38 protein-coding genes are annotated in these 42,182 nt (G+C 64.4%); 24 read left to right on the top strand and 14 right to left on the bottom strand.

Annotated features, from left to right (window positions below; translation table 11 throughout):
• The 3 genes from ACOI1H_RS11515 to ACOI1H_RS11505 form a co-directional block, all read left to right on the top strand.
• A partial coding sequence (locus ACOI1H_RS11515) for a VPLPA-CTERM sorting domain-containing protein (RefSeq protein WP_422437583.1) occupies window positions 1–703 on the top strand: 703 nt, incomplete at its 5' end.
• A gap of 405 nt (window positions 704–1,108) precedes the next feature.
• A complete protein-coding gene (locus tag ACOI1H_RS11510; RefSeq protein WP_422437581.1) occupies window positions 1,109–1,759 on the top strand; it encodes an SRPBCC family protein in 651 nt (216 codons plus the stop codon).
• Between the two features lies 1 nt (window position 1,760).
• Window positions 1,761–2,945, top strand: coding sequence for a zinc-dependent alcohol dehydrogenase (locus ACOI1H_RS11505; protein WP_422437580.1), 1,185 nt, complete (start codon window positions 1,761–1,763; stop codon window positions 2,943–2,945).
• Between the two features lie 114 nt (window positions 2,946–3,059).
• Here the strand turns inward: ACOI1H_RS11505 and ACOI1H_RS11500 are convergent, their stop codons facing one another.
• Together ACOI1H_RS11500 and ACOI1H_RS11495 are read right to left on the bottom strand one after the other, a co-directional pair.
• Window positions 3,060–3,377 carry a MocE family 2Fe-2S type ferredoxin gene (locus ACOI1H_RS11500; protein ID WP_422437578.1) on the bottom strand — a complete coding sequence of 106 codons (318 nt, stop codon included), beginning with the start codon at window positions 3,375–3,377 and terminating at the stop codon, window positions 3,060–3,062.
• A gap of 11 nt (window positions 3,378–3,388) precedes the next feature.
• Window positions 3,389–4,450: a fatty acid desaturase family protein gene (locus ACOI1H_RS11495; RefSeq protein WP_422437576.1), complete on the bottom strand. Its 1,062-nt coding sequence runs from the start codon at window positions 4,448–4,450 to the stop codon at window positions 3,389–3,391.
• 162 nt (window positions 4,451–4,612) lie between these two features.
• Between ACOI1H_RS11495 and ACOI1H_RS11490 the strand changes: the two genes are divergently transcribed.
• The 13 genes from ACOI1H_RS11490 (at window position 4,613) to iolB (ending at window position 18,160) form a co-directional block, all read left to right on the top strand.
• Window positions 4,613–5,647, top strand: a complete 1,035-nt coding sequence (locus tag ACOI1H_RS11490; protein WP_422437575.1) for a LacI family DNA-binding transcriptional regulator — start codon at window positions 4,613–4,615, stop codon at window positions 5,645–5,647.
• A gap of 124 nt (window positions 5,648–5,771) precedes the next feature.
• A complete protein-coding gene (locus tag ACOI1H_RS11485) occupies window positions 5,772–6,587 on the top strand; it encodes a TIM barrel protein (RefSeq protein ID WP_422437574.1) in 816 nt (271 codons plus the stop codon).
• A 77-nt stretch (window positions 6,588–6,664) separates the two neighbouring features.
• On the top strand, window positions 6,665–7,609 hold the full coding sequence (locus ACOI1H_RS11480; protein WP_422437572.1) for a sugar ABC transporter substrate-binding protein: 945 nt from the start codon (window positions 6,665–6,667) through the stop codon (window positions 7,607–7,609).
• A 97-nt stretch (window positions 7,610–7,706) separates the two neighbouring features.
• On the top strand, window positions 7,707–8,789 hold the full coding sequence (locus tag ACOI1H_RS11475) for an ABC transporter permease (protein WP_422437571.1): 1,083 nt from the start codon (window positions 7,707–7,709) through the stop codon (window positions 8,787–8,789).
• Between the two features lie 11 nt (window positions 8,790–8,800).
• Window positions 8,801–9,574, top strand: a complete 774-nt coding sequence (locus tag ACOI1H_RS11470; RefSeq protein WP_422437569.1) for an ATP-binding cassette domain-containing protein — start codon at window positions 8,801–8,803, stop codon at window positions 9,572–9,574.
• Window positions 9,571–10,335, top strand: a complete 765-nt coding sequence (locus tag ACOI1H_RS11465) for an SDR family oxidoreductase (RefSeq protein WP_422437568.1) — start codon at window positions 9,571–9,573, stop codon at window positions 10,333–10,335. Before ACOI1H_RS11470 ends, ACOI1H_RS11465 begins: the two co-directional genes overlap by 4 nt.
• A 15-nt stretch (window positions 10,336–10,350) precedes the next feature.
• Window positions 10,351–11,355, top strand: a complete 1,005-nt coding sequence (gene iolG / locus ACOI1H_RS11460; RefSeq protein WP_422437567.1) for an inositol 2-dehydrogenase — start codon at window positions 10,351–10,353, stop codon at window positions 11,353–11,355.
• Entirely contained in the window at window positions 11,352–13,250 is a 1,899-nt protein-coding gene (locus ACOI1H_RS11455; protein ID WP_422437566.1) for a bifunctional 5-dehydro-2-deoxygluconokinase/5-dehydro-2-deoxyphosphogluconate aldolase, read from the top strand. Before iolG ends, ACOI1H_RS11455 begins: the two co-directional genes overlap by 4 nt.
• Window positions 13,247–15,073 (top strand): 3D-(3,5/4)-trihydroxycyclohexane-1,2-dione acylhydrolase (decyclizing), encoded by a 1,827-nt coding sequence (gene iolD, locus ACOI1H_RS11450; protein ID WP_422437564.1) that lies wholly within the window; start codon window positions 13,247–13,249, stop codon window positions 15,071–15,073. Before ACOI1H_RS11455 ends, iolD begins: the two co-directional genes overlap by 4 nt.
• Window positions 15,070–15,975: a myo-inosose-2 dehydratase gene (iolE, locus tag ACOI1H_RS11445; protein WP_422437563.1), complete on the top strand. Its 906-nt coding sequence runs from the start codon at window positions 15,070–15,072 to the stop codon at window positions 15,973–15,975. The genes iolD and iolE overlap by 4 nt, the downstream gene beginning before the upstream one ends.
• A 9-nt stretch (window positions 15,976–15,984) precedes the next feature.
• Window positions 15,985–17,142: a phytanoyl-CoA dioxygenase family protein gene (locus tag ACOI1H_RS11440; RefSeq protein WP_422437561.1), complete on the top strand. Its 1,158-nt coding sequence runs from the start codon at window positions 15,985–15,987 to the stop codon at window positions 17,140–17,142.
• Window positions 17,139–17,336, top strand: a complete 198-nt coding sequence (locus ACOI1H_RS11435; protein ID WP_422437560.1) for a hypothetical protein — start codon at window positions 17,139–17,141, stop codon at window positions 17,334–17,336. The genes ACOI1H_RS11440 and ACOI1H_RS11435 overlap by 4 nt, the downstream gene beginning before the upstream one ends.
• Complete coding sequence (gene iolB / locus ACOI1H_RS11430) at window positions 17,333–18,160, top strand: 5-deoxy-glucuronate isomerase (RefSeq protein ID WP_422437558.1); 828 nt, start codon at window positions 17,333–17,335, stop codon at window positions 18,158–18,160. Before ACOI1H_RS11435 ends, iolB begins: the two co-directional genes overlap by 4 nt.
• A gap of 22 nt (window positions 18,161–18,182) precedes the next feature.
• On the opposite strand, the gene ACOI1H_RS11425 is transcribed toward iolB, so the two are convergent.
• From ACOI1H_RS11425 to ACOI1H_RS11415, 3 genes are read right to left on the bottom strand one after another with little or no spacing between them, the layout of a single operon-like run.
• Window positions 18,183–18,995, bottom strand: coding sequence for a class II fructose-bisphosphate aldolase (locus ACOI1H_RS11425; protein ID WP_422437557.1), 813 nt, complete (start codon window positions 18,993–18,995; stop codon window positions 18,183–18,185).
• The gene (locus ACOI1H_RS11420) at window positions 18,992–19,834 is read right to left on the bottom strand and encodes a 5-deoxy-glucuronate isomerase (protein WP_422437555.1); all 843 of its coding nucleotides are present in this window, start codon (window positions 19,832–19,834) and stop codon (window positions 18,992–18,994) included. The genes ACOI1H_RS11425 and ACOI1H_RS11420 overlap by 4 nt, the downstream gene beginning before the upstream one ends.
• Entirely contained in the window at window positions 19,835–20,800 is a 966-nt protein-coding gene (locus ACOI1H_RS11415; RefSeq protein WP_422437554.1) for a PfkB family carbohydrate kinase, read from the bottom strand. It lies immediately after the preceding gene.
• Window positions 20,801–20,996: 196 nt separating this feature from the next.
• Here ACOI1H_RS11415 and ACOI1H_RS11410 point away from each other — a divergent pair, with 196 nt between their 5' ends.
• The gene (locus ACOI1H_RS11410; protein ID WP_422437585.1) at window positions 20,997–22,100 is read left to right on the top strand and encodes a Gfo/Idh/MocA family protein; all 1,104 of its coding nucleotides are present in this window, start codon (window positions 20,997–20,999) and stop codon (window positions 22,098–22,100) included.
• A gap of 10 nt (window positions 22,101–22,110) precedes the next feature.
• The gene (locus ACOI1H_RS11405; protein ID WP_422437552.1) at window positions 22,111–23,277 is read left to right on the top strand and encodes a Gfo/Idh/MocA family protein; all 1,167 of its coding nucleotides are present in this window, start codon (window positions 22,111–22,113) and stop codon (window positions 23,275–23,277) included.
• Between the two features lie 186 nt (window positions 23,278–23,463).
• Here the strand turns inward: ACOI1H_RS11405 and ACOI1H_RS11400 are convergent, their stop codons facing one another.
• From ACOI1H_RS11400 to ACOI1H_RS11370, 7 genes are all read right to left on the bottom strand, one after another.
• Window positions 23,464–24,843 (bottom strand): FGGY-family carbohydrate kinase, encoded by a 1,380-nt coding sequence (locus ACOI1H_RS11400; protein WP_422437550.1) that lies wholly within the window; start codon window positions 24,841–24,843, stop codon window positions 23,464–23,466.
• Window positions 24,840–25,157 carry an L-rhamnose mutarotase gene (rhaM, locus tag ACOI1H_RS11395; protein ID WP_422437548.1) on the bottom strand — a complete coding sequence of 106 codons (318 nt, stop codon included), beginning with the start codon at window positions 25,155–25,157 and terminating at the stop codon, window positions 24,840–24,842. Before rhaM ends, ACOI1H_RS11400 begins: the two co-directional genes overlap by 4 nt.
• Window positions 25,154–26,143, bottom strand: coding sequence for an ABC transporter permease (locus tag ACOI1H_RS11390; RefSeq protein ID WP_422437546.1), 990 nt, complete (start codon window positions 26,141–26,143; stop codon window positions 25,154–25,156). The genes rhaM and ACOI1H_RS11390 overlap by 4 nt, the downstream gene beginning before the upstream one ends.
• Window positions 26,140–27,123, bottom strand: coding sequence for an ABC transporter permease (locus ACOI1H_RS11385; protein WP_422437544.1), 984 nt, complete (start codon window positions 27,121–27,123; stop codon window positions 26,140–26,142). The genes ACOI1H_RS11390 and ACOI1H_RS11385 overlap by 4 nt, the downstream gene beginning before the upstream one ends.
• Window positions 27,123–28,625: a sugar ABC transporter ATP-binding protein gene (locus ACOI1H_RS11380; protein ID WP_422437543.1), complete on the bottom strand. Its 1,503-nt coding sequence runs from the start codon at window positions 28,623–28,625 to the stop codon at window positions 27,123–27,125. Before ACOI1H_RS11380 ends, ACOI1H_RS11385 begins: the two co-directional genes overlap by 1 nt.
• Before the next feature lie 72 nt (window positions 28,626–28,697).
• Window positions 28,698–29,693, bottom strand: coding sequence for a rhamnose ABC transporter substrate-binding protein (gene rhaS / locus ACOI1H_RS11375; protein ID WP_422437542.1), 996 nt, complete (start codon window positions 29,691–29,693; stop codon window positions 28,698–28,700).
• A 41-nt stretch (window positions 29,694–29,734) separates the two neighbouring features.
• On the bottom strand, window positions 29,735–30,538 hold the full coding sequence (locus ACOI1H_RS11370; protein ID WP_422437540.1) for a DeoR/GlpR family DNA-binding transcription regulator: 804 nt from the start codon (window positions 30,536–30,538) through the stop codon (window positions 29,735–29,737).
• Window positions 30,539–30,727: 189 nt separating this feature from the next.
• Here ACOI1H_RS11370 and ACOI1H_RS11365 point away from each other — a divergent pair, with 189 nt between their 5' ends.
• Together ACOI1H_RS11365 and rhaI are read left to right on the top strand one after the other, a co-directional pair.
• Window positions 30,728–32,830 carry a bifunctional rhamnulose-1-phosphate aldolase/short-chain dehydrogenase gene (locus ACOI1H_RS11365; RefSeq protein ID WP_422437539.1) on the top strand — a complete coding sequence of 701 codons (2,103 nt, stop codon included), beginning with the start codon at window positions 30,728–30,730 and terminating at the stop codon, window positions 32,828–32,830.
• A 22-nt stretch (window positions 32,831–32,852) separates the two neighbouring features.
• Window positions 32,853–34,127 (top strand): L-rhamnose catabolism isomerase, encoded by a 1,275-nt coding sequence (gene rhaI / locus ACOI1H_RS11360; RefSeq protein WP_422437538.1) that lies wholly within the window; start codon window positions 32,853–32,855, stop codon window positions 34,125–34,127.
• Between the two features lie 29 nt (window positions 34,128–34,156).
• On the opposite strand, the gene ligD is transcribed toward rhaI, so the two are convergent.
• Together ligD and ACOI1H_RS11350 are read right to left on the bottom strand one after the other, a co-directional pair.
• On the bottom strand, window positions 34,157–36,640 hold the full coding sequence (gene ligD / locus ACOI1H_RS11355) for a DNA ligase D (protein WP_422437537.1): 2,484 nt from the start codon (window positions 36,638–36,640) through the stop codon (window positions 34,157–34,159).
• 1 nt (window position 36,641) lies between these two features.
• The gene (locus ACOI1H_RS11350; protein ID WP_422437535.1) at window positions 36,642–37,478 is read right to left on the bottom strand and encodes a Ku protein; all 837 of its coding nucleotides are present in this window, start codon (window positions 37,476–37,478) and stop codon (window positions 36,642–36,644) included.
• 231 nt (window positions 37,479–37,709) lie between these two features.
• On the opposite strand from ACOI1H_RS11350, the gene ACOI1H_RS11345 reads away from it, so the two are divergent.
• The 4 genes from ACOI1H_RS11345 (at window position 37,710) to ACOI1H_RS11330 (ending at window position 42,055) form a co-directional block, all read left to right on the top strand.
• Window positions 37,710–38,447 (top strand): Crp/Fnr family transcriptional regulator, encoded by a 738-nt coding sequence (locus ACOI1H_RS11345; RefSeq protein ID WP_422437534.1) that lies wholly within the window; start codon window positions 37,710–37,712, stop codon window positions 38,445–38,447.
• A gap of 184 nt (window positions 38,448–38,631) precedes the next feature.
• Window positions 38,632–40,086, top strand: a complete 1,455-nt coding sequence (locus tag ACOI1H_RS11340) for a glycosyltransferase family 2 protein (RefSeq protein ID WP_422437533.1) — start codon at window positions 38,632–38,634, stop codon at window positions 40,084–40,086.
• Window positions 40,087–40,088: 2 nt separating this feature from the next.
• A complete protein-coding gene (locus ACOI1H_RS11335) occupies window positions 40,089–41,048 on the top strand; it encodes a glycosyltransferase family 2 protein (RefSeq protein ID WP_422437531.1) in 960 nt (319 codons plus the stop codon).
• The gene (locus ACOI1H_RS11330) at window positions 41,045–42,055 is read left to right on the top strand and encodes a glycosyltransferase (protein ID WP_422437529.1); all 1,011 of its coding nucleotides are present in this window, start codon (window positions 41,045–41,047) and stop codon (window positions 42,053–42,055) included. Before ACOI1H_RS11335 ends, ACOI1H_RS11330 begins: the two co-directional genes overlap by 4 nt.
• Window positions 42,056–42,182: the final 127 nt, after the last annotated feature.

Genomic DNA, 42,182 nt, shown 5'->3' with positions numbered 1-42,182 from the left:
GAATATTGTCAAAATAGGTTTGGGTGCTTTGACCATGATCGGCGGACTGGCGGTTGCGAACGCTGCCGCAGCTGCGACCATCAATTTCAACACCTCCTACAATGCACCACAGGCTGGGCCGTTGTCCTTCACGAATGGCAGCGAGACGGTCAACGTCAGCGGCAGTCGCGTTGACGGCAGCGGCAATGCGTTCGCCGGAACTGCCCTGATCGCCAGCTATACCTCCAGCAATGGTGGGCTGGGGATTTGCACCAGTGGATTGGACACGCACGGTGTCGGCGATTGTGACAGCTGGGGTTGGTGGGAGCATACGTACGATGACCACCTGATCGACGGCAAAAAGGCCGGCGGAGGGGCGTTCGAGATGGCGTTCTTCGATTTTGGCACGATGATGGTCGCCCTGACCGGCATCACGTTCAGCTACGCCGACGGCAACGATGACTTCGACCTCAAGCTGTCCGACGGCACATTCGTCAGCAATCTTGGCCTGACCAACAACGGCAGCAACCGCACTTACTCCTTTGCGACCCCCTACAAGGGCTCGATCTTTGGCATCGGCGCGAACCACAGCAGCGACGGGTTCAAGATCCGCTCGATCAGCTATGACGTCGTGCCGCCCGCCGTTCCCGTACCCGCCGCAGGTTTTCTGCTGATCGGTGCGCTTGCCGGATTTGGAGCTTTGCGTCGCCGCAAGGCAAGCTGATTTTCCTAAAGAATTTTTCATGACGTCACGGCCGGATTTCACAATCCGGCCGTTTTTTCTTGCCTGAAGCAAATTCAGAGCATCGTCCCGACAGACCAAAGATCCGCCGTGCTTCCAGAACCTGCACGAACGCGGTCGTCGCGATCCCCAGGTGGCGTGATCTCTGAAGCGGCGGACACGCTGGATTGGGCCACACCCATTCCGTCATCGGCCTGCGATGTCGCAAGTATATCCCATGCCCGCGTCCTAGACCTTTTGTCCGGCGACCCCGACGTGATGACAATTCATTCGGAACCGAAAGCATGACGTGTCGTTCTGCACAGACAGGTTTGGCGGTGACGGACATCCGAACGGCACTTGAGCCTTGGGGCTGCGACCGTCACGCAGAATAGCTGGAGGGAAGGCATGATGGATTCACGTGACACCGGCCGAAAAGGCAGGATGGGCTTTCTGGCGGCCACGGCTGTCGGGTTGGCGGGACTGACGCTGCTGTATCAGGTCGAGAGCCGGAACAAGGTCGCCGTCCGGCCACCGGACAGCGCACCGGGTCGCACCAGTCGGCAACGAAGATTTGGCCGTCACGCGGTCGTCGGTCGCACCGTGACGATCGCCCGGTCCCGTCAAGAGGTCTACGCCTACTTTCGCGACTTCAGGAATCTGCCGACCTTCATGGAAAATGTCCGCCACATCAGCGTGGACGGCGACCTGACCCGCTGGACCATCAAGGGTCCGATGGGCCGGGACGTGCATCTGGAGACGCGGATCGTCGAGGATCGCGAAGGTTCCGAAATCTCTTGGCAGTCCACCGCCGATTCAGGGATCGAAACCAGCGGCAAGGTCCTGTTCCGCGATGCACCCGGCGGACGCGGCACAGAGGTCGAGGCGATCATCGCCTATGTGCCGCCGATGGGCGAATTGGGCCGCTGGATCGCCAAGGCGTTTCAGGCCGAACCACACGTGCAAGGCCGCCGCGAGCTCAAGCGGCTGAAGATGCTGCTGGAGACGGGCGAGATCGCCACCTCTGCCAACCGCAAGACCGACACCGAAGGAGAATGACATGCGCGCCCTGACCTGGCATGGAAAGCACGACGTCCGCGTGGATACAGTGCCTGACCCCGAGATCGTCAATCCTCGCGATGCGATCATCGAAATCACCTCGACCGCGATTTGTGGGTCCGACCTGCACCTTTACGACGGGGTGATCCCCGGCATGATGGCGGGCGATATCCTTGGCCACGAATTCATGGGTCGCGTGGTGGACGTGGGTCCGAAAAGCACCCTCAAGAAAGGCCAGCGCGTCGTGGTGCCGTTCACCATATCCTGCGGAGCCTGCTTCTTCTGCCAGAAGCAGCTGTATTCGGCCTGCGACAACACCAATCCCGTGGAAAAGCAGGATGTGACCGAGAACCTTTACGGTCATGCCGTCAGCGCCCTGTTCGGATATTCGCACCTGACCGGCGGCTATCCGGGAGGGCAGGCGGAATACGTTCGGGTGCCGTTTTCCGACATCGGGCCGATCGACATTCCCGAAGGTCTTGATGACGATCAGGTGCTGTTTCTGTCCGACATCCTGCCCACTGGCTGGATGGCGGCCGAGAACGCGCAGATCGAGGATGGCGACACCGTTGCAGTCTGGGGCTGCGGCCCGGTCGGCCTCTTCGCCATTCAGGCTGCCCGCCTGATGGGGGCCGCCCGCGTGATCGCGATCGATGAATTCCCCGCCCGGCTCGACCTGGCGCGCAAGCTGGGGGCGGACGTCATCGACTTCAAACAAACCCACGTGCTGGAGGCCTTGATGGAGATGTCAGGTGGCTTTGGCCCGGATGCCGTGATCGACGCCGTCGGCATGGAATCGCACAGCTTCGCCCCGGACACCGTGCTTGACAACATCAAGCAGAATATCGGTGCCGGTGCCGACAGCGGCCATGCCCTGCGCGAGGCGATCATGGCCGTGCGTAAGGGGGGGCGAATTTCGATCCCCGGGGTCTATGGCGGTTTTCTGGACAAGTTTCCGCTGGGTGCCCTGATGGAAAAGGGCGTGCAGGTCAGGTCCGGACAAACCCATGTGCAACGTTACCTGCCGGATTTGCTGCGCCGGATCGGCGAAGGCGAGATCGACACCACGTTCCTGATTTCTCACCGTCTGTCGCTGGAAGACGCGCCACGAGGCTATGAGAACTTCCGCTACAACCAGAACGACTGGACCAAGGTCGTCCTGAAGCCGGGCATGAATGGGACCTGAAAGCAAATCCCCGCGCAATCGCATAGGTCCCCTTGCAGACCCGTAAGTCCTGATCCTCGCGATGCGAAGGCGCGTTTGCCTTCAGCGCGCGCGGGTCGGCGACGGTGGGGCGCTTCAGTCGTCCAGTCCGATCATCACCCGGTCACCGTTGATGCGCGTCGGGTAGCTGTGCAGATTCACACAGACCGGCGCGCGCAGTGCGGCACCCGTGCGGTAATCGAAGCGGCCGTTGTGCTTGGGACATTCGATCGTGTGATCCATCACCAATCCGTCGGCCAGATGGACCTGCTCATGGGTGCAAAGCCCGTCCGTGCAAAAGTATGCGTCGTCCGGGCTGCGGTAGATGGCAAAGGTCCGACCCTCGTGGTCGAACCGGATGACATCCTCTGGGTCGATATCATGGATGGTGCAGGCATTAATCCAGGTGGTCATGGCGATATCCTTCAGGTGGGGATCAGGCCGTCGACAGCCGCGGCGTGCAGGTCGTCGCGGTAGGGGCGGGCGGTGGTCGGGAGGGTGCGGGTCAGGAAGTGATCCTCGTTCCTCAACTGGCGGCGCAGGACCGGCCAGACCTCGACATAGGCGGCAAGGATGGAGGGGCTGGGCGCGGGCAGGTCATGGCGGATCGCGGCGTGCAGGTCCGGCAGGCGGTGATACGGCACCATCGGGAACATGTGGTGTTCGACGTGATAATTCATGTTCCAGTAGATGAAGCGGCTGACAGGGTTCATCAGTACGGTGCGCGAATTCAAGCGGTGATCGTTCACGTTGTCCGCCAGCCCGGCGTGTTGCAGCACTCCAGTCATCACGTGGTGCCAGGCACCGTAAAGCCGGGGCAATCCGATCAGCATCACCGGTATGATGGACCCCGTCGCGATGGCGATCCCGATGGTTGCCGCATAGATGGCAACCCAGATGCGGGCGATACGGATCACCTTCGGCTGTTCGCTTTCCGGGACCCATGTCGCCTCTTCCGCGTCCAGACGACCGCTGGCGTTGCGCAGCATCCTACTCCACCCTTGCAAGGCATCCAGAATGCCGAAGACGTTCAACAGCAGCCGTAACAGCGCGGGCGGGCGCATGACGGCGATCTCGGGGTCGCGGCCGACGATGACCGTGTCCGTGTGGTGGCGCGCGTGGCTCCACCGCCAGACGACCGGATTGCGCACCATGCAGAAGCTGGCGATCTGATAGAGGGCGTCGTTCATCCATGACGTGCGGAACGCGGTCCCGTGGCCGCATTCGTGCCAGCGGCTGTCCATTGCGGACCCGTACAGGACGCCGTAACCGAGCCAGAACGGAACGGCCCACACATTGCCCCACAACATTACGCCGCCTGCTGCCAGAGCGATCATCAGACCGAACAGGATCGCGGTGTCGCGGATCGCCGGCGCGTCGCGGCGCTGCATCAGCGCCTTCATGTCCTTGCGTGGCAAGTCGGTATGGTACCAATCGGCGGCGGACAGACCGGTCGCGACGGCCTGTTCGGCGTCGGGTCCGGTCATGGAATAGTCTCGAGGCATGGCGTCGTTCCCTGTGCGTGATGCACCACCAGCCTTACGAAACCGCGTGGCGATCGGCCCAGAGAAAACCGCAGGAACCTTTCATAATCGGTCAGGCGTCGATAGAAGTCATGATGGAATCACATCAAATCGAATGAGGTTATCATGGCCCGCCGACCGACCATCGACGATCTTGCAAGGACATCCGGCGTCAGTGTCGCGACAGTCGACCGGGTCCTGAATGGCAGGGCCCGGGTAAGAGAGGAAACCGCCCGCAAGGTCTACGAGGCGGCGCAGGAGATCGGCTATCACGCAGCGGGACTGATCAATCAACGCATGCAAGCGGACCGGCCTGTCGTGCGCGTCGGGTTCGTCCTGCACAAGCAGGCGCAGGCCTTTTACAAGGCGTTCCACGCCGCGATCCTGTCCGCGGCGGCGGGGCAGGACAAGGTCCGCATCGTTCCGCGCATCGTCTTTTCCCCATCGCAGTCACCTGGCGATTTCGCAGCCTGCATGGAAGATCTGGCACGCGATTGCGATTGCATCGCCGCCACGGCCGTCAGCCACAACACGATCACCGAAAAGGTCGTCAGCCTGCGCGCGCGGGGCATTCCCTGCTTTGCGCTGCTCAATGACTTTGCCCAAGGCGAAAGGCAAAGCTACATGGGGCTGAACAATATCAAGGTCGGACGCATCGCCGCGTCCATGGTGCATCTGGCCGCGAAAGAGCCGGGCAAGCTGGCGGTGTTTGTCGGCGGCTATCGCTGGCATGGGCATGAACTGCGTGAGACGGGCTTTCGCAGCTACATCCGCGAATTCGCGCAGGATTTTCAGATCATGGATACGCTGGTCAATCTGGAAACGCGGCAAGTCACCTACGAGGCGACACTGGACCTGCTGGACCGCAACCGCCATCTGCGCGGCATCTATTGTGCAGGCGGCGGGATGGAAGGGGCAATTGCCGCCGTCAGAGAGCTGCGCGCGCCCGGCGACGTAGCGCTCGTTGTTAACGAGCTGACACCTGAAAGCCGCGCGGCATTGGTGGATCGCTATGTCACGATGGTCATCGCCACGCCGCTGGCGCGTTTATGCGCAGACGTGATGGGCCACATGATCGACGCCAAGCTGCACGATGCGCTTCCCATCGTCGGGCAGCATTTTCTGCAGCCGGACCTGTTCCTGCCGGAAAGCGTCTCATGATGTCATACCATCATGCTTGACGGTCATCCTATCAGGCATGACAGAAAGGGTCGTGAATGGATTGACCGAATCTGTCTTCGCGCGGCAACGTGCCACACGACAAAGAGCGGCTCGGGGAAAAGTCATGGCGCAGGCGTTCGGCATCAATCACATGACGGTCCCCGGTTTGCGATATGACGCGTTGCTGGATCTGGCCGTCAGCGTCGGCGCGGTCGGGGTCGAGTTCCGCAACGATCTGTCAGCGCCGCTGTTCCACGGACACGCACCCGCCATCGTGGCCGACGCCGCCCGCAGCCGGGGATTGCGCATCCTTGCGCTGGCCGAAGTGAAATCCTTCAATGACTATGGTCCTGCGAAAGAGGAGGAGGCGAAGGCCTTGATCGCGGTCGCCAAGGCCTGCGGCGCAGAGGCGGTGGCCCTGATCCCGCGCAACGACGGTTGGGGCGTCGACGTGCCCCGCGACAACCTGAAGCGCGCGCTGGACGGCCTGCTGCCGCTGCTGCGCGATGCCGGTCTGGTCGGTCTGGTCGAACCCTTGGGATTCACGGTCAGTTCGCTGCGTCACAAGTCAGACGCGGTCGCCGTGATCGCCACAATGGACGCCGGCGACACGATCAAGCTGGTGCATGACACATTCCATCACGCATTGGCTGGCGGCGGCGCGTTCCATGCGGCGCAGACCGGCCTCGTGCATATCTCCGGCGTGACCGATCCCGGCCCCGCTTTCGACGAGATGACGGATGCACATCGCGTGCTGGTCGACGGCGATGACCGGTTGGGCAATCTGGCACAGATCGCTGCGCTGCGGGCCGACGGCTATTCCGGCCCGCTGTCGTTCGAGCCCTTTTCGCCGTTGGTTCATGATCTGGCCGATCCGGCACCGGCATTGCGCGCATCCATGACATTCATCACGGCGGGCCTGTCCCAAATGGCAGCCTGACGCGACGATAAAGCCCCGGGAGGGGGTTTCCGGCAAAACGATTTCAGGTGCGCCGGACACCGGTTTGGGAGGACGACATGAAAAAGACCTTGATCGCGGCGGGCATCGCCTCGCTTCTGTCCACGACGGCGATGGCAGAGAACATCGGCGTGTCGATGGCGCGCTTCGACGACAACTTCTTGACCGTGCTGCGCAACGGCATGATCGCAACGGCCGAAGGCATGGACGGCGTGACCCTGCAGGTCGAGGACGCGCAGGACGACGTGGCCAAGCAGTTGGACCAGATCAACAACTTCGTGGCCTCTGGCGTGGATGCGATCATCGTGAACGCGGTCGACACATCTGCGACCGAAGCCATGTCGCAGGCGGCCGAGGCTGCCGGCGTGCCATTGGTCTATGTCAACCGCGAGCCGATCAACGTCGACACGCTGCCCGACAACCAGGCCTTCGTCGCATCCAACGAGGTCGACTCCGGCACGCTGGAGACGATGGAAGTCTGCCGCCTGCTGGCCGAGGCCGGCAAGACCGAGGCGAACATCTATGTCATGATGGGCCAGCTGTCGAACCAGGCCGCCGTGCAGCGCACCGCCGACATCCACGACGTGATGGCATCGGGCAACTGCGGCGTGACCTTGAACATCCTTGACGAACAGACCGCCAACTGGTCGCGCGACGAGGCGCAGAACCTTATGACCAACTGGTTGTCCACCGGTGAGACGTTCGACGCCGTGATCGCCAACAACGACGAGATGGCACTGGGTGCCATTCAGGCGATGAAGGCGGGCGGCGTCGCGATGGATGCCGTGATCGTGGCCGGTGTGGATGCGACCCAGGACGCGCTGGCCGCGATGCAGGCAGGCGATCAGGACGTGACCGTGTTCCAGGATGCCGCAGGGCAGGGTGCCGGAGCGCTGGACGCGGCGCTGAAACTGGCCAGGGGCGAAACGGTGGAGCAGAAGGTCTACGTGCCGTTCCAGCTGGTGACACCTGCGAACGTCGCCGATTTCATCAGCAAGAACTGATCCGATCTCGGATTGACCGGGGCGGCAGGGTGCTGCCCCGGTCACGACCCCGATGGCGCGATTTGGTCGCCACGGGAATTTGCGGGGGACACCACACATGGCAAGATCGCCACAACCGTCGCATGGCGTCGGCGGGCTGACCTTCGACGCGCGGAAGCGGTCCTGGCCGAACGAGGCCAATGTCTTCATCGCACTGGTCATCATAATCTTGGTGTTCGAGACGCTGGGCCAGATGCTGATGGGCCAGAGCTTCCTGTTCGACAGCGGCGATCGCTTCGGGTCGATCTTCAATGAACAGCGGTTGCAGATCATCATCCTGCAGGTCGCCATCATCGGCATCATCGCGATCGGCGTGACGCAGGTCATCATTCTGGGCGGCATCGACCTGTCGTCGGGGTCCATCGTCGGGGCCACAGCGATGATCGCGATGAGTTTTGCACAGGTCGAGATCGTGAACGGCAATCCCAACCCGAGGGCCATGTTCGGCCCCGCATTGCTGGACCTGCCGGTCATCGTGCCGATCCTTGTGGGCCTTGCCTGTGGTGTCATTGCCGGCATGATCAACGGGCTGCTGATCGCCTACACCCGGATACCGCCCTTCATCGCGACGCTTGGCATGTTGGTCAGTGCCCGCGGCGTGGCCAAATGGTGGTCCAAGGGTCAGCCGATTTCGTTTCCCACCGACAGCTATGCGGAGATCGGCAAGGGCATGACACCGGTCTTCATCTTTCTGGCGATCGCCGTCCTGTTCCACCTGATCATGAAGTACACCGTCTACGGCAAGCATACCTACGCCATCGGATCGAACGAGGATGCAGCCCGCATGTCCGGCATCAAGGTGCAGCGGCACAAGGTGCTGGTCTATACCATCGCCGCGATGCTGGCCGCCGTGGCCGCCCTTGTCCTCAGCTCCAAGAACCTGACGGCGCAGGCGGGCATGGGCGTGATCTACGAACTCTATGCCATCGCGATGGCCGTGATCGGCGGCGTGTCGTTGCGCGGCGGGCGCGGGTCGATCATCGGCACCGTCATCGGGGCCTTGATCTTCGGCGTGATCCAGTCCGGTTTCACCTTTCTGCGGCTGGATGCCTATTACCAGGAAATGGTCCTGGGCGCGATCATCGTGGGGGCCGTGGTGCTGGACCAATGGCGCCAGCAACGCGCCGGGGCGAAATCATGACGGGGGCGCAGATGTCGGACATCATCCTCAAGACCGAAGGCCTGACCAAGCATTACGGCGGCGTCCATGCCTTGTCGGATGCGGATTTCGAAATCCACGCCGGCGAACATGTAGCGATCATGGGCGACAACGGTGCGGGCAAGTCGACCTTCGTGCGCCAGATCACCGCAGTCGAACAGCGCACGCGCGGCACGGTCACCTTTGACGGAAAGAAGGTGCAGTTCGACGGCCCGATGGCCGCGCGCCAGGCGGGCATCGAGACGGTGTTCCAGAACCTCGCGCTTGCCGACGATCTGGACGTGCCGGACAACCTCTTTCTGGGGCGAGAGCTGGTGAAGTTCCGGCTCGGGCCATTCTCCATCCTTGACTACAAGGCAATGCGCCGCGCGACAGAAGAAGGCTTGAACAAGACCGGCGTGAAGATCCCGAATCTGAACAACGCGATCCGGAACATGTCGGGCGGCCAGCGCCAGTGCGTCGCCATCGCCCGCACCGCGACGTTTCATTCCAAGCTGACGATTATGGACGAACCGACCGCGGCGCTGGGCGTACAGGAAACCCTGCAGGTCGAAAACATCATCCGCACGCTGAAAGAGGCGGGTGAACCGCTGATCCTGATCTCGCACAACATGCGGCAGGTGATGGACCTGTGCGACCGGATCGTGGTGTTCCGCCGCGGCCGGATCGTCGCCAACCTGCGCAAGGAGGACACCGACGGTCAGGATGTCGTGGCCTACATCACGGGTGCCAAGACGCAGCCGGAATACGCGGAGGGTGCGCTGTGATCCACGCCGAGACCGCCGCGCTGATCATCGGCGGCACGCAGGGGCTGGGTCTGGCCATCGCGCGTGCGCTGATGGATCAAGGCTGCACCCGCATCGTCATCACCGGCCGCGACGCGGCCAAGGGCGAGGCTGCGGCACAGAGGATCGGGGCGGTGTTCATGGCACTCGATCTGGCTGACGCCTCCGACGTCATCGCCACGGTGAACCGCGCCAGAGACAGGCTTGGCGATCTGACCGCGCTGGTCAACGCGGCCGCGCTGACGGACCGGGGCGGCATCCGCGACACGACACCCGAAGACTTTGACCGGATGATGGCCGCGAACGTCCGCGCACCTTTCTTTGCGATCCAGACCTTTGCCAATCTGGCCATCGCGGCGGGCCATCCGGCGCAGGTGGTCAACATCCTGTCGATGGCCGCGCACTGCGGTCAGACATTCCTCGCCCCTTATTCCGCATCCAAGGCCGCCTTGCTGAACATCACGAAAAATGCGGCCAACGCCCTGCGGCATGACCGCATCCGTGTGAATGGCCTGAACTGCGGCTGGATGGATACCCCGGGCGAGGACATGATCCAGCGCAAATATCATGGTGGCGGCGACGATTGGCTGCAAAAGGCCGAGGCGTCGCAGCCCATGGGCACGCTTGTCAAACCCGATCACGTCGCGACACTCGCCGCCTATCTGCTGGGGTCCGGGTCCGGTGTCATCACCGGGTCCATCATCGATTTCGACCAGAACGTCTCCGGGTCATATCCCGAATAAACAAGAGTAGATCACATGACAGTTTCCTTTGCCGTCCTCGGCGCTGGCCGTATCGGTCAAGTCCACGCCAATGCCATTGCATCGGTCCCCGGCGCGCGCCTCACCGCCATCGCGGACCCCGTGGCCGAGGCGTCCCGCCGCGTAGCCGACCTCCATGGCTGCGACATTCGCGACATCGACACGATCCTCGCGTCCGACGATATCGATGCCGTCGTGATCTGCACGCCCACCGACACCCACGCCGACCTGATCGAGCGTGCGGCGAAGGCCGGAAAGGCGATCTTTTGCGAAAAGCCGGTCGATCTGGACGTGCGCCGGGTGAAGGCCTGCCTGCAAACGGTCAAGGACACCGGAACGACCCTGATGGTCGGCTTTCAGCGCCGGTTCGATCCGGATTTCCGCGCCCTGCGCGACATGATCGATGCTGGCAAGATCGGAGAGGTCGAGATGGTGACGCTGACCTCCCGCGATCCCGGCGCACCGCCGATCGCCTACATCGAACGGTCCGGCGGCATCTTCCGCGACATGACGATCCACGACTTCGACGTCGCCCGCTGGATGCTGGGCGAGGAGGTGGAGACCGTCATGGCCGCTGCGTCCAATCTGGTGGACCCGGCGATCGGCAAGGCCGGCGACTTCGACACCGTCAATGTCATCCTGACAACTGCGTCAGGCAAGCAGTGCACGATCAACAACACGCGCCGCGCGACGTATGGCTACGACCAGCGGATCGAAGTGCATGGATCGCTTGGATCACTGGCCGCCGACAACCACCACAAGTCCCGCGTGACCTTTGCCAACGGTGACGGCTACACCAAGCCGCCGCTACTGGATTTCTTCATGACCCGCTATACCGCCGCCTATGCCGCCGAAATCGCGTCCTTCGTGCAGGCCGTTGAAGGCAAGACGGCCACCGCGACCACCGGACACGACGGCCTCATGGCGCTCGCCTTGGCCGACGCGGCGCTGCGGTCCGTGAAGGAGGGCCGCGCGGTCAAGGTGTCAGAGGTCCTCGCGTGACCGACCTCGACCTCATCACCATCGGGCGCAGTTCCGTCGATCTGTATGGCGCACAGGTCGGCGGGCGACTGGAGGACATGCGGTCGTTCGACAAGTACATCGGCGGCAGCCCCACCAACATCGCCTGCGGCACGGCCCGGCTGGGGCTGAGGTCGGGCCTGATCACGGGTGTCGGTGACGAACACATGGGCCGCTTCATCCGCGAGGAATTGCTGCGCGAAGGCGTCGACGTGACCGGTGTGAAGACCGACCCGGACCGGCTGACCGCGCTGGTGCTGCTGGGAATCCGGGATCAGGACAGCTTTCCCCTGATCTTCTACCGCGAAAACTGCGCCGACATGGGGCTGACCGTCGATGACATCGACCCCGCCTATATCGGCCGCGCGCGCTGCGTCGTGGCGACCGGCACCCACCTGAGCCACACCGACACCGCCGCCGCGGTGCGGAAGGCGCTGGACATTGCTCGCAAGAATGGTGCCAGGACCGCACTCGACATCGACTATCGTCCGAACCTGTGGGGCGTGGCCGGCCATGGCGACGGCGAGAGTCGTTTCGTCGAAAGCGCCGCCGTGACGACGAAACTGCAAGCCACCCTGCATCTGTTCGACCTGATCGTCGGGACCGAGGAAGAATTTCACATTGCCGGCGGCACGACCGACACCATCGCCGCCCTGCGTGCCGTGCGCGCGGTGTCGGGTGCCACGCTGGTCTGCAAGCGCGGCCCGATGGGGGCTGCCGCCTTCACCGGCGACATTCCCGGCAGCCTTGATGACGGGCAGGCGGGGCCCGGTTTCGGGGTCGAGGTCTTCAACGTGCTGGGGGCTGGCGACGGTTTCATGTCGGGCCTTTTAAAAGGCTGGCTGGACGGTGCCGACTGGCCGACCGCGCTGACCTATGCCAATGCCTGCGGTGCCTTTGCCGTCAGCCGTCATGGCTGCACGCCCGCCTATCCGTCCTGGGCGGAATTGCAGTTCTTTCTGGACCGGGGCGTCAAGGAAAAGGCGCTGCGCAAGGATATGGCGCTGGAACAGGTCCACTGGGCCACTAATCGCGCGCTGGATTGGCCCGACCTGCGGGTCTTTGCCTATGACCACCGGATGCAGCTCGAGGCGCTGGCGGGTGCCACGCCTGCAAGGATCGGCGCGTTCAAAGAGTTGTGCCTCGCGGCCACGCATCAGGTGGCGAACGGTCGCCCTGGCTATGGCCTGCTGTGCGATGACCGGCTGGGCCGCGACGCGCTATATGCCGCCGCGGGTTCCGGCCTTTGGATCGGGCGACCTGTGGAATGGCCCGGGTCGCGCCCGCTGACGTTGGAACCGGGGATCGGGCCCGATTATGGCGGCCTGTCCGAATGGCCCCGCGATCAGGTGGTGAAGGTGCTGTGCTTCTACCACCCCGCCGACGATGCCGCGATGAAAGCGGATCAGGAATCCACCGTCACCCGTCTGTTCCACGCCTGCCGCCGCAACCGGCTGGAAATGTTGCTGGAGGTGATCCCCTCCAAGGCCGGACCCGTCGACGACGACACGACAGCGCAGGTGATCCAGCGCTTCTACGATATCGGGATCTACCCTGACTGGTGGAAGCTGGAACCGCTGGCGACCGACGTCGCATGGCAGAATGCCTGCGACGCCATCGCCCGCAACGATCCCCACACGCGCGGCATCGTGATCCTTGGCCTCGGCGAAAGCGAAGATACGCTGAAGGCCAGCTTTGCCGCCGCGGCCCGGCACGCTCTGGTCAAGGGATTCGCCGTCGGCCGCACGATCTTTGCCGATCCGGCCGCCGACTGGTTCGCGGGTCGCATCGACGACGCCACCGCCACCGCCCGCATGGCCGAAACCTATGCCCGGCTGTGCGATCACTGGGACACTGCAAGAAAGACGACGCCATGACGACCATCCGACTGACCGCCGCACAGGCCATGATCCGCTGGCTTTCAGTCCAGATGACCGAAGGCGGCGACCCGTTCTTTGCCGGATGCTGGGGCATCTTCGGTCACGGCAATGTCGCGGGACTGGGCGAGGCGCTCTATGCGTCCCGCGACACGTTCCAGACGTTTCGTGGTCACAACGAACAGACGATGGCCCACGCGGCCATTGCCTTTGCCAAGCAGTCCGGGCGCCAGCGGGCCATGATGGTGACTTCGTCCATCGGGCCGGGGGCCACGAACATGGTAACGGCGGCGGCGCTGGCGCATGTGAACCGTTTGCCGGTGCTGTACGTGCCGGGCGACATCTTTGCCAGCCGCGGCCCTGACCCTGTGCTGCAACAGACCGAGGTTTTCAATGACGGCACCGTCAGCGCCAACGACTGCTTTCGCCCGGTCAGCCGCTATTTCGACAGGCTCATGCGGCCCGAACACCTGCTGACGGCCCTGCCGCGCACCATGCGGACCCTGACCGATCCTGCCGACTGCGGGCCGGTCACGCTTGCCTTCTGTCAGGACGTGCAGGCCGAGGCGTTCGACTACCCTGCCGACTTCTTTGAGCCGAAGATCTGGGCGCGCAAACGCCCTCGTCCGGATGACGGCGAATATGCCGAGGCGCTCGCCGCGATCAAGGCGGCGAAGCGCCCGGTCATCGTCGCGGGTGGCGGTGTGCATTACAGCGATGCGGCGGCGGCCCTTGCCGATTTCGCGACCGCGCACGGAATCCCCGTGGTGGAAACGCAGGCGGGCAAGTCGGCGCTGGCCTGGGATCATCCGATGAACCTTGGCCCCGTGGGTGTCACCGGGGCGGCGAGTGCGAACGACGCCTGCGCGCAGGCCGATGTGGTCATCGGGATCGGTACGCGGTTCCAGGATTTCACCACCGGGTCATGGGGCCTGTTCAACGGTTCGGCCACGCTGATCGGCATCAACGTGAACGCCTACGACAGTGCGAAACATGGCGCACTGCCGCTGCAGGCGGACGCACGGATTGCGCTGGACATGCTGCATGCCGATCTGGGCAGCTGGTCGGCGCAGACCGAAACCGGGCAGGCCAAGGCGGCCTGGTTTGCCGCTGTCGATCCCCTGACCGACGCGCCAGCCGACGGCAACGCCCTGCCCACGGACATGCAAGTCGTCGGCGCGGTGCAACGCAGTGCGACCGAACATACAGTCATCATGTCCGCCGCAGGCACCATGCCCGGAGAGTTGCACAAGCTGTGGAAGGCCACGCGCCCCATGTCCTATCATATGGAATACGGCTTTTCCTGCATGGGCTATGAAATCGCCGGTGCCATGGGCATCAAGATGGCGCAGCCTGACCGCGACGTGATCTGCATGATCGGCGACGGCAGCTACATGATGGCGAACTCCGAACTGGCCACCGCCGCGATGATGGGGATCAAGATCACTCTCGTGCTGACCGACAACCGAGGGTTCGGCTGCATCAACCGGTTGCAGCGCGGCACCGGCGGGGCAGAGTTCAACAACCTGCTGGACTCGTCTTATGGTGGTGCGGCGTCCAACATCGATTTTGCCGCGCACGCGGCCAGCATGGGGGCCGCGTCTGTGCATGTGGCCAATATCGCGGAACTGGAAACCGCATTGACCCGCGCAAAGGACGCCGATGGCCCCTTCGTCATCGTGATCGATACCGACCCCCATGCCTCCACCGATCCGGGCGGGACGTGGTGGGAGGTCGCGGTGCCGCAGGTCAGCGACCGCACGTCCGTCAACCAGGCGCGCACAGCCTACGAGGCCGCGCTGAAAGAAAGACACCTGACATGAACGTCAAGATCGGAATCTCTCCCATTGCCTGGCAGAACGACGACCTGCCGGAACTGACCGCCGCCTACACGATGGAACAGGCCCTGCGCGAGGCGCGGCAGATCGGTTTTACCGGGGTTGAGCGCGGCCAGCGGATGCCGCAGGACACCGAAGGCCTGCGCGCCTATCTGGAAGAGGCGGATATCGCCCTGTGCGGTGGCTGGTGTTCGGGCAATCTGCTGGTGCAGGACGTTCCCGCCGAATGCGCCGCGATCCAGCAGCAGGTGACGCAGTTCATCGATCTGAACTCGCCCTGTCTGGTTTATGCGGAATGCTCCAACACCGTGCAGGGCCATCCCAACACACCTGTCAATGACCGTCCGAAACTGTCGCGGGACGAGGTGCGCGCCTATGGTGCTAAGCTGTCCGAGGTCGCGAAATGGATGGCCGATCAAGGCATAATGCTGGCCTACCATCATCACATGGGGTCCATCATCGAAAGCGAGGCGGACATCGATGCGCTCATGGACGGATCGAGCGAGGAGGTCACCTTGCTGTTCGACACCGGCCATCTGCATTTCGGCGGCGGCAACGTGCTGGCGACGCTGGACCGCTGGGGCCACCGGGTGCGTCACGTCCACTTCAAGGACGTGCGCGATGACCGCGCACAACTGATCCGTCGCGACAACAAGAGCTTTCTTGACGGTGTCATCGCCGGGGCCTTCACCGTGCCGGGCGACCCCGAAGGCTGCATTGATTTCGCGGCTGTGACGCACAGGCTGGCGACGATGGATTACGCAGGCTGGATCGTGGTCGAGGCGGAACAGGACCCTGCCAAGGCACCACCCTACGACTATTCCAAGATGGGGTTCGATCACATCGTCAAGCTGTGCGGCGATGCCGGCCTGACCATCGACAGCTAGGGGAATATCATGGACGGTAATGCCACGTATTTCAGCCCGACCGGCTGCCACACAAACGACCTGATCGCCCTGATCGACCGAACCCTGACGCCGCAGGAGGTGCCGCAGGCTGCGCAGATCGTCAGGAACGTGCCGATTTACGACATGGCGGAGCTGTCCGGCATGCTGGACGATCCCGGACGTCGCCCCGGCCTGCTGGCGGAATGGGCGGATGTGCTGCGCCATACCGCAGGTGTGCTGGTGCTGCGCAAAGCCTATGCGGACACAGGGCCTGTGGACGCGGCGACCGCCATTTTCGGCGCGATCATCGCAGACGAGGCGGCGGGTGGTGCCAAAGCCGACCACTTTGCCGCGGTCGGCAACAACGCGCGCGTCTGGAATGCGGCGCAGAAGCTGTGTTTGCGTGACCCTGCCACCTTTGCCGCCTACCACGGCAATACCGCCATCGCGGCCGTATGCGAGGCATGGCTCGGTCCCGACTATCAGGTCACGGCGCAGGTCAACCTCGTTCGTCCCGGCGGGCAGGCGCAGACTGCCCACCGCGACTATCACCTCGGCTTCAAGACGGCCGCCGACGCCGCCCGCTTTCCGGCCCATGTGCATGAATTGACCGCCGCCCTGACCTTGCAAGGGGCCGTCGCCCACAGCGACATGCCGATCGAATCCGGTCCCACAAAACTGCTGCCCTTCAGCCAGCTTTACGCGCCCGGCTACCTGGCCTTCCACGATGACGCCCACCGCGCCTTGTTCGAGGCGCGACACGTCCAGCTGCCGCTTTTCAAAGGCGACGCGCTGTTTTTCAATCCGGCGCTGTTCCACGGAGCCGGTGCCAATACCAGCGTGGGCGTGCAGCGCATGGCGAACCTGTTGCAGATATCCTCGGCCTTTGGCCGTGCGATGGAGACGCTGGACCGCATCGCGATGTCCAAGGCGCTGTACCCGGCCCTGTGCAGTTCCCATGACCTGACCCCCGCCCAGATCGACGCCGCGATTGCCGCCTGTGCAGAAGGCTACGCCTTTCCCACGAACCTTGACACCGACCCGCCCGTCGGCGGTCTGGCCCCGCAAAGTCAGGCTGACCTGATGCGGCAAGGGCTGGCCGAAGGTTGGACGCCGGACACCTTTGCCGCGCGGCTGGATATGACGGAATCGAGGCGACGCGCGTGAATCGTTTTCTGGACCTGCAACTTGCGTTCTTTATCCCGCTGTGGCGCCGGATTGCCGTCGTCGCCGTCAGCGGCGGCTGCGCCGTGGTTGAATTCGCGACAGGATCGGCCTTCTTCGGAATGATCTTTGCGGCCATGGGACTGTGGGCCGCTTACAGCTTTTTTATCATCTTCGACCCAAAGGACCCGACATGACCGATCTGCTGCGCCGCCCCACCGCCACGACGGGCAAGGTCCACGACATCACGGTCGCCAGTGCGCGCGGCCCGCAGTCGGCTGACTGGGGCTATGTCGGCTTTGGCCTGCACCGCCTTGCGCCCGGCGACACCGTGACGGATCAGACCGGCGACCGCGAGGTCATCCTCGTGCTGGTCGAAGGCCGTGCCGACGTGCAGGCCGCAGGGCAGGACTGGGGCGAGATGGGAGACCGTCTGGACGTGTTCGACAGGACGCCGCCGCATTGCCTTTATATCCCCGGCAATGAAGACTGGACCGCGACCGCAATTACCTCCTGCACGCTGGCGGTCTGCACTGCACCCGCAAAAGGCGACTATCCGGCCCGCCGCCTGGGTCCCGACGGCATCAGTTTGACGCCGCGCGGCAAAGGCACCAATACACGCTACATCAACAACATTGCCATGGAAGACCGCGACGTCGCGGGATCGTTGCTGGTCACCGAGGTCTTCACCCCCAGCGGCCACTGGTCATCCTACCCGCCGCACCGCCACGACGAAGACGACTTTCCCAACATGACCTACCTCGAGGAAACCTATTACCACCGCATGAACCCCGCGCAGGGCTATGGCCACCAGCGCGTCTTTACCGACGACGGCAGCCTTGACGAAACGCTAAGCGTGCAAAACCACGATGTCGTTCTTGTCCCACGCGGTCACCACCCCTGCGGTGTCCCCTACGGATACGAAATGTATTACCTGAACGTCATGGCCGGACCCCTGCGCAAATGGCGTTTCAATAATCATCCGGATCACGACTGGATCGCCAAACGCGACGCACCTTGATGCGGCGTTTGCGACAGGTCCGTTACCGCAGGCTCGCGATGACCCGTGCAGCGGCCAGCGCCAAAGGCGTTTCGGTCGCGCGCAGGATGGCAATGCGGTCAAAGAGCGTCGCATCCGCGTTCAGCGTGTCGCGCAGTGCAGTCCCCCAGACCTGACGCATCTCTGTGCCGATGTTGAACTTTGCGACGGCACCGGCGCGGGCCAGTGCGCTGCGCTGATCCGCCGGCACGCCCGATCCGCCATGGATCACCAACGGCGTGGTCGTCACTGCACGGATCGCGGCGATCAGGTCTTCATCCAGCGGCACCGCGTCGGCTTGCACCAGATGCACGTTGCCGACGGACACCGCCATCGCATCGACGCCGGTGCGGTCCGCGAATTGCGCTGCCTCTGCAGGATCGGTGCCACGCCCAGCAGCACCGGCAGCATAGCCGACAAACCCGATCTCGCCTTCGCAGCTGACGCTCATTGCGTGGGCCAGTGTGGCGATCCGCGCGGTCTGCGCCGTGTTGTCGGCCAGCGGCAGAGCCGATCCATCGAACATCACGCTGGTGAATCCGGCGGCGATTGCCGCCTCACACATTGCGACGCTCTCGCCGTGGTCCAGATGCACGACGACCGGCACGGTGGCTGCATCCGCCAATGCCCCCAGCATCGCGCCCCAGACCGCCAGCGGCATGTGCGCCCGCGCGCCGGGGCCGGCCTGCAGGATGACCGGCGCCTGTTCCGCTTCGGCGGCCGCGACGTAGGCCCTGGCATCTTCCCACCCCAGACAGACAAAGCCCGCGACCGCATGCGTCGGACCTAGGACATCGGTCAGCGTCGCGCGGGTCATTTGAACTTGGCAACCATGTCCATGATCCCCGGAATCGTGTGCAGCTGGTCAGAATGGCTGGGCTGAAAGTATTGCTTCAGGCTGCGCTGCGACAACCCGCCGAGGATCGTGAAGTAATACATCTCGTATCCCGGCAGCACCGCGCAGGGATGATAGCCCTTGTCGATGCAGATCGTGGACCCGTCGACGATGTGATAGGCGTCACCCGGCTTTCCGTCCTCGCGCTGCAACATCTGCACCCCGGACCCGTGGTCGGGTTTGAACCGGAAGTTGTAGGTCTCGTCATGACGGGTCTCATCGGGCAGGCGGTCGGTGTCGTGCTTGTGGCTGGGAAAGCCGGACCAGCCGCCGGCACCCACGGTAAACAACTCCGACACCAGCAGGCGGCCGACCCGGTCGTGGTATTGCGCCCCAAGAATGTGCTTGATCTTGCGATGGGTCTTGGTCTCGTCCGACCCGTATTGCACGCAGTCAAGCTGATCGGCGCGCACAGCGAACGGCGTCAGTGTCTCGGCAAAGCGCGCGCCCGCGACGAACACCTCGGCCGCATCGGACCGGCAGGTCAGGCGGGCAGGGGTGTCGGTGGGGACATAGACCCCTTCCGGCTCTCCGCCCCAGACGTCGCCCGTGCGATGGCCGATGCCGTCGAAGGTCTGGCCCGCCACGTCCACGCTGACCGTGCCCGTGGCCGGCACGACGCAGGTTTCATAGGCACCGAGGCGATAGTCGAAAATCTGGCCACGTGTAAGTTTGACGATGTTGAAATAGGTCAGCGGCACCAGAGGGTGATTTTCGCCCACGATGGCGCGGTTCTCGTTGTCGAAAGGGGGAATGTGCATCTAGGTCTCCGGCGGATGGGAATGTGTGGACATGAAGAGGTCGAGGGCAAAGGTAGAGGGGCTTGCGGGCGCGCAGCCCACGTTCGCCACGACTATCGCGGCGGTAGCGGCCCCGCGCAGGACGGCAGCGGCCGGTTCGTGACCGGCAGAGAGTCCGGCCAGCAGACCCGCCAGAAACCCGTCACCTGCCCCTACGGGCTTTATCGCGTCAACGCGCCAGATGCCGCTGCGGTGTTCGGCACCCGGGGTCAGGGCCACGGCACCCTTTTCCCCCATCTTGTAGACGACAAGCGCGGCACCCTTGGCCACCAATCCCCGCGCCGCGTCCAATCCGCTGTCGTAAGTCCCTGCAAGCACTGCGAATTCGTCGTCGTTTCCGACCACGATATCGCACATTGCGGCCACCCGGGCCGTGATGGCGCGGGCATCATCGGTGCTGGTCCAGCTTTCGGGGCGCCAGTCGATGTCCAGCACCAGCCGCAACCCGGCATCGCGCGCCGCTTGCAAGGCCTGCAATGTCGCGCTGCGGGCGGGTTCGGATGCCAGCACCGTGCCGGTCGTCACGACGACGGCCCATGCGGACCAGTCCACCCCGGCCACATCATGGTCTGAGAATGCCAGATCGGCCGCCCCGTTGCGATAAAGCACCCGCCCCATCTCCATCCGGGTTTCCACGATGGCAAGGGAATTGCGGCTCGCCCCCGACACAGCGCGCATGTGGCGGCGGTCGATCCCGTAGGCGTCAAGCTGTGCCGCGATGAAAGCACCCACATCGTCGTCAGCGTAACACCCCAGCAGGCCGACGCGGACACCCTGACGCGCCAGACCGGCGGCAATATTGGCGGCGGACCCGCCCAGGGCCGTCGTGAAGCGGTCAGCCTGCGCAATGCGCGCGCCGGGCGGATCGGCATAGAGGTCCATGCCCGCGCGACCGATGACAAGGACAGGGCCTGCAGGCCAATCCATGATACGCATCCTACGTTTGCTGTTCCGCCGACAGGATGTGCGCCCGCCACCGCACCGGCAAGGGATTTGAGGTCTTTTGCCATCCAGCCGATAGCTTTCTTTCATGCCCGATAGATTCCACGCAGCGCTTGCGATTTTCGTGGCAAGCGGGCGTGCCGATGCCTACCGTCGATCTGGGGACAGGGGGGCGCAATTTATGGCCGAGATCGGCGTGGGATTGATCGGCGGCGGCTACATGGGCAAGGCCCATGCGGTCGCGCTTTCTGCCGTGGGGGCCGTGTTCAACACGGCGTTGCGGCCCCGGCTGGAGCTGATCTGTGCCACCTCTGCCACCAGTGCGGAACGCTACAGGGCCGCGTATGGATTTGCGCGGGCCATCGACAGCTGGCGCGACGTCGTGGCCGACCCGAAGGTCGGTGCGATCTGGATCGCATCGCCACAGGCCACCCACCGGGATATCGCCCTTGCGGCCTTTGCCGCAGGCAAGCCCGTCTTCTGCGAAAAGCCCTTGGGGGCGTCGATCACGGATGCCCGCGCGATGGTGAAGGCCGCTGCCGACCGCGCCTGTGCCAACATGATCGGCTTCAATTATGCCCGCACGCCGGCGACCCAATACGCGCGTCGGCTGATCGCGGACGGCGCGCTGGGCCGCATCGTCTGGTTCCGCGGGGAACACACAGAGGATTTCGACGCCGATCCCGCCACCCCTGCCACCTTGCGCAGTCATGGCCGCGCCAACGGCACCGTGGGCGATCTGTCGCCGCACCTCGTGAACATGGCGCTGGCGCTGATGGGACCGATTGCCAGACTGACCGCCGATCTGGAAACCGTCCATGCGGACAGGCCGGGCGGGGCGGTGACGAACGACGATCAGGTCCATGCCCTCGTGCGGTTCGCCAGCGGCGTCATGGGCCATCTGTTTGCCAGTCGTGTGCAGACCGGGCGCAAGATGGGCTACGCCTATGAGGTGACGGGAACGAAGGGTGCGATCCGCTTCGATCAGGAAGATCAGAATGCGCTTTGGCTCTATCTGGCCGAAGGACCCGCGGCGCAGCGCGGCTTTCGCAAGATCCTGACCGGCCCAGCCCACCCGGACTACGAACCTTTTTGCCAGGGACCGGGGCACGGCACGGGCTATCAGGATCAGATCATCATCGAAGCGCGGGATTTCCTGCAGGCCATCCATACGGGCCAGCCCGTCTGGCCCACCTTTGCCGACGGTCTGGCCGTGGCCGAGGTAACCGAGGCTTTTTTCAACGCAGCCGAGACGGGCCAGTGGGTCACGGTCGGCGATACCTAGGGAATCGATCATGGGAAAACTGAACTGGGGTCTGATCGGTGGCGGCGAAGGCAGCCAGATCGGCCCGGCGCATCGACTTGGTGCGCGTCTGGACGGTCTGTTCGACCTTGTCGCCGGGGCGCTGGATCATCGTCCCGACGCGGGCCGCGCCTATGGCCAGACGTTGGGGCTGGACCCTGACCGCGCGTATGGCAGTTGGCAGGACATGCTGGCGCATGAGCGCGACCGCGTTGACGGGCGCCTTGATCTGGTGACAATCGCCACGCCCAACGCGAGCCATTACGAGATCACCAAGGCGTTCCTGACGGCAGGCTTCGACGTTCTGTGCGAAAAGCCGATGACCATGACCGTCGCGGAAGGCGAGGACATCGCCGCCACCTCTCGTGACACCGGCCGCATCTGCGCCGTGAACTACGGCTATTCCGGCTACAGCCTCGTGCGGCACATGCGGGCGATGGTGGCGCGAGGCGATCTGGGCCGCGTCCGCGTCGTGGTCGCCGAATTTGCCCATGGGCACCATGCGGACGCCGCCGACGCCGACAATCCGCGTGTGCGCTGGCGGTACGACCCGGCACAGGCAGGCGTCTCGGCGCAGTTCGCCGACTGCGGCATCCATGCGTTGCACATGGCAAGCTTCGTCACGGGCAAGAATGTGACGAAGCTCTCGGCAGATATCGCCTCCACCATCCCGTCCCGGCAACTGGAAGACGACGCCATGGTCAACTTCCGCATGGACGGCGGCGCCGTGGGACGGCTGTGGACGTCCTCCGTGGCGGTCGGGCGGATGCACGGGCTGACCCTGCAGGTGTTCGGCGAAAAGGGCGGCATGCGCTGGTCGCAGGAACAGCCGAACCAGCTGTTCTGGACGCCCACCGGTGGCCGCGTGCAGGTCATCGAACGCGGAGAGGCAGGCCTGTCGCCAGAGGCCGACGCCGCCAGCCGCGTCACGATCGGCCACGCCGAAGGCATGCCACTGGCCTTTGCAAACATCTATGCCGATCTGGCGGCCACGATCCGCGCGCGACAGACGGGGCAGGGCGCGCCCGCCGGCACCGGTCTGTTCCCTGTGGCCGAAGACGGCTTGCGATCCATGGCCGCCGTTCACGCCGTCGCGGCATCGGGTGCTGCGCAGGGTGTCTGGGTCGACGCGCGGCCACCTTCGTTGCGCGAAACCTGAGACCACAACCGTTCGCTTCCGCGCGAACTTCGCAGCGTCGTCCGACATGTCCGTTGCCTGCTGACGGGCAAGCGGATCAAGGGTGACGCCCACAAGGCCGTCCCGGCCAGCGACCTGATTGGTAGTGCCGGCGCGAGACATTGGAAATGGAAGGTACAAATTCCAGTTTCATGGTGCTTCCGCCAATCAAGCGTCGCTGTGCCGCGTCGTTCTCTGCCACTGGGCAGCGTATTCGGCCCAGGCTGTGCCGGGTGGGGTGACGATCGCTTGCGGGGCGGGGTGAGGAGCGCGGCCGTCAGAGAGCAGCAGCGCTGCTCCTAGGCTCGTCCCGGTGCTGGACGCCGTCGCGATGACGTCTCGGCCTGACGCAGCAGCCAGCATGGTCAGAAACGCCGTGTTGCGCGAAAACGCGCCTTCGACCACCGTGGGCCCGCGCGCGCCGATCAGCGACAGGCAGGTCTGCGTCATCAACGCCAGATGAAATCCGACCGCCGCCGCCCGCAGGCCAGTTCCTTCTGCCGGTTCGTCGTTGATCCAGCGTGCCCCAGCGTGCGGAAACGGGCCCGAACCCGCGACGACCGAGGGCAGCAGCATGATCCTGCGGGCAACGACCGCCTCCATCTCTGCGAGGCTCGGGTCGACGTGCCGGCCTGCCGTAAGTAGATCGTAACTGCGGCCGCCCATGAACCGTGCCGACCGGACGGCTTGACCCGTTGCTGCGACGTTCATCAGCGTGTCGCGCGCCGCATCCAGCTTCACATCCGCGCCGCCGACCGCCAGGGCGATGACCCAGGTCCCGGTCGAGACGACGGCAAAGGGGGCTTCTCGGCGGATCAGATGCGGAAAAAGCGAGGCATTCGAATCGTGAATGCCGCAGGCGACCGACGTCTTGGCGGGCAATCCGGTGCGCGCCGCGACGGCGGGCGTCAATTTGCCGAGGCGGTCCATCGGGTGACGCGGCGGCGCAAGCTTGCCACGGATCCCGAGTGTCGCGACAAGGGGCGAGACGGTGCCGCTGTCCGGACACCACAGGTCCGTGTGGCAGCCCAGAGAGGTCACATCCGTCGCCAGCGCGCCCGTCAGGCGAAAGCCCCAGTATTGCGGGTAGGTCACGATGCTCGCGGTCCGCGCCAGCAGCGACGGATCGCGATCGAACAGCCAGTGGAGTTGCGCGCCAAGGTTTAGCCCGCCCGGCAGGCGCGGCGACCCGGTCATCGCGAAATCTGGCCGGATCGCATCATAGGCCGCGGCCACCTTGTCCGGGCCGTCGTGTTCGTAATCCAGCACAGGGGCGGCAAGGTCACCGTCAGCGTCCAGCAGCACGGCGCAGGCCCCGTGGGTCGTCACCGAGATCGCATCGACACCGTGGTCCGCGTGGAATCCGGCCAGTGCGTCGAGGATGAAATTCCAATGCCCTTCCACATCGAAATGTGGATAGGGCGGGCCGGCGCGCGGGGTGTTGGCGCGGGTGACGACGGCAATCTCGGCTTCGGTTGCAAGGTCCACAAGGGCAAGCTTTGCGTTGGTCTTGCCGATATCGATGACGGCGACATGGCGCGGCGTCATGGCAGGTGAAAGACGGTCTGCAGGTCTGTGACCTTGGGCGAATTGTCGGGGTTCACCTCCATCAGGTCGGCCATCCAGTCCCACCAGCGTTGCATCACCTCCGTCTGTGGCAGCGCGTCCATGCCGAGATCGTCCGTCCGCCACAGCACGCCGAACAAGACGTTGGTCGCGGGGTCGAGGTGGATCGAATAGTCGCTGACGCCTGCCGCGTGCAGCAACGCCACCAGCTCTGGCCAGATCGCGTCGTGGCGTGCCTTGTAGTCCGCCGCGCAACCCGGCTTCAATCGCATGGCAAAGGCGTGCTTCTCGCTCATCTGCGGATCATCGCGAACAGGCGGGGCAGGGCGATGACGCCGATCAGTAGCGCGCCGATGAAGATCGACATGACGATCCCCGGCACGTTCAGCAGGCCCAGACCGAAAGTGACGAGGCCCATGACGAAAGCCGCAATGACGACGCCGGGAATGGTGCCGGACCCGCCAAGGATGCTGACCCCGCCCAGCACCACCATCGTCACGATCTCAAGCTCCATCCCCAGTCCAATGCTGGGCCGGGTGGAGCCCAGGCGCGAGGTCAGGCAGACGGCGGCGAGGCCGGACATGAAGCCGGTCAGCAGGAACAGGATGAACTTGACCCGCGGCACGCGGATGCCGCTGAACAGCGCCGCCGTCGGATTGTTGCCGATGGCTTGGACCGCGCGGCCAAAGTTGGTGCGGTGCAGAAGCACGCCGAAACCGATGGCCAGCAAGGCGAAGATCACGATCTCGACCGTGAAGACCCACCAGACGTAGCCCTGTCCGAACCAGGCAAAGCTGGCCGGGTAGCCGTTGTAGGCTCCGTCCCCCAGCACGATGAAGCTGATACCGCGAAACAAGCTCATCGTGCCGATGGTGACGACGATGGACGGCAAGGCAAGCCGTGTGACCAGCAGGCCGTTGAACGCGCCGCACAGCAGGCCGGTGCCAAGTCCGATCGACACCAGTCCCGGCGTGCCGGTGCCGAACTGCACGGCCCAGCCCATCGCCGTGGACGCAAGCGCGATGATGCCCGCGACTGACAGATCGATCTCTCCCGCGATGATCAGCAGCGCCATCGCGAAGGCGATCATCGCCTTTTCTGTGAAGTTGAAGGTCGCGTCCGACAGGTTCCAGACGTTCAGGAAATAGGGCGAGGCGAGGGCATTGAAGATGAAGATCGCCACGGCGACGGCCAGCAGCAACACCTCCCAGCTTCGGATCAGGCGCTGCCGCTGCGTCGTCAGGCGGTCGGGCAGGTGGCGGATCAGGGGGGTGTCAGTCATGTGGTGGCCTCTGCCTTGCGCAGGATCAGGCGGCCCTTGGGGCGGCTCGACCTTGCATTGAGCGTGACGGCGATGATGATCGCGGCCCCGGAAATCGCCATTTGCCAGAAGGGAGAGATATTCACGACGGGCAGCGCGTTCTTGATGATGCCAAGGAACAGCGCGCCCAGCACCGCGCCGCCCACCGACCCGATCCCGCCCGCGATCGAGATTCCGCCGATGACACAGGCGGCGATCACGTCCAGCTCGAACCCGGCGGCGATGTCGACATAGGCCACGGCATAGCGTGCGACCCAAAGGTAGCCAGTCAGCCCGGCAAGTGCGCCCGACAACACGAAGGCCATGAACTGCGTGCGGCCCACGTCGATGCCGGTATAGACGGCGGCGTGCGGGTTACCGCCCACGGCAAAGAACGATCGCCCCAGCGGCATGCGTCCGATCAGCAGGGCAAAGCCTGCGATCATCAGGATCGCCAGCCAGGACAGCACCGGCAACCCGAGGATGTCGGCGCGGGGCAGGGCCTTGAAAGGAGCTGTCATCTCGTGCGCGTTGATCCATTTGCCGTCGGAGATCAGGAAGATGAGGCCGCGAAAGATCGTCAGGGTGCCCAGCGTCACGACGATGGGCGGGATGCCGACCTTCCACACGAGGATGCCGTTGAAAGCGCCGAGCACTGCGCCAAGCGCCGTTACGGCGGCAATGATGACGACCACCGGCAACCCTGGCACCGCGACGTTCAGCAAGGCCGCGACCATGCCGCAAAGCGCAAGGTTGGCCGCGACCGACAGGTCGATGCAGCGCGTCAGGATCACGACCATCTGCCCCAAGGCGAGGATGATCAGCGGGGCCGTGTCGTTGAACACCGCCGCAAGATTGCGTGGCGCCACGAAGGCGGGAAAGCGCGACGCGATCAGCGCCAGCAACAGCAACAGCGCGCCGGTCAGAATCGCTTCTCTCGATTTCAGGAAAGTGACAAGCATCAGGCCGCCCGCCCGATCCCGGCGGCGTGCCGGACCAGTGTTTCGGGGGTCAGATCGTCGCCTGTCAGTTCCGCGACCATGCGTCCCTCGCGCATGACGATGACGCGGTCGGACATGCCCAGCACTTCTGGGATTTCAGAGCTGACCATGATCACGCTCAGCCCCGCCGCCGCAAGTTCCGTCATGAAGCTGTGGACGGCCGCCTTGGACCCTATGTCGATGCCCTTGGTCGGCTCGTCCAGGATGATGACACGCGGCTGGGTCGCCAGCCATTTCGCGATCACGACCTTCTGCTGGTTGCCGCCCGACAGGTTGCCCACATCCTGATCGAGGCTGGCGGCCCGCAGGTCTAGCCGTTCGGTATACTCCCGTGCCAGCGCGAATTCCTGGGCCATCCGCAGAAAGCCGTGGCGCGATGTTTTGCGTAGCGACGGCAGCGTGACGTTCTGAAAGATCGGCATGGCGGTGATGGCCCCCTGCCTGCCGCGATCCTCTGGCACATAGACGATGCCCGCCGCGATGGCGTCGGCGGGAGATCGGATGACGGTGATCCTGTCGTCGATCCGGCATACGCCCTTGGACGGCGTGGTTATGCCGAACAGCGCCTGCATCAGTTCCGACCGGCCCGCGCCGACAAGGCCGTAAAAGCCGAGGATTTCACCCTGACGCAGGCTGAAGGTGATGTCGGCGAATTCGGTCGGGTGGCAATAGCCCACGATCTTCAGTAATTCATCGCCCGGCGTGTGGGTGCGGGGCGGAAAGATCTGATCGACCGACCGGCCGACCATCATCTGCACCAAAGCGTCCTGATCGACGTCGGCAATCATGCCGTCGCCCACGAATTGCCCGTCGCGGAACACGGTGTAGCGGTCGGAGATGCGAAAGATCTCGTCGAACTTGTGGCTGATGAACAGGATCGCCTTGCCTTCGGCCTTCAGGTGTTCGACCAGCCTGTAAAGCTCCTCGATCTCCTTCTGGCTCAGCGCAGCGGTCGGCTCGTCCATGATGACGACCCGCGCGTCGATGGACAGCGCGCGGGCGATGGCGACAAGGTGCTTCGATGCGATCCCGAGGTCGCGCAGCCTGGCTGCCGGATCAAGCCGCGCGCCGATGCCGTCCAGCAATGCCTTGGCCTCGCGCTGGCTGCGGGCGACATCGATCAGGCCGAACCGCGTGCGCGGCGCATGCCCGATGAAGATGTTCTCGGCGACCGTCAGCTCGTCGAACAGCACCGTTTCCTGATGAATCGCCGTGATACCTGCATGGGCGGCGTCATGCGCCGTGGTGAATTGCACAGGCTGCCCGTCCAGCAGGATCTGCCCGCCGTCGGGCCGATAGATGCCAGTCAGCGTCTTGACGACCGTAGATTTGCCTGCGCCGTTCTCGCCGATCAGCGCCGTGACCTGACCGGGGTAAAGCGCCAGCCGCACCTTGTCCAAGGCCACGACACCGGGAAAGGTCTTGGTGATGCCGTCAAGGGCAAGGACGGGAACATCGGACATGAGGGGGGCTTTCGGTCGGAAAGGTGGCCCCGGCGATGCGCGCCGGGGCCGGTCTTGGGACGGAGGCAAGGATCAGAAGATCGACTTGAACTCTTCGATGTTGGTGGCGTCATAAACGAACGGATCGGCCATCGCGCCTTCGTTGTTGTCGTCCAGCGTCAGGCTGCCCATGCGGCCCATCGGGATTTCCACACCGGGTGCAGCCTCGATATCCGTCGTGGCCAACTGGAAGGCCAGCATCGTGGCGGAATAGCCAAGGTCGATCGGGTTCCAGATCGCGAAGGACTGGGACGCGCCGGATTCGATGGCCCCGGCCATCTCCGACGGCAGACCCAGACCGGTCACGTTGACCTGCCCGACCTTGCCCGCGTCCACGACCGCCTGTGCTGCGGCGACGATGCCCACAGAGGTCGGCGCGATGATCGCCTTGAGGTCGGGGTAGGTCTGCATCAGACCCGTCGCCTCGCGGTAGGACTTGTCGGCCAGATCGTCGCCATAGACGGTGCCGACGACGTTGATGCCCGGATAGTCCGGCAGCACCTTGGTCATTTCCTCGATCCAGGTGTTCTGGTTGGTCGAGGTTGTGGTGGCGGACAGAACCGCCACGTCACCGCCGTCGGGCAAATGATCGGCAGCCAGCTTGATGATCATGTTGCCGATCAGCGGGTTGGACGAGGGGTTCAGGTGCATCTCGCGGCCTTCGGGGGCGACACCGGAATCCCAGCTGATGACCGTGATGCCGCGGTCCATCGCCTTCTTCAGGGCCGGGACCAGCGCATCGGTATCGTTGGCGGAAATCGCGATGGCGTCGACGTTCTGGGCGATCAGGCTGTTGATGACCTCGATCTGGCCTTCGGCCGTGGTGTCGGTCGGGCCGGTATAGATCACCTCGACGTTGCCCAGTTCGGCGGCAGCCTCTTCGGCCCCCTTGGCTGCGGCTTCGAAAAAGCCGATGCCAAGCGCCTTGACCACCAGCGCGATGCGGACGTTGTCCTGCGCCATGGCCGGGCTGGCGATCAGGGCAGCCGCCAGGGCGGTCCCCGAAATCAAAGTCTTGATAATACGCATGTCATCCTCCCAGATATTGCGTGACGGGCCTGCGCCCGGGTTCAGGTCGCCGTGGCCTGCGCAGCGGCAGACCCCGGTGTCGTGACGATCAGCGTGACGTCCGCCGCCTCCAGCATGGCGGCGTCACGGTCGGTGATCCGGTCATCGGTGATGACCGTGTCGATGCGGGCCAGCGGGCACAGCAACAGGCTGGACCGGTTTGCGAACTTGGAGCTGTCGACCAGGACGATCAATTCGTCGGCCTGACCGATCAGCTTCTGTTCAGCCTGGATCAGCAGGGGGTCCGCCTCCATCAGACCCAGCGGGCCAAGGCCCTGCGCGCCCATGAACATGCGACGGGCATAGAAGTTGCGGGTCACGTCGTTGTCGAAAGGCGACAGGATGATGTTCTGTTCGCGGTAGATCGCACCCCCCGACAGCATGATCGTGTTGCGCGAGTGTTTCAGCAGGTGTTCCGCGATGGGAAAGCTGTTGGTGAAGACCTGCATCCGCTTGCTGGCCAGCGGATGCACCATCTGGAACGTCGTCGTGCCGCCGTTGATGATGATCGGCTCGCCGTCCTGGCACAAGTCCACCGCGGCCCGTGCGATCGCCTGCTTGGCCGCGATGTTGATCGTCTCGTTCAGCGCGAACGGACGGCCCGCCAGCCCGGTGAAGGTCTGCGGCGACATGGCCTCGGCACCGCCCCGCACACGGCGCAGTTTCTTCTGCATGTGCAGGGTGGCGATGTCGCGACGGATCGTCGCCTCGGATGCGCCGGTCAAACTGCACAGGTCGATCACGGTTACCACCGGCCGGTCCTGAATGGCTGAGAGAATGACACGGTGACGTTCTTTTTCGTGCATGGAACCCTCCTCTCGATTGGACGACAGACTGCGATGCAAACCACCATGCGTCAATCATTAATTTTCATAACCAATCACTCTGCGGTGCAGCATGATCGTTGATGATCGGTTGTGATTGACATAGTGACTCACCTGCCGCAGGTTCTGGGCCAACACGTATCGGGCCAAGAGCCCACGGGAGGGCCGATCATGACCGACAAAACCGCGCCGCAGCGTCTTGAAAACAAGTGGGATGACGGCAAGTCGGCCGGGATGACGCAGCCGGAACTGCTGCTGTATCGGTCGAACCTTCTGGGATCGGACAAGCGAATCACGAATTACGGCGGTGGCAATACCTCGGCAAAGGTCATGCAGCCCGATCCGCTGACGGGCGAGCAGGTCGAGGTCCTGTGGGTCAAAGGGTCCGGCGGCGATGTCGGGTCGATCCAGATGGACGGTTTCGCCACGCTTTACATGGACAAGCTGCGCAGCCTGAAAGGTCTGTATCGCGGGCTGGCGTTCGAGGACGAGATGGTGGGCTACCTGCCGCACGCGACCTTCAACTTGAACACCCGTGCCGCCTCCATCGACACGCCGCTGCACGCCTATGTGCCGCGCCAGCACGTCGATCACATGCACCCGGACGCGATCATCGCCATCGCCGCCAGCGTGAACAGCAAGGCGCTGACGCAAGCGATCTTCGGCGACGTCATCGGCTGGTTGCCGTGGAAGAAACCGGGGTTCGAACTCGGCCTTTGGCTGTCCGACTTCTGCGAACGGAACCCCGACGCCAAGGGGGTCGTGCTGGAAAGCCACGGGCTGTTCACTTGGGACGACGATGCCAAGGCCTGCTATCTTCTGACTCTGGACATCATCCAGAAGGCGATGGACTGGTTCGACGGACAACTGACAGGCAAACCGGCTTTCGGCGGCGTCAGGCACGACAGCTTGCCCAAGGCGGACCGCCACGCCACCGCGACCCGCCTGATGCCCGCGATCCGCGGCATGGTGTCGGGCCAGCAGCATATGGTCGGCCATTTCGACGACAGCGATGCCGTCCTCGATTTCGTGAACGCGCAGGACATGGAACGGCTGGCGGCCCTCGGCACGTCCTGCCCTGACCACTTTCTGCGCACGAAGATCCGCCCGCTGGTGGTGGATTTCAATCCGGCGCACCCTGACGTCGATGCCACGCTTGCGGGCCTGCCGGCCGCTGTCGCCGCCTACCGGGACGACTACGCAGCCTATTATGCCCGCTGCAAGCATCCCGACAGCCCGGCGCTGCGCGATCCCAACGCGGTCGTCTACCTCGTGCCGGGTGTCGGCATGATCACCTTCGCCAAGGACAAGGCGACGGCCCGCATTTCCGGCGAATTCTACGTCAACGCGATCAACGTGATGCGCGGCGCGGATGGCGTCAGCACCTATCAGGGCCTGCCCGAACAGGAAGCCTTCGACATCGAATACTGGCTGCTGGAAGAGGCGAAGCTGCAACGCATGCCGAAACCGAAGGCATTGGCGGGCCGCGTAGCGCTGGTCACCGGCGGGGCAGGCGGCATCGGGTCGGCCACGGCGCAACGCTATTTGTCCGAAGGGGCCTGCGTCATGCTGGCCGACATCGACGAAGCCGCCCTTGGCGACACGGCCAAGGTGCTGTCGGATCGCTTTGGGGCCGATGTCGTGCGGACCGTCGTGATGGACGTGACGGATGAGGATGCGGTGGCGGCGGCCTATGCCGACATGGCGGTGGCCTTCGGCGGCGTCGATATCCTTGTGTCCAATGCGGGCATCGCGTCATCCGCCCCGGTCGAGGACACGACGCTCGAGATGTGGAACCGCAACATGGCGATCCTGTCCACAGGATATTTTCTCGTCAGCCGGGAAGCGTTCAAGGTCATGCGCGTGCAGAACTTGGGCGGCGCTGTGGTTTTCGTCGCGTCCAAGAACGGGCTTGCCGCTTCGCCCAATGCCTCGGCCTATTGCACGGCCAAGGCTTCGGAAATCCACTTGGCCCGGTGTCTGGCGCTGGAAGGGGCCGAGGCCGGCATCCGCGTCAATGTCGTGAACCCCGATGCGGTCTTGCGCGGGTCGAAAATCTGGTCGGGCGAATGGCTGGACCAGCGGGCCAGCACCTATGGACGCGACAAGGACGGGCTGGAGGAGATGTATCGCCAGCGGTCCATGCTGAAACGCTCCGTCCTCCCGGAAGATATCGCCGAGGCCGCCTATTTTCTCGCTTCGGACCTGTCGTCGAAATCGACGGGCAACATCATCAACGTGGATGCGGGCAACGTGCAGGCGTTCACGCGCTGAATTTTGGGGGGAGGAGACCGCCGTGATCGATCAGGACACCATCACCGCCGCCAATGCCAGTGCCGCGGCCGATCTGCGCGCCGACTACGACAGCCTTGGCGAACGCCTTGACCGGCGCGGCGTCGACATCGATGCCATCAAGGCGAAGGTGGCCGCCTATGGTGTGGCCGTGCCAAGCTGGGGCGTGGGCACCGGCGGCACCCGATTTGCGCGCTTTCCGGGCGGCGGAGAGCCGCGCGGCATCTTCGACAAACTCGACGATTGCGGCGTGATCCATCAGCTGACCGGGGCCACGCCCTCGGTGTCGCTGCATGTCCCCTGGGACAAGGCCGACCCCGCCGACCTGATGGCCAAGGCAGATCAGGTCGGGCTGAGCTTCGATGCGATGAATTCCAACACTTTTCAGGATCAGGCAGGGCAGGCCCACAGCTACAAGTTCGGTTCGCTGTCCCACACCGACGCCGCGACGCGGGCGCAGGCGGTGGACCACAACCTCGAATGCATCGCGCTGGGGCAGGCCATCGGGTCGAAGGCGCTGACGATCTGGGTGGGCGACGGGTCGAATTTTCCGGGACAGGTGAATTTCGCGCGGCAGTTCGACCGCTATCTGGACGCGACGGCGCAGGTCTATGCGGGGCTGCCCGCCGACTGGCGGCTGTTCACCGAACACAAGATGTATGAACCGGCGTTTTATTCCACAGTGGTGCAGGACTGGGGCACCAACCTGATGATCGCGCAACACCTGGGCGACCGGGCGTTCTGCCTTGTGGACCTTGGCCACCACGCCCCCAACGTGAACATCGAGATGATCGTGTCCCGGCTTGTCCATGCGCGCAAACTGGGTGGTTTCCACTTCAATGACAGCAAGTATGGCGACGACGATCTGGATACAGGCAGCATCGACCCTTACCGGCTGTTTCTGGTCTTCAACGAGCTGGTGGATGCGGACGGCGCGCCTGGCTTCGATCCGATGCACATGCTGGACCAAAGCCACAACGTCACCGACCCGATCGAAAGCCTGATGTCCTCGGCGATGGAAGTGCAGCGCGCCTACGCGCAGGCGCTTCTGGTGGACCGTGCGGCACTGATGCAGGCACAGGACGCGAACGACGCGCTGCTGGCGCAGTCCGCACTGAAGTCGGCGTTCCGCACGGATGTAGAGCCCATTCTGGCCATGGCGCGACATGAAAAGGGCTGTGCCATCGATCCGGTCGCCGCGTTCCGGGCCTCTGGCTATCGCGCGCAGGTGACCGGGATGCGACCGGCCGCGGCACCGGGCAGCAGCGGCATCGTCTGATACACGACCGCGCCGCCCGTTTGCGGCAGTCAGGTCATCAATTTCGCAAGCTTGTCGATCGTCCCCTCGGTCAGTGACCGGGGCGCTGACAGCGCGGCAAGATAGGGGCAGGGCGCATCCAGGCGGGCCGTCGCCGCGACGATGTCGAAGGCATCGGCACCGGCCACGTCATGCAACTCCTCCCATGTGACCGGAACCGCGACCGGGCCGCCGGGGCGTGCCCGCACCGAATAGGGCGCGATGGCCGTGGACCCGCGTTCATTGCGCAGCCAGTCGATGAAGATGCGACCCTTGCGCTTTGCCTTCGACATGGTGGCGGTAAAGCGGTCCGGCTCACGCTCTGCCAGCAAATGCGCGAGCGTCTTGGAGAAAAGCTTGACCGTGTCCCAGTCCCGCGTGCGACGCAGGCAGACGCAGACGTGCACGCCCTTGCCGCCTGTCACGACGGCCACGGGGGCAAGTTCCATGTCCGTCAGCAGGTCGCGCAGATCGAAGGCGGCCCGCCGCACGTCGTCCCATCCCAACCCTTCGTCGGGGTCGAGGTCGAAGACCAGCCGGTCGGGGCGGTCCAGCCGGTCGGTGCGCGCGCCCCAGATGTGAAATTCGACCGTCCCCATCTGTGCTGCCGCGACAAAGGCTGCGGGCCGCGTCGCATCGACATATGTCGCCGGCGTCCCACTGTTGTCCGCAATCTCGATCCGGTGCAGCGCCTTGGGGAACCCCGCGCCGGCGTGTTTCTGAAAGAACCGCTCGCCGTTCAGCCCCTCGGGCAAGCGCAGCAGGGACAGGGGCCGCCGTCCGGCGATGGCCAGCAGGCGTTCGCCCGCGCGGTCGTAGTAGTGCGCAAGGTCTCCCTTGGTGATCGCGGTGCCGGGAAAGATCAGGCGGTCGGCGTTGCTGACAGCGATGCCTGCGACCGTGACCTTGTCGCTACCCGACCCGGGCGTGCGTTTTGGTGCTTCGAAGGTCACATCGGCTGCATCCTTGTCGTGCCGCTGGCCAAGATAGGCCCCGTGGCGGATGTGGCCGTCTGTCGTCAATTCCGCGAAATCGACCTCGATCACGACCTTGGGCGACACCCACTGCGCGCCTGACGCAATGTCCTGCGGTACGTCGCCAAAGGGACTGGTCTTGCGCCCCTTGAAGGCGGCGGTCAATGCGGCGAAATCGGCCTCCTTGAACCCGGTCCCCACCCGCCCGCGATAGCGCAGGCCGTCCTTAGTATGTTCGCCGACCAACAGCGACGCAAAGGGCCGGCCCTTCTTGTCCGAGGGAGAGTAGCCGCCGACCACGAACTCCTGCCGCTTCGTGCATTTCAGTTTCAGCCAGTCGGTCGTGCGCCGCCCTGCGTAGGTCGCGGCGGCGCGCTTGGCGATGATGCCCTCGGCCCCGGTCTTGCAGGCATGGGCGAGGATCTCTGCTCCGTTGCCCGCGATATGGGTGCTGATCCGCAGCGGCCCATCGTCCGCCACCCCGGCCAGCAGCTTTTCCAGTCTTGCCTTGCGATCGGTCTGCGGCAGTCCCGTCAGGTCCTTGCCATCCAGCGACAGCAGGTCGAAGGCGTAGAACACCAGTGGCTGCCCACCCTTCAGCGCGGCCTGCAAAGACGAAAAGGCGGACCCTGCGACGCGCCGGGCCATGACCTCGCCATCGATCAGGGCGGCCTTGCAGGGCAGGTCGTCGAAGGCTGTCGCAAGCGCCTTGAAGCGGTCCGTCCAGTCGTGGCCGTTGCGGGTCCACAGGCGCGGACCCCCCTTGCCGAGTGCGGCCAGACATCGGTAGCCGTCGAACTTCGTCTCGAAGATCCAACCGTCGCCGGTCGGCGCGTCGCCGACCAGGGTGGCGAGTTGCGGTTTACGAAAGGCCGGACGCTTGCCGGTCTGCACTGGTGCCGGTCTGGTTGGCGGCCGCGCCTTTGCCCCCGATGCGATTTGCGCCGTCGTCCGGCCCGTGCTGACAGAGGTGTCATGGCGTTCGGTCAGATCATCCGGGTCATCGCCGGCCATGCTGTCGCGGTGCTTGATCAGCAGCCAGTTCTCGCGCTTTTCGCCTTTGGACTTCATGCGGACCAGCGCCCAGCTTCCCCGCATCCGGTGGCCTTGCAAAGTAAAGCCCAGCTTGCCTTGCCTCAGCCCCTCTGCGGGGTCGTTTTCCGGCAGCCACAGCCCTTCGTCCCACAGCATCACCGTGCCGCCACCGTAGGCCTTGGCGGGGATCGTGCCTTCGAAGTCGCGGTAGGACAGCGGGTGATCTTCTGTGCGGACGGCCAGACGCTTTTCGCCGGGGTCGGTGCTGGGGCCGCGCGTGACGGCCCAGCTCAGCAGCACACCCTGCCATTCAAGGCGGAAATCGTAGTGGAGGCGGCGGGCGTCGTGCTTTTGCACGTTGAACCGCAACCCCTGCGCATCGGCCTGCGCCACCGTGCCGCGCGGTTCCTGCGTCAGCTCAAAGTCGCGCTTTGCATTGTAGTCGGCCAACGGGTCGGAATTTCGGCGGTCGGACGTGCGAGCCATGTCAGGACGCCTTCTTGCGTCCGCCTTTTGCGGGTGTTTTCGCCTGAGCTTTCGTGCCTTTCAGGCTTTGCTTCAGCGCGGCCATCAGGTCGACGACGTTTTCGCCATGCGGTGCCGCGTCGTCGGCGGTCGCGACGTGCTTGGTCTTCTTGTTCTTGCGCTTGGCGGCAATCAGGTCCCGCAGCGCGACCGCGTAGTGATCGGTGAAGGCGGTCGCATCGAATGGCCCGGACTTGCGGTCGATCAGAGCGGTCGCGACCTCCAGCAGGTCCTTGTCGGACGTGTCGTCCGCAATGTCATTGAACAGCGGTTCGGCGTCGCGCAGTTCGTCCGCGTAGTGCAACGTTTCCATCAGCAGGCCGTCGCCGCAGGGTTTGACGGCACCCAGATATTCCTTGCCGCGCATGGTGAACTGCCCCAGCCCGACCTTGCCCGCCGTGCGCAGTGCATCGCGGATGACGCGGTACGCATCCTGTGCCAGATCGTCGGTCGGCACGATGTAATAGGGCTTGTCAAAATAAAGCGGCGAGATTTCGCAGGCGTCCACGAATTGCACCATCTCGAATGTCTTCTTCGTCTCAAGCCGGATCGCCTCCAGCTCCTCCGGGTCGATCAGTATGAAGGAGTCTTCGCCGGTATCGTAACCCTTCACGATCTCCTTCGCATCGATGGGACCGATGCCCGCGACGGTCTTCTCATACTTCACCGGCTTGCCGCTGGGTTCGTGGATCTGTCGGAACGACGTCCGGGACGACGTCCTGGTCGCCGAATGAATTTCGACCGGGATGGATACCAGTGAAAGTCGCAACTGACCCTTCCAGAGCGCGCGCGAAGCCATGTTCCGTCCCTTGTCTGCCTGAAACCTGTGTGCAAACGCCGGTTGCGCGGGATGGTTCCGCAGGGTCAGTCCGGTGTTGTCGCCACTTGGGGGCTGCGCTGCGTGCGGCGGGAAAATCGGCGGGATCAGCCTTCGGTCTGGCCAAACCCGATATACTCACGCTACCGTCAATGACCGACCAGCCCATCGCCGGTGCGATAGGGCGCTTTGAACACGTACCAAAGGTTTGCCATGTCCACCCATTCCAGTTGCCTCGTGACAAAGCTGTCGCATTACATTGCGCTCAGCGAAGGCGACAAGGACCATCTTGCCTCACTTGAAAAGACGGAACGCGGTTTTGACGACGGTGTCGAAATCTATCAGAACGGCGATACGGCAACGGATCTTTTCGTGGTCAAGACAGGCTGGCTGTTCAGCTACACGGACCTGCCCGACGGGCGCCGCCAGATCGTCAAGATCCACCACCCCGGCGACATCATCGGCTTTCCCGACATTGCCCTGAAGCGGATCACCACGACGTTGCGCACGGCTGAAAGCGTGATCCTCTGCCCTTTTCCGAAATCGTCCCTCGACGTCATCCTGCGCGAATCTCCCCGCCTGTCGGCGCTGCTGCTGTCGATCGGTCTGCGCGATCAGGTCGTCTTCATCGACCTGCTGCGCGCGATGGGCCGGATGAAGGCGCAGGAACGCGTGGCCTACATGCTGCTCGACCTGATCGCGCGCCTGCGGATCACCAACCACAAGATGACGGACACGATTCGCCTGCCGCTCACGCAGAGCCAGATCGGCGACTATCTTGGGCTGACGAATGTCTACATCAGCCGCACCTTCATCCGGATGGAGGAAGACGGCTACATCCTGCGGCACGGCTCTGGCTTGCAGATCCTGCGCGAGGATGAACTGGCGGAGATGTCGGATTTCCGGGATCGCTATGCCGAGATGGATACTTCCTGGTTCCCGGAACGCTGATTTCCGATCCATCAATTCAGTTTGATGCCGGTAGTCGCCGCGCGTGGCATCCTTAACTGGCGCAACCGGGGGGGTGTTGGCGGCCTGTCGGATGGAACCGACCCTCGGGTTCGGCGTTTATCGCACATATTGAGACGACCTTAATTCCCTTGAAATGCTCTGTCGCCCCTTGTGGAGGATAGCGATGTTCGTCCTGCCAATCGTCGTGGCAGTATTCTGCTTGTGCGTTCTGGTCCTGCCCGGACCCGTGACGCTGCTGTGCGGCTTGCTGGTGACCCTTCAGGTCGCGGGCCTCGGCATGCGGTTCTGGTCCGCGCGCCGCGACCTGCGCATCCCCGATCAGGGCCGGATGTCACAGCGTCCGGTGTTCACGGTCCATGTCGCAACCCATAACGAGCCGCCGGCGCTGGTCACTGCGACGTTGCATGCGCTTGCGGCGCAGGACTGGCCCGCGGCGGACTACGAAGTCATCGTGATCGACAACAACACCACCGACCCGGCGCTGTGGCAGCCGGTGCGCGACGTCTGCGACGGACTGGGCGATCGCTTTCGGTTTCTGCACCGCACCGGCGTCGTGGGGGCCAAGGCCGGCGCGTTGAATATCGCGCTGTCGGTGGCCCGCCCGGACGCCACGCATGTCGTGACCGTCGATGCGGACTACAGCGTCGGCCCCCGCTTTCTGACGCAGGCCGCAATGGCGCTGGACCTGACCGGCGCGGACTATGTCCAGTTTCCGCAGGCCTATTCCGGTTGTGACGGGGTCGCGGACGGAATCGACGCGGAACTGGCGGAGTATTTCCAGACCAGCGCCCGCATGGCCGACGTGGCCGAGGCTGTGCTGCTGACCGGCACGCTTTGTGTCATCTCGGTAGAGGCCCTGCGCGCCGTCGACGGTTGGTCGGGCCGCACCATCACAGAAGACGCGGACCTTGGCGTACGGCTGTGCCGCATGGGCTTTACCGGCCGCTTCATCGGCCGGATCGTCGGTCGCGGTCTGCTGCCGTTCTCGCTGCGCGACCTTGAACGCCAGCGGCATCGCTGGGCCAGTGGCAATCTGCAGACGCTGATCGCCCATGCGCCTGCACTTCTGGCGGGGCAGGGCGGGCTGGGCTGGCGCAAGCGCGCGGCCATCGTGTCGCAATTGACGGCCTGGATCAACCTGTCCCTGCTGCCGGTGGTGGCGCTGCTGGTCGGCCTTGCCACCGGGCGCGGCGGCGACGCGCTGGTCCTGCTGGCCGGTGCCTCTGTCTGGTTGACGCTGATCGACATCGCCTCGCGATTGATGGGGCAGGGGAGACCGGTGCGGACCGGGCCTGCTATCCGCGCCGCTGCCATCTGCCACCGGATCGCACTGGCCCCCGTGGCGGCCTGCGCCACGCTCGAGGCGATGATCGGCCGGTCGCTGCCCTTTGCCGTGACCGACAAATCGGGGACCGCGAATCGCGTCGGCCACGTGCCTGCGACCAGCCTCGTGCTGTTCACGGCGGCTGCCCTGCTTCTGCCGCAGGCGTTGGCGCAGGGCTGGGTCGTGACCGGCGCTGTCGCCGCCCTGCTGCTGCCGCTGCCCGCCGCGTGGGCCACCGCCCGCACGCTGGACCGCTACCGCCTGCGCGTCACCACATCCCCTACCGGAGTCTGACCATGACCGACCTGTCCGTCGACATCATCATCCCGACCCACAACCGCGCGCACCTCATCGACACCGCCGTGCGCGCAGCGCTCGACCAGTCGTGGTGGAAGTGCCACGTCACTGTCATCGACGACGGCGGCACCGACGACACGCAGGCCCGGCTGGCTCGCCACTTCGACGATCCGCGTTTTACCTATGTCCGTCTGGCGCAGAATGTCGGCACGGCGCAGGCCAAGAACGCGGGTCTGCTTCTGACCAATGGCGACGCGGTGACGTTCCACGATTCCGACGACATTCCGCATCGTGACAAGGTCCTGCATCAGGTCCGCATCCTGTCGCAGCCCTCCATCGGCGCGCACGAATGTCTGAACTGGCGGATGGTCGGGCATGAGCCGGGGTCGGTTCTTCAGGTCGGCGCCGCTTTGGTGCAGCATGAACTGGTGTTGCCCGACGGACGGCGGGTGCCGATCCGGCGCGACCTGTCGCTGTTCGACGACGTGTTTCCCAACATGCAGATGGGCGGGCAGGTGCCGGGCGAATGGACACACATCAACTCGGGCCTGTTCCGGCAGGAACTTCTGGCCCGCAACGGGGGCTTTGCCCCCTGCATCGAAGAGGATCGCGAATTCCGCAACCGCCTGATGTTCAATGGAGAGATCATCTGGATCGTGCAGGAACTGCTGCTGACCAAAATCGAGACATCCGACAGCCTGACCCAGTCGCAGGACACCGACTACGACAGTTCGCGGCGCAAGACCGATCGCGCGATGGTCTGGGACAAGGTGCGCCAGTGGCGGACGGAAGGGCGGGTCGATCCGGTCCCGGTGGACCTGCCGGACCTCGATCTGGCCTTCGTCAGCAACCCGGCGCATCTGGCGGCGCGCGACATGCCGATGACCGACGCCACCCGTGACGCTGTGGGACGCGCGCTGTCAAAAGGGGGTGCTGCACGCGCCGTGGCCGCGGAATGATCGCGCTCGTCGATCCCTGCTGCGCGCGCGGCTATGCGCCTGACGCGCTGCTGGCCGGCGGGCTGGGCGGCACCGAGGCGACGGTCTTAAGGGTCACGACCGCCCTGTCCCGCGATATCGCCGTCGTGCATTTCCAGCGCGGACGGACTTTTGCAGAGGACACCGCCGCTGGCTGGATGCGGCCGTTAGAGGACGCCTTTGCGCCCGGCGTCGCCCCGACCATTGTCGTCATCAACGCCTGGAAAGTGGCCTGCAAGCTGCGCAAGGCGCACCCTGACGCGCGCATCGTTCTTTGGCTGCATATTCACCCCGGTCGCCACAATCGACCGATGGCGCAGGCGCTGGCGGACGCGGGGGTCGAGGTCGTCTGCGTCTCGGCCAGTCACGCGACATCGCTGCGCCGTTTTCTGTCCGATGGGCCGGCGCTTGCGATCAGCCACATCCACAACCCGATTGCACGGGGACTGGCCCCTGACGGCACGCCGCACGATCCCGACCGCCTGCTGTTCGCCAGTTCACCGCACAAGGGGCTGTCGCAGGTCTTTGCGCGCTTCCGCGCCGCGCGGGCGGCGATCCCGACGTTGACCCTTGCGGTCGCGGACCCTGGCTATCTGGCGTGGGACACCGGCCCGGTGCCGGACGGCGTCACCTTTCTTGGCGCGCTGCCGCACGGCGCGTTGATCGCGCAGATGCGCCGGGCGCTGTGCCTGTTCTACCCGCAGACGCATTTCTCCGAAACATTCGGCCTGGTCATGGCCGAGACGCAGGCCGTCGGCCTGCCGGTGCTGGCCCACGACGCCATCGGCGCGAATGCAGAGGTCGTGAGCAGCCCCGGTCAGTTGCTGGATGCCTCTGACGACGCCGCGATTCTGGCGCGGTTGACCGCTTGGCGCACGAACAGACCGACCGTGACGGGCAATCCTGCCTTCACGCTGGATGCCGTCAGCGACCGCTGGCGCGACCTGCTGCACGCGCCTCGCGCCGTAGCGATGGAAAGGGTGGCCTGAATGCGGGTGGCACATGACGCCTTGGCGCAATCCTCGGACACGGTGACAGCTGTCGCGGCCGATCCCGCGCGGATCGCCCGGATGCTGGACGGCTCTGCCGCGGCAGAGGAGGCGGGGACCGCCAACA

This window comes from Loktanella sp. DJP18 (assembly GCF_049310965.1).
Lineage (GTDB): Bacteria > Pseudomonadota > Alphaproteobacteria > Rhodobacterales > Rhodobacteraceae > Loktanella.
The sequence above is the reverse complement of the archived record's forward strand: the minus strand, read 5'-3'. Positions and strand labels throughout refer to the sequence as shown.

Excerpts from the sequence above, each read along its gene's own strand:
- ligD (WP_422437537.1), bottom strand. The coding sequence starts at position 36,640 with ATGGCTCGCACGTCCGACCGCCGAAATTCCGACCCGTTGGCCGACTAC.
- ACOI1H_RS11340 (WP_422437533.1), top strand. The coding sequence starts at position 38,632 with ATGTTCGTCCTGCCAATCGTCGTGGCAGTATTCTGCTTGTGCGTTCTG.
- ACOI1H_RS11485 (WP_422437574.1), top strand. The coding sequence starts at position 5,772 with ATGGCGCAGGCGTTCGGCATCAATCACATGACGGTCCCCGGTTTGCGA.
- rhaM (WP_422437548.1), bottom strand. The coding sequence starts at position 25,157 with ATGAGCGAGAAGCACGCCTTTGCCATGCGATTGAAGCCGGGTTGCGCG.
- ACOI1H_RS11510 (WP_422437581.1), top strand. The coding sequence starts at position 1,109 with ATGATGGATTCACGTGACACCGGCCGAAAAGGCAGGATGGGCTTTCTG.
- ACOI1H_RS11345 (WP_422437534.1), top strand. The coding sequence starts at position 37,710 with ATGTCCACCCATTCCAGTTGCCTCGTGACAAAGCTGTCGCATTACATT.
- ACOI1H_RS11440 (WP_422437561.1), top strand. The coding sequence starts at position 15,985 with ATGGACGGTAATGCCACGTATTTCAGCCCGACCGGCTGCCACACAAAC.
- ACOI1H_RS11405 (WP_422437552.1), top strand. The coding sequence starts at position 22,111 with ATGGGAAAACTGAACTGGGGTCTGATCGGTGGCGGCGAAGGCAGCCAG.
- ACOI1H_RS11480 (WP_422437572.1), top strand. The coding sequence starts at position 6,665 with ATGAAAAAGACCTTGATCGCGGCGGGCATCGCCTCGCTTCTGTCCACG.
- ACOI1H_RS11500 (WP_422437578.1), bottom strand. The coding sequence starts at position 3,377 with ATGACCACCTGGATTAATGCCTGCACCATCCATGATATCGACCCAGAG.
- ACOI1H_RS11475 (WP_422437571.1), top strand. The coding sequence starts at position 7,707 with ATGGCAAGATCGCCACAACCGTCGCATGGCGTCGGCGGGCTGACCTTC.
- ACOI1H_RS11425 (WP_422437557.1), bottom strand. The coding sequence starts at position 18,995 with ATGACCCGCGCGACGCTGACCGATGTCCTAGGTCCGACGCATGCGGTC.
- ACOI1H_RS11365 (WP_422437539.1), top strand. The coding sequence starts at position 30,728 with ATGACCGACAAAACCGCGCCGCAGCGTCTTGAAAACAAGTGGGATGAC.
- ACOI1H_RS11420 (WP_422437555.1), bottom strand. The coding sequence starts at position 19,834 with ATGCACATTCCCCCTTTCGACAACGAGAACCGCGCCATCGTGGGCGAA.
- ACOI1H_RS11415 (WP_422437554.1), bottom strand. The coding sequence starts at position 20,800 with ATGGATTGGCCTGCAGGCCCTGTCCTTGTCATCGGTCGCGCGGGCATG.
- ACOI1H_RS11330 (WP_422437529.1), top strand. The coding sequence starts at position 41,045 with ATGATCGCGCTCGTCGATCCCTGCTGCGCGCGCGGCTATGCGCCTGAC.
- ACOI1H_RS11390 (WP_422437546.1), bottom strand. The coding sequence starts at position 26,143 with ATGACTGACACCCCCCTGATCCGCCACCTGCCCGACCGCCTGACGACG.
- ACOI1H_RS11505 (WP_422437580.1), top strand. The coding sequence starts at position 1,761 with ATGCGCGCCCTGACCTGGCATGGAAAGCACGACGTCCGCGTGGATACA.
- ACOI1H_RS11350 (WP_422437535.1), bottom strand. The coding sequence starts at position 37,478 with ATGGCTTCGCGCGCGCTCTGGAAGGGTCAGTTGCGACTTTCACTGGTA.
- iolD (WP_422437564.1), top strand. The coding sequence starts at position 13,247 with ATGACGACCATCCGACTGACCGCCGCACAGGCCATGATCCGCTGGCTT.
- ACOI1H_RS11490 (WP_422437575.1), top strand. The coding sequence starts at position 4,613 with ATGGCCCGCCGACCGACCATCGACGATCTTGCAAGGACATCCGGCGTC.
- ACOI1H_RS11410 (WP_422437585.1), top strand. The coding sequence starts at position 20,997 with ATGGCCGAGATCGGCGTGGGATTGATCGGCGGCGGCTACATGGGCAAG.
- ACOI1H_RS11335 (WP_422437531.1), top strand. The coding sequence starts at position 40,089 with ATGACCGACCTGTCCGTCGACATCATCATCCCGACCCACAACCGCGCG.
- ACOI1H_RS11400 (WP_422437550.1), bottom strand. The coding sequence starts at position 24,843 with ATGACGCCGCGCCATGTCGCCGTCATCGATATCGGCAAGACCAACGCA.
- rhaS (WP_422437542.1), bottom strand. The coding sequence starts at position 29,693 with ATGCGTATTATCAAGACTTTGATTTCGGGGACCGCCCTGGCGGCTGCC.
- iolE (WP_422437563.1), top strand. The coding sequence starts at position 15,070 with ATGAACGTCAAGATCGGAATCTCTCCCATTGCCTGGCAGAACGACGAC.
- iolG (WP_422437567.1), top strand. The coding sequence starts at position 10,351 with ATGACAGTTTCCTTTGCCGTCCTCGGCGCTGGCCGTATCGGTCAAGTC.
- ACOI1H_RS11385 (WP_422437544.1), bottom strand. The coding sequence starts at position 27,123 with ATGCTTGTCACTTTCCTGAAATCGAGAGAAGCGATTCTGACCGGCGCG.
- ACOI1H_RS11495 (WP_422437576.1), bottom strand. The coding sequence starts at position 4,450 with ATGACCGGACCCGACGCCGAACAGGCCGTCGCGACCGGTCTGTCCGCC.
- ACOI1H_RS11380 (WP_422437543.1), bottom strand. The coding sequence starts at position 28,625 with ATGTCCGATGTTCCCGTCCTTGCCCTTGACGGCATCACCAAGACCTTT.
- ACOI1H_RS11370 (WP_422437540.1), bottom strand. The coding sequence starts at position 30,538 with ATGCACGAAAAAGAACGTCACCGTGTCATTCTCTCAGCCATTCAGGAC.
- ACOI1H_RS11470 (WP_422437569.1), top strand. The coding sequence starts at position 8,801 with ATGTCGGACATCATCCTCAAGACCGAAGGCCTGACCAAGCATTACGGC.
- iolB (WP_422437558.1), top strand. The coding sequence starts at position 17,333 with ATGACCGATCTGCTGCGCCGCCCCACCGCCACGACGGGCAAGGTCCAC.